The organism is Streptomyces sp. NPDC091376 (genome assembly GCF_044757085.1).
In the GTDB taxonomy this organism is placed as follows: Bacteria; Actinomycetota; Actinomycetes; order Streptomycetales; family Streptomycetaceae; genus Streptomyces; species Streptomyces pratisoli.
Window position 1 is genome coordinate 110,784 of the sequence record NZ_JBIVUF010000008.1, and the last position, 53,871, is coordinate 164,654.

Annotated in this window: 60 protein-coding genes and 2 pseudogenes (2 of these 62 running past the window's edge); 29 read left to right on the top strand and 33 right to left on the bottom strand. The window is 71.3% G+C overall.

Going from position 1 to position 53,871, the window contains the following annotated elements; translation table 11 throughout:
• Positions 1 to 132, bottom strand: partial view of a sirohydrochlorin chelatase gene (locus tag ACIQMR_RS19040; RefSeq protein ID WP_401388197.1) — the start only. The gene continues 789 nt to the left of window position 1, outside the view; the window shows 132 of its 921 coding nt (coding positions 1-132); its start codon is at positions 130 to 132; the stop codon falls past the left edge of the window.
• An 88-nt stretch (positions 133 to 220) separates the two neighbouring features.
• Positions 221 to 1,291, bottom strand: a complete 1,071-nt coding sequence (locus tag ACIQMR_RS19045) for an N-acetylglucosamine kinase (protein WP_401388200.1) — start codon at positions 1,289 to 1,291, stop codon at positions 221 to 223.
• A gap of 107 nt (positions 1,292 to 1,398) precedes the next feature.
• On the opposite strand from ACIQMR_RS19045, the gene ACIQMR_RS19050 reads away from it, so the two are divergent.
• Positions 1,399 to 2,076 carry a uracil-DNA glycosylase gene (locus ACIQMR_RS19050; protein ID WP_401388203.1) on the top strand — a complete coding sequence of 226 codons (678 nt, stop codon included), beginning with the start codon at positions 1,399 to 1,401 and terminating at the stop codon, positions 2,074 to 2,076.
• A gap of 69 nt (positions 2,077 to 2,145) precedes the next feature.
• Here the strand turns inward: ACIQMR_RS19050 and ACIQMR_RS19055 are convergent, their stop codons facing one another.
• The 3 genes from ACIQMR_RS19055 to ACIQMR_RS19065 all read right to left on the bottom strand — a co-directional run bounded on the left by ACIQMR_RS19055 (position 2,146) and on the right by ACIQMR_RS19065 (position 5,140).
• Positions 2,146 to 3,231 (bottom strand): WD40/YVTN/BNR-like repeat-containing protein, encoded by a 1,086-nt coding sequence (locus ACIQMR_RS19055; RefSeq protein ID WP_401388871.1) that lies wholly within the window; start codon positions 3,229 to 3,231, stop codon positions 2,146 to 2,148.
• 146 nt (positions 3,232 to 3,377) lie between these two features.
• A complete protein-coding gene (locus ACIQMR_RS19060) occupies positions 3,378 to 4,457 on the bottom strand; it encodes an NADH:flavin oxidoreductase/NADH oxidase (protein ID WP_401388206.1) in 1,080 nt (359 codons plus the stop codon).
• A 179-nt stretch (positions 4,458 to 4,636) separates the two neighbouring features.
• Positions 4,637 to 5,140, bottom strand: coding sequence for a MarR family winged helix-turn-helix transcriptional regulator (locus ACIQMR_RS19065; protein WP_401388209.1), 504 nt, complete (start codon positions 5,138 to 5,140; stop codon positions 4,637 to 4,639).
• 117 nt (positions 5,141 to 5,257) lie between these two features.
• On the opposite strand from ACIQMR_RS19065, the gene ACIQMR_RS19070 reads away from it, so the two are divergent.
• Positions 5,258 to 5,671, top strand: coding sequence for an Ohr family peroxiredoxin (locus ACIQMR_RS19070; RefSeq protein WP_340368980.1), 414 nt, complete (start codon positions 5,258 to 5,260; stop codon positions 5,669 to 5,671).
• Positions 5,672 to 5,845: 174 nt separating this feature from the next.
• Complete coding sequence (locus ACIQMR_RS19075) at positions 5,846 to 6,235, top strand: ArsR/SmtB family transcription factor (protein WP_401388213.1); 390 nt, start codon at positions 5,846 to 5,848, stop codon at positions 6,233 to 6,235.
• 55 nt (positions 6,236 to 6,290) lie between these two features.
• Here the strand turns inward: ACIQMR_RS19075 and ACIQMR_RS19080 are convergent, their stop codons facing one another.
• Together ACIQMR_RS19080 and ACIQMR_RS19085 are read right to left on the bottom strand one after the other, a co-directional pair.
• Positions 6,291 to 7,667, bottom strand: a complete 1,377-nt coding sequence (locus ACIQMR_RS19080; RefSeq protein ID WP_401388216.1) for an FAD-dependent oxidoreductase — start codon at positions 7,665 to 7,667, stop codon at positions 6,291 to 6,293.
• A gap of 61 nt (positions 7,668 to 7,728) precedes the next feature.
• Complete coding sequence (locus tag ACIQMR_RS19085; protein WP_401388219.1) at positions 7,729 to 8,361, bottom strand: DUF305 domain-containing protein; 633 nt, start codon at positions 8,359 to 8,361, stop codon at positions 7,729 to 7,731.
• A 100-nt stretch (positions 8,362 to 8,461) separates the two neighbouring features.
• Between ACIQMR_RS19085 and ACIQMR_RS19090 the strand changes: the two genes are divergently transcribed.
• Positions 8,462 to 9,982: an LVIVD repeat-containing protein gene (locus ACIQMR_RS19090; protein ID WP_401388222.1), complete on the top strand. Its 1,521-nt coding sequence runs from the start codon at positions 8,462 to 8,464 to the stop codon at positions 9,980 to 9,982.
• Here ACIQMR_RS19090 and ACIQMR_RS19095 read toward each other — a convergent pair.
• The 6 genes from ACIQMR_RS19095 to ACIQMR_RS19120 form a co-directional block, all read right to left on the bottom strand.
• The gene (locus ACIQMR_RS19095) at positions 9,949 to 10,611 is read right to left on the bottom strand and encodes a TetR/AcrR family transcriptional regulator (protein WP_401388225.1); all 663 of its coding nucleotides are present in this window, start codon (positions 10,609 to 10,611) and stop codon (positions 9,949 to 9,951) included. The two genes, ACIQMR_RS19090 and ACIQMR_RS19095, sit on opposite strands and share 34 nt — an antisense overlap.
• A 248-nt stretch (positions 10,612 to 10,859) precedes the next feature.
• Positions 10,860 to 11,558, bottom strand: a complete 699-nt coding sequence (locus ACIQMR_RS19100; protein ID WP_401388228.1) for an HAD family hydrolase — start codon at positions 11,556 to 11,558, stop codon at positions 10,860 to 10,862.
• A gap of 18 nt (positions 11,559 to 11,576) precedes the next feature.
• Positions 11,577 to 12,257, bottom strand: a complete 681-nt coding sequence (locus ACIQMR_RS19105) for a phosphatase PAP2 family protein (protein ID WP_401388230.1) — start codon at positions 12,255 to 12,257, stop codon at positions 11,577 to 11,579.
• A 33-nt stretch (positions 12,258 to 12,290) separates the two neighbouring features.
• Positions 12,291 to 13,226: a M56 family metallopeptidase gene (locus tag ACIQMR_RS19110; protein WP_401388233.1), complete on the bottom strand. Its 936-nt coding sequence runs from the start codon at positions 13,224 to 13,226 to the stop codon at positions 12,291 to 12,293.
• 95 nt (positions 13,227 to 13,321) lie between these two features.
• A complete protein-coding gene (locus ACIQMR_RS19115; RefSeq protein WP_401388236.1) occupies positions 13,322 to 13,882 on the bottom strand; it encodes a DUF5134 domain-containing protein in 561 nt (186 codons plus the stop codon).
• A 108-nt stretch (positions 13,883 to 13,990) separates the two neighbouring features.
• Entirely contained in the window at positions 13,991 to 14,377 is a 387-nt protein-coding gene (locus ACIQMR_RS19120) for a VOC family protein (RefSeq protein WP_401388239.1), read from the bottom strand.
• Between the two features lie 126 nt (positions 14,378 to 14,503).
• Here ACIQMR_RS19120 and ACIQMR_RS19125 point away from each other — a divergent pair, with 126 nt between their 5' ends.
• Complete coding sequence (locus ACIQMR_RS19125) at positions 14,504 to 15,070, top strand: GNAT family N-acetyltransferase (protein WP_401388242.1); 567 nt, start codon at positions 14,504 to 14,506, stop codon at positions 15,068 to 15,070.
• Positions 15,071 to 15,074: 4 nt separating this feature from the next.
• On the opposite strand, the gene ACIQMR_RS19130 is transcribed toward ACIQMR_RS19125, so the two are convergent.
• Positions 15,075 to 15,758: a glycerophosphodiester phosphodiesterase gene (locus ACIQMR_RS19130; protein ID WP_401388245.1), complete on the bottom strand. Its 684-nt coding sequence runs from the start codon at positions 15,756 to 15,758 to the stop codon at positions 15,075 to 15,077.
• Between the two features lie 396 nt (positions 15,759 to 16,154).
• On the opposite strand from ACIQMR_RS19130, the gene ACIQMR_RS19135 reads away from it, so the two are divergent.
• The 5 genes from ACIQMR_RS19135 (at position 16,155) to ACIQMR_RS19155 (ending at position 20,773) form a co-directional block, all read left to right on the top strand.
• Positions 16,155 to 17,552 (top strand): DUF6421 family protein, encoded by a 1,398-nt coding sequence (locus ACIQMR_RS19135; protein WP_401388248.1) that lies wholly within the window; start codon positions 16,155 to 16,157, stop codon positions 17,550 to 17,552.
• A 26-nt stretch (positions 17,553 to 17,578) separates the two neighbouring features.
• A complete protein-coding gene (locus ACIQMR_RS19140; protein WP_401388874.1) occupies positions 17,579 to 18,334 on the top strand; it encodes an SDR family NAD(P)-dependent oxidoreductase in 756 nt (251 codons plus the stop codon).
• Entirely contained in the window at positions 18,313 to 19,410 is a 1,098-nt protein-coding gene (locus ACIQMR_RS19145) for a threonine aldolase family protein (protein ID WP_401388251.1), read from the top strand. The genes ACIQMR_RS19140 and ACIQMR_RS19145 overlap by 22 nt, the downstream gene beginning before the upstream one ends.
• A gap of 78 nt (positions 19,411 to 19,488) precedes the next feature.
• Positions 19,489 to 20,067: a transglutaminase domain-containing protein gene (locus ACIQMR_RS19150; protein ID WP_401388254.1), complete on the top strand. Its 579-nt coding sequence runs from the start codon at positions 19,489 to 19,491 to the stop codon at positions 20,065 to 20,067.
• A gap of 13 nt (positions 20,068 to 20,080) precedes the next feature.
• Positions 20,081 to 20,773 carry a B3/4 domain-containing protein gene (locus ACIQMR_RS19155; RefSeq protein ID WP_401388257.1) on the top strand — a complete coding sequence of 231 codons (693 nt, stop codon included), beginning with the start codon at positions 20,081 to 20,083 and terminating at the stop codon, positions 20,771 to 20,773.
• A gap of 28 nt (positions 20,774 to 20,801) precedes the next feature.
• Here ACIQMR_RS19155 and ACIQMR_RS19160 read toward each other — a convergent pair whose 3' ends face one another.
• Positions 20,802 to 21,524 carry a 1-acyl-sn-glycerol-3-phosphate acyltransferase gene (locus ACIQMR_RS19160; protein ID WP_340368976.1) on the bottom strand — a complete coding sequence of 241 codons (723 nt, stop codon included), beginning with the start codon at positions 21,522 to 21,524 and terminating at the stop codon, positions 20,802 to 20,804.
• A gap of 188 nt (positions 21,525 to 21,712) precedes the next feature.
• Positions 21,713 to 22,129, bottom strand: a complete 417-nt coding sequence (locus ACIQMR_RS19165; protein WP_401388260.1) for a DUF4395 domain-containing protein — start codon at positions 22,127 to 22,129, stop codon at positions 21,713 to 21,715.
• A 76-nt stretch (positions 22,130 to 22,205) separates the two neighbouring features.
• Between ACIQMR_RS19165 and ACIQMR_RS19170 the strand changes: the two genes are divergently transcribed.
• The 5 genes from ACIQMR_RS19170 (at position 22,206) to ACIQMR_RS19190 (ending at position 26,792) form a co-directional block, all read left to right on the top strand.
• On the top strand, positions 22,206 to 22,619 hold the full coding sequence (locus tag ACIQMR_RS19170) for a TlpA family protein disulfide reductase (protein WP_401388263.1): 414 nt from the start codon (positions 22,206 to 22,208) through the stop codon (positions 22,617 to 22,619).
• 205 nt (positions 22,620 to 22,824) lie between these two features.
• Positions 22,825 to 23,331, top strand: coding sequence for a flavin reductase family protein (locus ACIQMR_RS19175; RefSeq protein ID WP_401388266.1), 507 nt, complete (start codon positions 22,825 to 22,827; stop codon positions 23,329 to 23,331).
• A gap of 212 nt (positions 23,332 to 23,543) precedes the next feature.
• Positions 23,544 to 24,329 (top strand): electron transfer flavoprotein subunit beta/FixA family protein, encoded by a 786-nt coding sequence (locus ACIQMR_RS19180; protein ID WP_401388269.1) that lies wholly within the window; start codon positions 23,544 to 23,546, stop codon positions 24,327 to 24,329.
• Between the two features lie 58 nt (positions 24,330 to 24,387).
• Positions 24,388 to 25,350, top strand: a complete 963-nt coding sequence (locus ACIQMR_RS19185; RefSeq protein WP_401388272.1) for an electron transfer flavoprotein subunit alpha/FixB family protein — start codon at positions 24,388 to 24,390, stop codon at positions 25,348 to 25,350.
• Between the two features lie 152 nt (positions 25,351 to 25,502).
• A complete protein-coding gene (locus ACIQMR_RS19190; protein WP_401388275.1) occupies positions 25,503 to 26,792 on the top strand; it encodes a DUF6986 family protein in 1,290 nt (429 codons plus the stop codon).
• A gap of 131 nt (positions 26,793 to 26,923) precedes the next feature.
• Here ACIQMR_RS19190 and ACIQMR_RS19195 read toward each other — a convergent pair whose 3' ends face one another.
• Positions 26,924 to 27,958: a LacI family DNA-binding transcriptional regulator gene (locus ACIQMR_RS19195; protein WP_401388278.1), complete on the bottom strand. Its 1,035-nt coding sequence runs from the start codon at positions 27,956 to 27,958 to the stop codon at positions 26,924 to 26,926.
• A gap of 212 nt (positions 27,959 to 28,170) precedes the next feature.
• On the opposite strand from ACIQMR_RS19195, the gene ACIQMR_RS19200 reads away from it, so the two are divergent.
• Entirely contained in the window at positions 28,171 to 29,130 is a 960-nt protein-coding gene (locus ACIQMR_RS19200) for an ROK family protein (protein ID WP_401388281.1), read from the top strand.
• 182 nt (positions 29,131 to 29,312) lie between these two features.
• Here ACIQMR_RS19200 and ACIQMR_RS19205 read toward each other — a convergent pair whose 3' ends face one another.
• Together ACIQMR_RS19205 and ACIQMR_RS19210 are read right to left on the bottom strand one after the other, a co-directional pair.
• Entirely contained in the window at positions 29,313 to 30,176 is an 864-nt protein-coding gene (locus ACIQMR_RS19205; protein WP_401388284.1) for a DUF4394 domain-containing protein, read from the bottom strand.
• Positions 30,177 to 30,518: 342 nt separating this feature from the next.
• Positions 30,519 to 30,833 (bottom strand): annotated as a pseudogene (locus tag ACIQMR_RS19210) (alpha-galactosidase); the annotation flags it as partial.
• Between the two features lie 86 nt (positions 30,834 to 30,919).
• On the opposite strand from ACIQMR_RS19210, the gene ACIQMR_RS19215 reads away from it, so the two are divergent.
• The gene (locus tag ACIQMR_RS19215) at positions 30,920 to 31,858 is read left to right on the top strand and encodes an N-acetylmuramoyl-L-alanine amidase (protein ID WP_401388287.1); all 939 of its coding nucleotides are present in this window, start codon (positions 30,920 to 30,922) and stop codon (positions 31,856 to 31,858) included.
• A gap of 19 nt (positions 31,859 to 31,877) precedes the next feature.
• On the opposite strand, the gene ACIQMR_RS19220 is transcribed toward ACIQMR_RS19215, so the two are convergent.
• On the bottom strand, positions 31,878 to 32,054 hold the full coding sequence (locus ACIQMR_RS19220; protein WP_266376356.1) for a hypothetical protein: 177 nt from the start codon (positions 32,052 to 32,054) through the stop codon (positions 31,878 to 31,880).
• 147 nt (positions 32,055 to 32,201) lie between these two features.
• Here ACIQMR_RS19220 and ACIQMR_RS19225 point away from each other — a divergent pair, with 147 nt between their 5' ends.
• On the top strand, positions 32,202 to 33,245 hold the full coding sequence (locus ACIQMR_RS19225) for an NUDIX domain-containing protein (RefSeq protein ID WP_401388290.1): 1,044 nt from the start codon (positions 32,202 to 32,204) through the stop codon (positions 33,243 to 33,245).
• 9 nt (positions 33,246 to 33,254) lie between these two features.
• Here the strand turns inward: ACIQMR_RS19225 and ACIQMR_RS19230 are convergent, their stop codons facing one another.
• Positions 33,255 to 33,968 carry an MBL fold metallo-hydrolase gene (locus tag ACIQMR_RS19230; RefSeq protein ID WP_401388292.1) on the bottom strand — a complete coding sequence of 238 codons (714 nt, stop codon included), beginning with the start codon at positions 33,966 to 33,968 and terminating at the stop codon, positions 33,255 to 33,257.
• 80 nt (positions 33,969 to 34,048) lie between these two features.
• Entirely contained in the window at positions 34,049 to 35,413 is a 1,365-nt protein-coding gene (locus tag ACIQMR_RS19235; RefSeq protein ID WP_401388295.1) for a dipeptidase, read from the bottom strand.
• A gap of 139 nt (positions 35,414 to 35,552) precedes the next feature.
• Here ACIQMR_RS19235 and ACIQMR_RS19240 point away from each other — a divergent pair, with 139 nt between their 5' ends.
• Complete coding sequence (locus ACIQMR_RS19240; RefSeq protein ID WP_401388877.1) at positions 35,553 to 36,857, top strand: geranylgeranyl reductase family protein; 1,305 nt, start codon at positions 35,553 to 35,555, stop codon at positions 36,855 to 36,857.
• Here ACIQMR_RS19240 and ACIQMR_RS19245 read toward each other — a convergent pair.
• Positions 36,847 to 37,302, bottom strand: coding sequence for a nitroreductase/quinone reductase family protein (locus ACIQMR_RS19245; protein ID WP_401388298.1), 456 nt, complete (start codon positions 37,300 to 37,302; stop codon positions 36,847 to 36,849). The genes ACIQMR_RS19240 and ACIQMR_RS19245 overlap by 11 nt on opposite strands.
• Before the next feature lie 141 nt (positions 37,303 to 37,443).
• Here ACIQMR_RS19245 and ACIQMR_RS19250 point away from each other — a divergent pair, with 141 nt between their 5' ends.
• The 3 genes from ACIQMR_RS19250 (at position 37,444) to ACIQMR_RS19260 (ending at position 40,266) form a co-directional block, all read left to right on the top strand.
• Positions 37,444 to 38,208, top strand: a complete 765-nt coding sequence (locus tag ACIQMR_RS19250) for a TetR/AcrR family transcriptional regulator (RefSeq protein ID WP_401388301.1) — start codon at positions 37,444 to 37,446, stop codon at positions 38,206 to 38,208.
• Between the two features lie 53 nt (positions 38,209 to 38,261).
• On the top strand, positions 38,262 to 39,524 hold the full coding sequence (locus tag ACIQMR_RS19255) for a sensor histidine kinase (protein ID WP_401388304.1): 1,263 nt from the start codon (positions 38,262 to 38,264) through the stop codon (positions 39,522 to 39,524).
• Between the two features lie 76 nt (positions 39,525 to 39,600).
• Complete coding sequence (locus ACIQMR_RS19260) at positions 39,601 to 40,266, top strand: response regulator (protein ID WP_401388307.1); 666 nt, start codon at positions 39,601 to 39,603, stop codon at positions 40,264 to 40,266.
• On the opposite strand, the gene ACIQMR_RS19265 is transcribed toward ACIQMR_RS19260, so the two are convergent.
• A complete protein-coding gene (locus ACIQMR_RS19265) occupies positions 40,227 to 40,520 on the bottom strand; it encodes a DUF6332 family protein (protein ID WP_401388310.1) in 294 nt (97 codons plus the stop codon). The genes ACIQMR_RS19260 and ACIQMR_RS19265 overlap by 40 nt on opposite strands.
• Before the next feature lie 111 nt (positions 40,521 to 40,631).
• The gene (locus ACIQMR_RS19270) at positions 40,632 to 42,149 is read right to left on the bottom strand and encodes an MFS transporter (protein ID WP_401388313.1); all 1,518 of its coding nucleotides are present in this window, start codon (positions 42,147 to 42,149) and stop codon (positions 40,632 to 40,634) included.
• Between the two features lie 87 nt (positions 42,150 to 42,236).
• Here ACIQMR_RS19270 and ACIQMR_RS19275 point away from each other — a divergent pair, with 87 nt between their 5' ends.
• A complete protein-coding gene (locus ACIQMR_RS19275) occupies positions 42,237 to 42,638 on the top strand; it encodes a MarR family winged helix-turn-helix transcriptional regulator (protein ID WP_401388316.1) in 402 nt (133 codons plus the stop codon).
• A gap of 204 nt (positions 42,639 to 42,842) precedes the next feature.
• Here ACIQMR_RS19275 and ACIQMR_RS19280 read toward each other — a convergent pair whose 3' ends face one another.
• The 3 genes from ACIQMR_RS19280 to ACIQMR_RS19290 form a co-directional block, all read right to left on the bottom strand.
• Positions 42,843 to 43,583 carry a maleylpyruvate isomerase family mycothiol-dependent enzyme gene (locus tag ACIQMR_RS19280; protein ID WP_401388319.1) on the bottom strand — a complete coding sequence of 247 codons (741 nt, stop codon included), beginning with the start codon at positions 43,581 to 43,583 and terminating at the stop codon, positions 42,843 to 42,845.
• Positions 43,584 to 43,623: 40 nt separating this feature from the next.
• Positions 43,624 to 44,019, bottom strand: a complete 396-nt coding sequence (locus ACIQMR_RS19285) for an SCO4225 family membrane protein (RefSeq protein ID WP_401388322.1) — start codon at positions 44,017 to 44,019, stop codon at positions 43,624 to 43,626.
• 135 nt (positions 44,020 to 44,154) lie between these two features.
• Positions 44,155 to 45,471, bottom strand: a complete 1,317-nt coding sequence (locus ACIQMR_RS19290; protein WP_401388325.1) for an MFS transporter — start codon at positions 45,469 to 45,471, stop codon at positions 44,155 to 44,157.
• Positions 45,472 to 45,734: 263 nt separating this feature from the next.
• On the opposite strand from ACIQMR_RS19290, the gene ACIQMR_RS19295 reads away from it, so the two are divergent.
• Positions 45,735 to 46,961, top strand: coding sequence for an ROK family protein (locus tag ACIQMR_RS19295; protein WP_401388328.1), 1,227 nt, complete (start codon positions 45,735 to 45,737; stop codon positions 46,959 to 46,961).
• 197 nt (positions 46,962 to 47,158) lie between these two features.
• Positions 47,159 to 47,293: a transposase gene (locus ACIQMR_RS19300; protein ID WP_401388331.1), complete on the top strand. Its 135-nt coding sequence runs from the start codon at positions 47,159 to 47,161 to the stop codon at positions 47,291 to 47,293.
• Here ACIQMR_RS19300 and ACIQMR_RS19305 read toward each other — a convergent pair.
• On the bottom strand, positions 47,290 to 47,643 hold the full coding sequence (locus ACIQMR_RS19305; protein WP_401388334.1) for an SgcJ/EcaC family oxidoreductase: 354 nt from the start codon (positions 47,641 to 47,643) through the stop codon (positions 47,290 to 47,292). The two genes, ACIQMR_RS19300 and ACIQMR_RS19305, sit on opposite strands and share 4 nt — an antisense overlap.
• 144 nt (positions 47,644 to 47,787) lie before the next feature.
• On the opposite strand from ACIQMR_RS19305, the gene ACIQMR_RS19310 reads away from it, so the two are divergent.
• The gene (locus ACIQMR_RS19310; protein ID WP_401388337.1) at positions 47,788 to 48,408 is read left to right on the top strand and encodes a TetR/AcrR family transcriptional regulator; all 621 of its coding nucleotides are present in this window, start codon (positions 47,788 to 47,790) and stop codon (positions 48,406 to 48,408) included.
• 198 nt (positions 48,409 to 48,606) lie between these two features.
• Here ACIQMR_RS19310 and ACIQMR_RS19315 read toward each other — a convergent pair whose 3' ends face one another.
• Both ACIQMR_RS19315 and ACIQMR_RS19320 read right to left on the bottom strand, forming a co-directional pair.
• Complete coding sequence (locus ACIQMR_RS19315) at positions 48,607 to 49,638, bottom strand: nitronate monooxygenase (RefSeq protein ID WP_401388340.1); 1,032 nt, start codon at positions 49,636 to 49,638, stop codon at positions 48,607 to 48,609.
• Positions 49,639 to 49,874: 236 nt separating this feature from the next.
• Positions 49,875 to 50,592, bottom strand: a pseudogene (locus ACIQMR_RS19320) (SDR family NAD(P)-dependent oxidoreductase).
• Between the two features lie 158 nt (positions 50,593 to 50,750).
• On the opposite strand from ACIQMR_RS19320, the gene ACIQMR_RS19325 reads away from it, so the two are divergent.
• Together ACIQMR_RS19325 and ACIQMR_RS19330 are read left to right on the top strand one after the other, a co-directional pair.
• A complete protein-coding gene (locus ACIQMR_RS19325) occupies positions 50,751 to 51,521 on the top strand; it encodes an SAM-dependent methyltransferase (protein WP_401388343.1) in 771 nt (256 codons plus the stop codon).
• Positions 51,522 to 51,899: 378 nt separating this feature from the next.
• Positions 51,900 to 52,205, top strand: coding sequence for an SHOCT domain-containing protein (locus tag ACIQMR_RS19330; RefSeq protein ID WP_401388346.1), 306 nt, complete (start codon positions 51,900 to 51,902; stop codon positions 52,203 to 52,205).
• A gap of 261 nt (positions 52,206 to 52,466) precedes the next feature.
• Here the strand turns inward: ACIQMR_RS19330 and ACIQMR_RS19335 are convergent, their stop codons facing one another.
• The gene (locus ACIQMR_RS19335) at positions 52,467 to 52,991 is read right to left on the bottom strand and encodes an ATP-binding protein (RefSeq protein WP_328724551.1); all 525 of its coding nucleotides are present in this window, start codon (positions 52,989 to 52,991) and stop codon (positions 52,467 to 52,469) included.
• Positions 52,992 to 53,214: 223 nt separating this feature from the next.
• Positions 53,215 to 53,532, bottom strand: coding sequence for a hypothetical protein (locus ACIQMR_RS19340; protein ID WP_266376400.1), 318 nt, complete (start codon positions 53,530 to 53,532; stop codon positions 53,215 to 53,217).
• 197 nt (positions 53,533 to 53,729) lie between these two features.
• Between ACIQMR_RS19340 and ACIQMR_RS19345 the strand changes: the two genes are divergently transcribed.
• A protein-coding gene (locus ACIQMR_RS19345; protein WP_401388349.1) for a PLP-dependent cysteine synthase family protein crosses the window boundary here: on the top strand, positions 53,730 to 53,871 show its beginning. Its footprint extends 974 nt past the window's final position; 142 of the gene's 1,116 nt are visible here — the first part of the coding sequence; its start codon is at positions 53,730 to 53,732; its stop codon lies off the right edge, out of view.

A 53,871-nucleotide genomic window follows, 5' to 3' on the forward strand; every position in this document is an offset into this window, starting at 1 on the left:
GGGCACCGCGAGGACGAGGGTCGGCGCGCCCTCGGGAGCCGCCACGGGTTCCGGACGGCGGTGCCGACCGGACTGGCGGGGTCGCGGCATTCGTACGGGCAGGCCGGATGCGGGCCCAGTGGGGGAGCTCATGGCGCCGCATGCTACTGGTTTTGTCGTCGTGGCTGTTCGGGGAGGGTGCGACGAAGTTCCCTCTGTCCGCTTTTATCCGATGAGTTCGTTAACAGCCGCCTGTCCCGGTCTGATCCGCGGCTTCGGTGGTGACAGTGAGCAGCCGCGGATCGTGCGGCAGGCTCAGCGTGCCGGTGGCGAGCGCGGCGGCCACGGTCAGTGAACCGGCGAGCGGATCGCCCGCCGCGGACACCGGCCGGGCGTACGGCAGTTGTCTGGCGAGAGCGTCCCGCAAGGGTACGAGGAGCGGGTCGCCCATCTTCAACAGGCCCCCGGTCAGGGCGATTTGGCAGTCGCCGGCCGAAGGTGGCGGGCAGACCGCGGCGGCGGACGCCGCGATGTGGTCCGCCGCCGTGACGAGGATGCCCTCGGCGACCGGATCGTCCGCCGCGCAGCCGGCGACCTCGGGGGCGAACGAGGCCAGGACGGCCGGCCGGTCGGAGCGCGGGTAGAGCAGCCCCGGCAGTTCGTCCGCCGGGCCGAACACCGCCTCCAGCCGGGCGAGCAGCGCCGCGGAGCCGCCCGTGCGCCCGTCGTGGGCGCGCATCGCCGCCTCCAGGCCGGCACGGCCGATCCACGCGCCTCCGCCGCAGTCGCCGAGGAGGTGCCCCCAGCCGTCCGCGCGGCGCCAGCTGTTCAGGTCCGTGCCCAGCGCGATCATGCCCGTACCGGCCGCGACGACGGCGCCCGGGTGCTGGCCGAGCGCCCCGGCGTAGGCGGTGACCGCATCGGCGGCGAGCGCCGTCCTGCGCACGCCGAGGGACTCCTCGAGCGCCCCGGGCAGCACGGCCCGCAGCCCGTCCCCGAGGGTCGCCATCCCGGCGGCCCCGATCGCGACGGCGGCGGGTGCGGGACCGGGCGCCCGCTCCAGCAGTTCTCGCGCCATCGGCATCAGCTGCTCCAGCAGATGGGCGGCGTCGATGCCGTCGGGCCCGGTGCGGACCGGCTCGCGGGAAGAGGTCGTCACGGCGGACGACGGGTCGGCGGCCGGGGCGAGGGCGACCCGCAGCCCGGAGCCGCCCGAGTCGATCCCCAGCACCCGTCCGCCCGGTTCGTCCGGTCGGCCCGGTCCTCCCGAGGCCTCGGCGGGCGTCACGGACGAACGCCTGCGTGACGTCATGGACCGGCTCCAGGAGGAAGGGGAGTGGCGTACGGGCAAGTCGACGGCAGGAGCCTAGCGCCCCGGCCGTCCGGGAGCCTCCGTGTGGGCCGGTAGGGTGACGGACTGTGGCAGCACGACCGTTGAGTGAACTGGTGGAGCCCGGCTGGGCCGAGGCGCTGCGTCCCGTGGCCGGGCGCATCGCGGCGATGGGGGACTTCCTGCGCGAGGAGATCGCGGCGGGCCGTACCTATCTGCCCGCGGGGCAGAACGTCCTGCGGGCTTTTCAGCAACCCTTCGACGAGGTGCGGGTGCTGATCGTCGGTCAGGATCCCTATCCGACTCCGGGGATGGCCGTCGGGCACAGCTTCGCGGTCGCACCGGAGGTTCGTCAGCTGCCCGGCAGTCTGGAGAACATCTTCCGGGAGCTGCACACGGACCTCGGGCTGCCCCGGCCCTCCAACGGTGATCTGACCCCATGGACCCGCCAGGGGGTGCTGCTGCTGAACAGGGCGCTGACCACGGCGCCGCGCAAGCCGGGGGCGCATCGTGGCAAGGGCTGGGAAGAGGTCACGGAGCAGGCCATCCGGGCACTGGCGACCCGTGGCAAGCCGCTCGTGTCGGTGCTCTGGGGGCGTGACGCGCGCAATCTGCGGCCGTACCTCGGCGACCTGCCCGCGGTCGAGTCCGCGCATCCCTCACCGATGTCGGCGGACCGCGGCTTCTTCGGCTCCCGGCCGTTCAGCCGCACGAACGACCTGCTGGTTCACCAGGGTGCCCAGCCGGTGGACTGGCGACTGCCCTAGGACATGTCTGACACATGGTGCCGTCCCCCCGCAGGCGGGGTGCCTCATTCGTCGGACACGGCCTGGCTGTCAGCCGATCGTCGCCGCCCGGACGCAGAGCACGTCCGGCAGGTGGGAGGCGAGCTGCTGCCAGCTGTCCCCGTCGTCCGCGCTCGCGTACAACTCCCCGTTCCGGTTGCCGAAGTAGACCCCGGCGGGGTCGGCGTCGTCGGTGCACATCGCGTCGCGCAGCACCGTGCCGTAGTGGTCGCCCTCGGGAAGGCCGTACGCCAGGGGCTCCCAGGTCCTGCCCGCGTCGCTCGTCCGGTAGACCCGGCAGCGGCGGCCGGCCGGGACGCGGTCCGCGTCGGCGTTGATGGGGAAGACATAGGCCACGTCGGCGCGGTGCGGATGCGCGGCGACGGCGAAGCCGAAGTCGGACGGAAGGCCCTCCCCGATGTCCGTCCACTCGGCGCCCGCGTCATCGCTCCGGTACACGCCCCAGTGGTTCTGGAGGTAGAGCCGGTCCGGATCGCCCGCATCCTGTGCGATCTTGTGGACGCACTGGCCGAACTCGGGGTGCGGATCGGGCAGGAACACCGCCGACACACCCTGGTTGGACGGATTCCAGCCGGCGCCGCCGTCGAGGCTGCGGAACACGCCGGCCGTGGAGACGGCGACGGTCACGGCGTTCGCGTCGCGGCGGTCCGTGACCACCGTGTGCACGGCCTCACCGCCGCCGCCCGGTACCCACCTGGACCGTGTGGGGTGCTCCCAGAGCGGCCGGACCAGCTCGAACGTCTCTCCGGCGTCCTCGGAGCGGAACAAGGCGGCCGGCTCCGTACCCGCGTACACGACGTCCGGGGCGGCGGGGCCCGCGGGATGGAGCTGCCAGACCCGCTCCAGGGAGGCGCTTGTGTCCTTGGGGAACTTCACGGCGGGCTGTGCCGGTTCGGTCCAGGTCGCGCCCAGGTCGTCGGAGTGGAACACCGAGGGACCCCAGTGCGCGCTGTCGCCGCCGGCGAGCAGCCGCGGTGTGCCACGGCGCGTGTCGATCCCGATCGAATACACCGCCTGCGCGTTGAAGTGGGGGCCGTCGAACTCCCAGCGGCCGCCGCGCCTGCGGCCCATGAAGAGCCCTTTGCGTGTGCCCACTGCCAGCAGCACCTCGGTCATCACCGACACCTCCAGGACGCCGTTGTCGCGGATACGGGCCAGTCTGCACCCGTCCACCGACAGTGGCGCCCGGAGCGTCCCTTCCCGCAGGTCGGCGCGGCCTGCCGCGAACCCGCCGGGCGGGCAGAGCCCGCCCGGGGAGGGCGTCAGACGGAGCGGTGGTACTGGTCGGGCACCCGCACCTCGCCGCCGAGTTCGCGGACTGCCCGGCGGGCCCACGAAGGGTTGCGCAGCAGCTCGCGGCCGAGGAGCACGGCGTCGGCCTCTCCGTTGGAGAGGACCTTCTCGGCCTGTGCCGGTTCGGTGATCAGTCCCACGGCCGCCACCGGCAGCCCGGTCTCCGCCTTGACCCGGGCGGCGAACGGTACCTGGTAGCCGGGTCCGACGGGGATGCGCGCCCGCACGGCGTTGCCGCCGGAGGAGACGTCGAGGAGGTCCACGCCGTGCTCCTTCAGCAGGGCGGCGAAGCGCACGGTGTCGTCGGCGGTCCAGCCGTTCTCCTCGAGCCAGTCGGTGGCCGAGATCCGGAAGAAGAGCGGCAGTTCCTCCGGCCACACCGCCCGTACGGCGTCGACGACTTCGAGGGCGAACCGGGTGCGGTTCTCGAACGAGCCGCCGTACTCGTCGGCGCGGTGGTTGCTGTGCGGGGAGAGGAACTCACCGATCAGGTAGCCGTGCGCGCCGTGCACCTCGACAACCTTGAAGCCGGCGTCCAGGGCACGCCGCGCCGCGTCGGCGAACATGCCTGTGATCTCGGCGATCTGAAGGGTGGTCAGCTCGTCGGGCACGGGATGTCCCTCGTCGAACGCGACGGGGCTGGGCGCGAGAGGCTGCCAGCCGTGCGCGTCGGGACCCACCGGTCCGCCGCCCTTCCAGGGCCGGTCGGTCGAGGCCTTGCGTCCGGCGTGGCCGATCTGGATGCCGGGGACGGTTCCCTGGGACGTGAGGAAGCGGGTGATCCGGCGGAACGCCTCGACCTGGGTGTCGTTCCAGATGCCGAGGTCGTGCGTACTGATCCGGCCCTCGGGGGCGACCGCGGTGGCCTCGACGAGGATCAGGCCGGTGCCACCGGCCGCGCGGGCTGCGTAGTGCGTGAAGTGCCAGTCGTTCGCGACACCGGCGTTCGGCCCGAAGACCTCGGCGCTGTACTGGCACATCGGAGCCATCCAGACGCGGTTGGGAATGGTCAGCGACCGAAGGGTGTACGGCTCGAACAGTGCGCTCACGGGGGACTCCATTCACGGCGGGGCCGAAGGCGATGCTCGTACGATACTCATCGTAGTACGGCGCTTGTCAAACTACGAAGCCTCTCGTACAAAGCCCCGCCGCGGTCGGTGCGTGACGCCGCGGTCGGTGCGTGACGCCGCGTCGGTGTGTGACGCCGCGTCGGTGTGTGACGCCGCGGTCAGTCCGTGGCGCCGGCGCAGTCCGCCGTCGGGTCGTACTCCAGGTCGGCGCCGTCGAGCTTGGCGGTCAGTGCCGTCAGTCGCTGCTGCAGGTCGCCGATCTCGTCCAGTGACAGCCCGGTGGCCGTGGCGATCCTGTGGGGGACGAGGACGGCCTGCTCCCGGAGTGCCGTGCCCTTCTCCGTCGCGCACACGGTGACCGAGCGCTCGTCCTCGGAGCTGCGCCGGCGCTCGACGCAGCCGAGTGCCTCCAGCCGCTTGAGCAGCGGCGAGAGTGTGCCGGAATCCAGCCGGAGGCGGCTGCCGATCGTCTTCACGGGCAGCTCGCCGTGCTCCCAGAGCACCAGCATCACCAGGTACTGGGGGTAGGTGAGCCCCAGGTCCTTCAGGATCGCCCGGTAGACGCCGTTGAAGGCGCGCGAGGCCGCGTGCAGCGAAAAGCAGATCTGATGGTCGAGGCGGAGGATCTCCGCGTCCCGCATGGCGTCCGGTGTCGTCTTCATCGCTCCAGGGTACCTATCTCTCAGGCAACTGAGTTGTGCACAACTAAGTTGTGTGCTGTAGTTGTGCATGTCCGGCCGCCCGACGGGGTCCGGCCCAACGACCAAGGGATGGTTTCCATGAACGCGCTGTACACCGCCGTAGCGACCGCCAACGGCCGCGAGGGTCGCGCCGTCAGCTCCGACGGCCGCCTGGACCTGCCGCTCGCCGCCCCCGCCGCCCTCGGTGGCAGCGGCGAGGGCACCAACCCGGAGCAGCTCTTCGCGGCGGGCTACGCGGCGTGCTTCGCGAGCGCCCTCGGCCTCGTCGGCCGCCAGGCGAAGGTGGACACCGGCGAGATCTCCGTGACCGCCGAGGTCGGCATCGGCAAGGACGAGGACGGCGGCTTCTCCCTGGCGGTGGTGCTCCGTGTCGAGCTGCCGGCCGCGCTCGAGGGGGAGACCGGCGAGCTGCTCGTCAAGCAGGCCCACCAGGTCTGCCCCTACTCCAAGGCGACCCGTGGCAACATCCCGGTCGAGCTGATCGTCGAGTAGTCGGCGGTTCCGGGGCGAGACAGGCCGTGGTGCCCGCTGCCGGGCGCCACGGCCACGCGTCTTCCCGTACCGGGAGCCACGGCCGACTCTCCCGCGCCGCACATCGCCTCGCCCTGCGCGCCGGGGCCGTGGGCCGTCGTACGGCATGTGTCAAACTACGATGACTCTCGTACGATGGAAGCCCCGGATGAACCCGGACGAAGTGGAGCCTCCGTGACCGCCGCGACCAGCGCCCGTGAACTCGCCCATCCCGCGTGCGACGAGATCCGGCTGGAGGGTGTACTGCACGCGCTCTCGGACCCGGTGCGCCTGCGCGTGGTGCGTGATCTCGCGACGGCCGAGGACGAGCTGTCCTGTTCGTACTTCGATCTGCCCGTCACCAAGTCGACGTCCACGCACCACTTCCGGGTCCTGCGCGAGAGCGGTGTGATCCAGCAGGTCTACCGGGGCACGGCGAAGATGAACGGGCTGCGCCGCAAGGACCTGGACGCCCTGTTCCCCGGACTCCTCGACAGCGTTCTCACAGCCGCTGCCGCCGAGGAGTCCCGCCTCGGTACCGCCTGATCCGGCCGGACCGCCGCCGGCCGGACCTCCCGGGCGCGCCGCCCGGCGGCACGGGCTATGCGGCGGGAACCCGTGGTGCGTCGTCGGCGCCCGCCGCCCGCAGCAGTCCCGCCCAGTCGTGGATCTTCACCGAGCGACGCCCCAGCGAGCGCCCCAGCGCCGCTTCGGCCTCCTCGATCGACAGCCACCCCGGCCACTGAACCGGCCGGAGCCTCGACTCCCGCAGCACGGCGAGGGGTTCGCCGATGACCGGGCGCGCCGACAGCGCGGCGGCGTCCGCCAGGAGCGAGGTCACGGTCTCCTTGGCGCAGGGCCTGTTGGTCCCGATGACCCCTGTGGGACCGCGCTTGATCCAGCCCGCGACGTACTCCCCGGGCGACGGCGAGCCCTCCCGCAGCACCCTTCCGGCCTCGTGCGGCACCGTGCCCCGGTCGGCGTCGAACGGCAGCCCCTCCAGGGGCACTCCGCGATAGCCGACCGCCCGCAGCACCAGCTGCGCCTCGATCTCCTCGTACGACCCGGTGCCGCGCACGCCTCCCGAGCCGTCGGGCGCGGTCCGCTCGAAGCGCACTGCCGCCACCCTGCCGTCCTCGGCGAGCAGTTCCACCGGGCGCAGGAAGAACCGCAGCCGGATGCCGCGCGCCCGCGCCCGTGAGGCGTCCTCACCGGCGGCGGCCCAGCCGCGTACGACCTCGACGTTGCGCCGGTGCACCGCGGGCAGTCCCGACGGGTCCGCGTAGCCGGGGTCCAGGACGAGGTCGGACGGTTCGACCTCGATCCCGGCGTCCGGCAGGGAGCCCAGCTCGCGCAGCTCCTTCGTGGTGAACTTCGCCTGGGACGGGCCGCGCCGGCCCACCATGTGCACCTCGCGCACCCGGCTCCGGGCGAGGGCGCCGAGCACGTCGTCCGGCACGTCGGTCGGACGCAGCTCCGCCGCGCCGCGGGCGAGGATCCGGGTGACGTCGACGGCGACATTGCCGACCCCGATGACCACCGCCGACCGGGCGCCGACCACGAAGCCACCGGCCCTGGCGTCCGGGTGGGCGCTGTACCAGGAGACGAAGTCGGTGGCCGAGAAGCTGCCGGGAAGATCCTCTCCCGGCAGCCCGAGCCTGCGGTCCTTCGCCGCCCCCACGCAGTAGACGACCGCGTGGTACAGCTCCAGGAGCCGTGCCGGAGCGATGCCGCGCACGCCGATCTCGACGTTGCCGATGAAGCCGATCCGCTCGTCCTCCAGAACCGCCCGAAGGTTGTTCTGCAAGGACTTGATCTTCTCGTGGTCGGGCGCGACCCCGTACCGCACCAGCCCGTAGGGGGCGGGGAGGCGGTCCAGGACGTCCACATGGACGTCCGGCACGAGGGACTGCTGGACAAGGGCCTGAGCGGTGTACACCCCGCTCGGGCCTGAACCGACGACGGCGACTCGAAGCACGGCTGCGCTCCTTCCCGCAGGGTGCTTCCAGCATTGCACCAGGAGGCCCGCCCGGGGAGTCTCACATCGTGCGCATACGGTGGATCTCCGCCGTCTGCTGCGCGATCACATCATTTGCCATTTCCTCCACCTGGACGTTGTTCCCGTCGGAGAGCGCGGTGGTCGCCATCGTCACCGCCCCCTGGTGGTGAGTGATCATCAGCTTGAGGAACAGCTCGTCGAAGGCTTTGCCCTTCGCGGCGCGCAACTGCGCCAGCTGCTCCTCGGTGGCCATGCCGGGCATCGCGCCGTGGTCGTGCGCGCCATGACCGTCCGTCCGCTCGTCCTTGCCGTGGGTCTTGAGCCATCCGCGCATGGCGCCGATCTCCGGTTCCTGGGCGGCGCTGATCCGCGCGGCGAGCCGTTTCACCGGTTCGCCCCCGGCCCGGTCCGCTACGAGTGCGGTCATCTCCAGGGCCTGGCTGTGGTGGGTGATCATCATCTGCGCGTACTCGACGTCCGCGGAGTTGGGGCTTCCGTCGGGGAGCGCCTTCGCGGCCTCCTCGGGCGAGAGCGTCCTCGCGGGCTCGCCCGGCTTTCCGGGTGCCACCACGCCGGGGCCCCGTTCCTGCCGGGCCTCGTCCCTGCCGTCGGACCCCGACTCGCAGGCGCCCAGGGCGAGTACGGCCGCCACGACCGCCACGAAGACTTTCATTACGTCCCTGTTGCCATCTGTTGATATGGGCATGGCGAGGACGATACTGCCGTGGTCAGTCCATGGATCAACTACGGATGGAAACCAGGGGAGGAAAACGGTGATCCCGTTGCCCACCACCCGCGTGCGGCGCAGACGCCTCGCCGTGGCGGCAGCCGCAGCAGGCCTGTTGGCCACACTGCTGGCGGCCGGACCCGCGACCGCCACGCCCGATCCCGGAGACGCCCCGATCCAGGGGAAGGTCTCCTCGGAGCAGGCGGCCGCCGCCAGAGCCCTCACCAACAGCGGCGAGATACCCGGTGTGGACGAGGTCGTCCACAGCGACAACATCCAGCATCTCGTCAACGTCCCCAAGGAAGCGCTGCCGGGCACCAACTCCGACCTCGCCTTCCAGGGCAAGTACGCCTTCTCCGGCAACTACGACGGCTTCCGCATCTTCGACATCAGCAACCCGCGGGCCCCGAAGACCGTCGCGCAGGTCCTGTGCCCCGGATCGCAGAACGACATCTCGGTCTCCGGGAACCTGCTCTTCCTGTCCACCGACTCCTCGCGCAGCGACAACTCCTGTGCCAGCGCCACGCAGCCGGCCACGGAGAAGTCCTCCTGGGAGGGCATCAAGGTCTTCGACATCAGCGACAAGCGCAACCCGAAGTACGTCGCCTCCGTCGAGACCGCGTGCGGCTCGCACACCCACACGCTGGTGCCCGAGCGCCGCAACGTCTACGTGTACGTCTCCTCGTACTCGCCGAACACGACGTTCCCCGACTGCCAGCCGCCGCACGACGGGATCTCCGTCATCAAGGTGCCGCGGTACGCCCCGCAGAAGGCCGCGATCGTCAACTTCCCGGTGCTGTTCCCGGGTGAGGGCCCGGACGGCGGCGGCAACCCGGGTTCTCCGACGAACCCGGGTGTCTCCAAGACGACCGGTTGCCACGACATCACCGTGCTGCCGTCCAAGGACCTCGCCGCCGGTGCCTGCATGGGCGACGGGATCCTCTTCGACATCAAGGACCCCGAGCGCCCGAAGGTCATCGACCAGGTCCAGGACAACGTGAACTTCGCGTTCTGGCACTCGGCGACCTTCAACCAGAGTGCCAACAAGGTCGTGTTCACCGACGAGCTCGGCGGCGGCGGCGCGGCCACCTGCAACGCGGCCGTCGGCCCCGACCGCGGTGCCGACGGCATCTACGACATCGTCGGCAAGGGAAGCAAGCGCAAGCTGGTCTTCCGCAGCTACTACAAGATCGACCGTCACCAGGCGGACACCGAGAACTGCGTCGCCCACAACGGCTCGCTGATCCCGGTCAAGGGCCGCGACATCATGGTCCAGGCCTGGTACCAGGGCGGCGTCTCGGTATGGGAGTTCACCGACTCCCGCAAGCCCCGGGAGATCGCCTACTTCGAGCGCGGGCCGCTGTCCACCACCACCCTCGCCACGGGCGGCTCGTGGTCGGCGTACTACTACAACGGCTACATCTACTCGAACGACATCGCCAAGGGCTTCGACGTCCTGAAGCTCGACGACCGTCGCACGGACGCGGCCAAGCGGGTCCGGATGCACGAGCTCAATGTGCAGACCCAGCCGGACTACTTCGACCGCTCCACCGGCTGGGACGACTGATCCGTTCCGTTGTCTGACTTCCCGCCGGGCTGTTCCCGGCCCGGCGGGAAGCCCAGCCCCCAGTCCAGCCCGTACCGCTGGAACAGCTCCGCCCGCAGCCGTGCCAGTGGCATCGGCACGCCGGGCAGCGCCACCGCGAAGACGGCGCCCATCAGCAGCGCGCGCAGCAGCGGATAGTCGGCGTCGACGTCCTGTGAGCCGTAGCGCTCCACCGTGTCACGCAGCAGGAACGCCAGCCGCTGCTGCTCCGGACACTGGACGAAACCCTCGGCCTGCAGGATGCCCGCCATGTGCGCCCGCATCAGCACCGGCCGGTCCACCGCGAGCCCCAGGATCGCGTCGATCGCGCGGGCCAGCCGTTCCCGCCCGTCGGTGGTCCGGGGGGCACGCTCCAGCGCCTCCTCCAGCGTCAGGTGCATCAGCCGGTGCACGGCCGACTGGAACAGCTGACGCTTGCCCGAGAAGTAGTACGAGACCAGGCCGCGGGCCGATCCTGCCCGGTCGGCGATGTCCCCGAGGGTCGTCGCCTCGTAACCGCGCTCCCCGACGAGGTCCACGGTCGCCTGGAGCAGGCGATCCCGGGAACGCCGACGGAGCTCTTCATTGACCGATGCGCTCCGCGGGGACATGCTTAACTCCTGCGTTGACTGGCTCCGAGCCAATATACTCAGCGCGACCCGTTGTGCGGCGCTTGCGTGCCTGGTCAGCGGGGTTGGCCGGACGGACCGGGCGACGCGGGGGATCGCCCGGCCCGGTCGGTTCCGTCATGCCTCCGGCCGGATCCGGACGAGCGTATTCCGCGGCTTGGTCTCCATTGTCCGATTCCGTGCCCCCGATTCCCATGTTCCGGGTGCGGTTCCCGCGACCCGGGTCCGGTTCACACGTCCACGAGTCCGAGTACCGGACGAAGGCCCGTCGGCCGTTCCTCGACGGGCAGGTGATCCACGAAGTGCACGGCACAGCCCAGCCGTGCCGCGCCGCCGTCCGCGTGCCGGTCGTCCCCGACCATCAGCACGTCCCGCGGGTCCTGCCCCAGCGCCTCGCAGCCCGCCCGGAACAGCCGGGCGTCCGGCTTCTGCACACCATGGCGGTACGACAGCACGTACGCGTCCACGAACCCGTCCAGCCCGTGGGCCCGGAACACCGGTCGTGGATCCCAGCCGATGTTGCTGACCACCGCGACCCCGGCTCCGCGCCGCCTCAGCTCGCCGAGCACCTCGGCCGCGTCCGGGTACGGACGCCACGCCGTCGGTGCCTTGTGCCGCTCGTAGAGCACGTCGTACAGCCGCGGGTCCGGCAGTTCGACCCGGCGGGCGAGCCCCACATAGGCGTCCCGGTGCCGACGGGCGTCCTGGTCACGGGTGGACCACAGGTCGGCCAGCGCCTCGGGGATCCGGTCCGGGACCGAGCCGCCGGGCAGCGCCCCGGCCGCGTCCAGCTCACGGGCGTAGCGCTGGAACGCGTCCTCGCCGACCGAGACGCCCGTCTCGTCGAGGGCGGCACGCAGCCAGGAGGTGACGGGTTCGATCCGGAAGAGCGTTCCTGAGAAGTCGAAGAGCACGCCTTTGATCGCCATGCGGAGATCCTCGCGGGCTCAGGGCTCCCGGTTCAAGGCCAGCCGGTCGTACGACCACGCGGTGAGAGCCACCAGGCAGATCCCCAGCAGCCAGCCGGCCATCACGTCCGTGAACCAGTGCACCCCGAGGTAGAGCCGGGTGAAGCCCACACCCAGCACCGACACGGCGGCCAGCAGCGCCGCCGCCCGTGTGATGCCGGGTCCCGCCCCGGTCCGTGCCAGGAGCCAGAGCAGCAGCCCGCAGGTGACCGTGGCCGTCATCGCGTGGCCCGAGGGAAAGGCGGCGTACTGCGCCGTGTCCAACGGTTCCGCCCAGACCGGCCGTGCCCGGTCCACCATCGACTTCAGCGCCTGCTGAAGGCCCGAGCCCAGCACGCTCGCCGCCGCCACCCACAGTGCCAGCAGCCGCCTCCCGTGCCACAGCAGCACGACGACGGCCACGGCCACCAGGATCCGCATCGTCCACGGGTCCCACACCCAATCGCTGAAGACCCGGTTGACCTGCGTGAATCCCGGCTCGGACCGCGCGGATCGATGCAGTTCGACCGCGACCGTGTGGTCGAAGGACAGCAGTGGGGCCCAGCCCACGGCCACCGTCACCAGCAGCAGAACGACGAGAACTGCGGTCAGTGAGGCGGTGCGGGCGCCGGGGAGGGGGAGTGACGTGCGCGGTTCCGGAGGAGGGGCGAGGGTACGCATGGTCACGATCCTGCCCACGATCAGGGTCGAGTGCTATCCGAGCGCGCTCAGACCGGGCACGAATGCCACGACCAGCGGTACGACCGGGACCAGCGCCGCCGCCGCGGTGAGCCGCAGCCTACGACCCGCGGTGAGCCGGGGGACCGGCGCCAGCAGCCGGTTCACCCGCTGCGGCAGCTGTGCGTCCGGAGCCGGGCACGGGCCGAACACACCCCGGTGCTCGTTCAGTTCGACCAGCGCCAGGGCGATGGTGAGCCGGCCGAACCGGCGGGAGGCCACGTCGTCCGCGGCCAGTTCGACCAGCCGGTGCATCTCGTCACGGAACGCGGCGAACACCGGGACCTGCGGAAAGCCGTTCGCCAGCGCTCCCGAGCAGTGCAGCAGCCAGTCGTGGCGAGCCCGCGCGTGCCCCTGCTCATGGGCCAGTACCGCATCGAGCTGACGGCCCTTCAGGCGGCGCAGGGCGGCCGTGGTGATGACCAGCTGGGGCGCGGCGCCGGGCAGCCACCATGCGTCGGGCCGCTCGCCCTCCAGCAGGACCAGCGGATCACTGCCCGGGTCCTCCCCGGGCAACAGGGGTGCGCGCACGAGGAGTTCGGCCCTGCGCCGGGTGCGTCGCGCATGCGCACGGTGGATCTCACGGGTGAGCATCGCGCCGGTCCACAGGCCCCCGCACGCCAGCAGGACGGCCAGCACCGCGGACCACGGGCCGCCCGCGCCCAGGGCGTACGCCTCGACCACGGCGCTCGGAGCGGGCGCGAACACCTGGCCCTGTACCGCCTGCCAGGCGGTGGCCGCACTGAAGGTCATCGAGAGCGCGAAGCTCAGCAGCACCGCCGAGACCACGCACTGCCACACCCACAACGCCACCACCGGCTCGCGCTCCGGCCACTCGGCCCGCGACATCAGCCGCGGAGCCACGACGGCGGCCAGTGCGCCGAGCGACAGCAGCGCGAGGGAGACCAACATGGGGCCCAGCCTAGGAGCGCGGCACTACCCACGGGTATGGCCTCGTGCGCCAAGTGACGTACGACACGGTCGACGCCACCGCCTCTCCACGGGTCTCAGACGCTGACGAGCATGGCCAGCATGGCCACCCCCATCGAGACCCGGCAGGCCAGGGCCAGTTCCGGGCGCGCGCCCCACGCCACCGCGGGCCCGCCCGCGGCCGCCGGGACCGGCACCAGCCGGGAGCCCGTGCGCAGCACGAACACCGCGAAGTACACGAGCAACACCCCCGTCAGCAGTGGCACTCCGCCCCCGCCGGAGTGTGCGCCGTGCCCGCCCGGCGCCGGCCGGGACATCGCCCACGCCATGTACACCATGGCCACCGAGCCGATCAGATGGTGCAGGTGATGGGCACCGCCCGGCGAGGCACGGGCGGCCCACAGGGCACGCAGCCCCGCAGCGCCGAACACCGCCGCGTACACCAGCCACGCCCACGCCGGTGGCGCCACGACGGCCGCGGGCACGGCCATCGCGGCCATCCCGAACCCCATCACCGCCTCCCCGCCCGCCGCCCTGCGCGCCTCGCCGGCAAAGCTGCGCATCCGCACCAGGCAGTACGCCCCGGACGCCGCGCACAGCGCGACGAGCAGCCAGCCAGGCACCGCCGGTCCGTGCACGGCACACCTCCCCGCTCGACGGTGTCGGGCAGGTGATGCCCCGGTACGGCCCGGCACATACGAGCGCACGGGTGTACACGGGGCGCTCGCGGCCGCCGCCGCAGGCGGTCAGGGCCGGTGGCGCAGCGGATGGTCCTCGGGCACCTCGACGACCGCGATCCGCACTCCGTCCGGATCGGTCAGCCACATCTCGACGAGCCCCCAGGGCTCCAGCTGCGGCGGCCTGTCCACCGTCGCGCCCCGCGCCACCACGTGTCCGTACGCCGCCTTCGCGTCCGACACCTGGAGCCACAGCGAGATCCCGGGCGCCGGCGGTGTCTCCGACCGTCCGGAGAGCTCCAGGAAGCCGCCGCCCAGGAAGTAGACCGTGCCGCGATCGGGCCCGGTGCCGAACTCGCGGTAGATCTGCAGATTCAGGATGTCCTTGTAGAACCGCCGGGACCGCTCGGGATCGGTCGGCCGCAGCAGGATGCGGCTGCTCAGCACATGCATCATGGTCATCACGGTAGACCTCCGACGCGCCCGCGCTAGGCTCGTCGGACCCGCGCGTCCACGTGTGTACGGCGCGTCCGCGCGCGTACGCGAGGAGACGCGTGCACGAGGAGAACGGAGAACCGCACCATGGAGACGGCCCCGCCCCAGGACCCCACCAGCCTGTCCTACCGCGATGCGACCGAGGCCGACGTGCCCGCGCTCGTGGAGCTGGTCGAGTCGGCCTACCGAGGGGACACCAGCCGGTCCGGCTGGACCACGGAGGCGGACATCCTGGACGGGCAGCGGACCGATCCCGACGGGGTGCTCCAGGTCATCAGCTCGCCCGGCAGCCGGCTCCTCGTGGTGCAGCGCGACGACGAACTCGTCGCCTGCTGCCAGCTCGAACACCGAGGTGACGCCGCGTACTTCGGCATGTTCGCCGTCCGTCCCGGGCTCCAGGGCGGTGGCCTGGGCAAGCAGATCCTCGCCGAGGCCGAGCGCACCGCGCGGGAGGCGTGGGGCGTCGGCGAGATGCACATGACCGTGATCTCGGTGCGCGAGGAGCTCATCGCCTGGTACGAACGGCGCGGCTACCGCCGTACGGGACGGATGACCCCGTTCCCGTACGGCGACGAGCGCTTCGGCGTGCCCCAGCGCGACGACCTGCAGTTCGAGCTGCTGGTGAAGCCCCTGGGAGGCGCGGCCGGCGGGTGAGCCGTCAGGCCGTGAAGCGGCCGGTGCGGCGGATCTCGGGGAAGTCGGTGGTCGCGCCGTCGAGTTCGAGGGCGCGCACCAGCCGCAGGTGGTCCTGGGTGTTGACGACCCAGCCGATGACCTTCAGGCCCTCGCCGTGCGCGTGCTCCACGGTCTCCAGGGTCAGCCGGCGGATGTTCAGCGCGAGCGTCGCTGCACCCACCGCCTGCGCGCGCTCCACGATGTCGCTGCCCCAGCGGCTGGCGATCAGCCCCGTGCGTACGCCGGGCACCAGCGAGGCGATCTCCGCGACCGCCTCGTCCCGGAACGACGTCACCTCGACCCGGTCCACCAGATCCCGCTTGATCATCACATCGGCGAGCACCCGGGCCGCCGCGACATCCTTGATCTCGGCCTGGAGCGGTGCGCTCACGGCCTCCAGGACCTCCTCGAACACCGGGATGCGCTCGCCCTGGCCGGCGTCGAGCTCCCGCAGCTCGGCCAGGGTCATCTCCGTGATCGGCCCCGTGCCGTCGGTCGTCCTGCCCACGTCGGCGTCGTGCATGACGACGAGCGAACCGTCCTTGCTGAGATGGAGATCCAGCTCGATGGCGTCCATGCCCGCCCGCTCCGCCCGGACGAAGGAACGCAGGGTGTTCTCCGGTTCGACACCCATGACCCCGCGATGACCGATGGTCAGGAAACTCAAGATCTTCTCGCTTCCGTCGATTTTTCGGGCTCGGGTCGTTCTTGTGCGGCTCCCACGCGCGACACCGGTGGTGATCCGCGCGGCACTGCCGCAGCCTAGTGGCCGGGGACTGTGTCGGACCCGGTCGTGCATAAGGCTCCGGGCATGGGGGAAGGCGCTGTTCCGGCGCTGTCCCGTACGTCGGGCTCACCCACGAGTGGGCGAGTCCCGCGCTCCTTGACGTACCCCTGTCCATGCCGGTTCGCCGAAGCCATCGCCTCGGATGGCGTATGTCACAGAAGAATCTGCGGTGACCATGGGGGTCAGGCAGAATAATTTCCCACGGCGCCACTTGTACGGGAGAACCGTGCATGGATACGGTGTCTTGACGCGAGGTTCTCCCGTGGAGGAAGTGACATGACGGAAATTCTTGTGCAGAACGCTGCCGGTGCGGACCCCGCTACGGCCCCACGTGTGGTCGAGCATCCGGCATGGCGGACGCTCAAGGATGCCGTCGAGGAGATCAGGCCCTGGCAGTCCAAGGACGGCTCGATCGACTTCGATGCCGACGGCGCACCGGTGCGCGCGGCAGCGGAGTACGCGATCGAGCGTCTGACCGCCGCGGTCCTGGAGCTCTCCCCGCTGCTCCCGCACGACGCCGAGTACCACCGCGCGCTCGTCGCGGATCTGCAGAAGTGGGCGGACAGCGCCTTCGACGTGCCGGACTTCCTGGACTCGCTGCTGGCCTTCCAGCCCGCCGCGAACCGTCGGGACGGCCTCCAGCACCTGGTTGTCTTCCCCATGTACACGCAGAACGGCAATCCGGACCGCAACCTCGAAGCGGTCGTCCTGCGCATGGTGTGGCCGGAGTGGCTCGCTGAGCTCGAGGCGACCCGCTACGACAACCCGCTCTTCTGCGGCATCACGTTCGAGGACTTCACCGCCGGGTACGACACCAACTCGGCCGTGCTCTTCCCCGAGACCATAGCCGTGCGCGAGGCCCCCGAGCGGTTCAGCTGGGGCGGCATCTTCTGCGACCGCGAGGCCGCCCGCTTCCGCCGGGTCACCGAGGCCGCCGTGGACATCCTCGGCATCGACCTGCCCGAGAGCGTCGCCTCGATGGTCCACGACCAGGAGCGCTGCGAGAAGGCCTTCGTCCTCTGGGACATGGTCCACGACCGCACCCACAGCCACGGCGACCTGCCCTTCGACCCCTTCATGATCAAGCAGCGTCAGCCCTTCTGGATGTACGGCCTGGAGGAGCTGCGCTGCGACCTCACCGCCTTCAAGGAGGCCGTGAAGCTGGAGGCCGAGGGCAACGAGCACGGCCGTGACGTCCAGTACGCGGTGCTGTTCGACCGCATGTTCCGCTTCCCGGTCACCGGTGACCGGGTGCGCAACTACGACGGCCTCGGCGGCCAGCTGCTCTTCGCGTACCTCCACAAGCACGACGTCGTGCGCTGGACGGACAACACGCTGAAGATCGACTGGGACCGGGCCCCGCAGGTCACCAACCAGCTCTGCGCCGAGATCGAGAAGCTGTACCGCGACGGCATCGACCGCCCGAAGCTCGTCCACTGGTTCAAGGCGTACGAACTCGTCTCGGAGTACCTGGCCCCCCACCCGGGCTCCCGCTGGGCCAAGGGCCCGGACGCCCTGGACCTGACCCAGCCGCCCCGCAAGCTCGTGGACGACGTGCTTCCTGACGAGTTTCCGCTCAGCATGTTCTATGAGGCGCTCTCCAAGAAGCTGAAGGGCGTGATCGCGTCCACCAAGGGCATCACGGCCGAGACCGCTGAGCGAGTCGCCGCGTGAGTTCTCGTACGGAGGAGACCACCACCATGACCTCGAACGGCAACGGAACGCTGGACGGTGCCGTGATCGCGGTGGCGGGAGCGGCGGGCCCGGCCGGCCGCGCCACTCTGCTCCGCCTCGCGGAGGCCGGCGCGATCGTCGTAGCCTCGGACGCGGACACCGAGCGGCTGGCCCAGGCGGTCGACGAGGCCCGGTACGCGCACGGCGGTGCGACCGTCACCGGCGACACCGTCGATCTGCTCGACGCGGACGCCACCCGCAGCTGGGCCGCCCAGACCGAGAAGGAGTTCGGTCGGATCGACGGGCTGGTGCATCTCGTCGGCGGCTGGCGCGGCAGTGCCACCTTCGCCGAGACCGAGCTGGCCGACTGGCAGCTTCTGGAGAAGCTGCTGATCCGCACGGTCCAGCACACCTCCCTCGCGTTCCACGAGCCGCTCAAGCGCAGCGACAGGGGCCGCTTCGTGCTGGTCAGCCAGTCCGGCGCCGCCAGGCCGACCGAGGGGAACGCGGCGTACGCGGCGTCCAAGGCGGCCGCCGAGGCCTGGACCCTGGCGCTCGCCGACGCGTTCCGCAAGGCGGGGGGTGAGGAGGGCCCGCAGACCGCGGCTGTCATCCTGATCATCAAGGCACTGGTGCACGACGCCATGCGCGCCGAGCGCCCGAACTCGAAGTTCGCGGGCTTCACCGACGTCAAGGAACTGGCCGAGGCCATTGCCGGAGTCTGGGACCGGCCCGCCCCGGAAGTGAATGGACAGCGTCTGTGGCTGACCCCCAAGCCGTGATCTCGTCGAAGACCGCCCGCACGGATGCCCGCCGGCACCACGACCCCGACGTCCGGGGCTTCGCCAGCGACAACTACGCGGGTGCGCACCCGGAGGTGCTGGCCGCCCTCGCCCTGGCCAACGGCGGCCACCAGGTCTCCTACGGCGAGGACGCGTACACGGACCACCTCCAGCGGATCATGCACAGCCACTTCGGCTCCTCCGCCGAGGCGTTCCCCGTCTTCAACGGCACGGGAGCCAATGTCACCGCGCTCCAGGCGCTGACCGACCGCTGGGGTGCGGTGATCTGCGCCGAGTCCGCGCACATCAACGTGGACGAGGGCGGTGCGCCCGAGCGGATGGGCGGGCTGAAGCTGCTGACCGTACCGACACCGGACGGCAAGCTCACCCCGGAGCTGATCGACCGGCAGGCGTGGGGCTGGGACGACGAGCACCGCGCCATGCCGCAGGTCGTCTCGATCACCCAGAACACCGAGCTGGGCACCGTCTACACCGTCGACGAGATCCGCGCGATCGTCGATCACGCACACGGCCTCGGCATGAAGGTCCACCTCGACGGTGCCCGGATAGCCAACGCCGCCGCGTCGCTGAACGTGCCCATGCGCGCGTTCACCAATGCGGTCGGCGTGGACGTCCTGTCGTACGGCGGCACCAAGAACGGGATGCTCTTCGGCGAGGCGGTCGTCGTCCTCAACCCTGACGCCGTGAGCCATATGAAGCATCTGCGCAAGCTGTCCATGCAGCTCGCCTCCAAGATGCGCTTCGTCTCCGTGCAGCTGGAGGCGCTGCTCGCCAAGGATCTGTGGCTGCGCAACGCCCGGCACTCCAACGCCATGGCCCAGCGGCTCGCCGAGGGCGTGCGGGCGGTGCACGGCGTCGAGATCCTCTACCCGGTCCAGGCGAACGCGGTCTTCGCGCGGCTTCCGCAGCATGTGACCAGGCGGTTGCAGAAGCGCTTCCGGTTCTATTTCTGGGACGAGACGGCCGGTGACGTCCGCTGGATGTGCTCCTTCGACACCACCGAGGACGACGTGGACTCGTTCGTGCTGGCGCTGAAGGAAGAGATGGCCCGCTAGCTCCGAGATGTGCATGACTATGCGGTCGGCCGAAAGTCAATTGACTGTCGGCCGGCCGCATTTCTATCCTCGGCCGTCATGGAGATGATTCAGCAGGTTCCCGAACTCTCCGCGTATCTCGCCTCCGACGAGGTGATCGACCATGAGCACCCGCTGGTCCGGGAGGTCTCGGCGCGGCTTCGCGCCGAGACGGATGGCGCATATGGATACGCCCGGGCGGCGTTCGAGTTCGTCCGTGACGCCATCGCGCACTCGTACGACGCAGGCGATCCGCGGGTCACCTGGCGCGCCTCCGACGTGCTGGAGCAGCGCACCGGCATCTGCTACGCCAAGGCGCACGCGCTAGCGGCACTGCTGCGCGCCGGGCGCCTTCCCGCTGCGCTGTGCTACCAGAAGCTCGATGTCGTGCACGGCCTGGTCGCGGTCCGGATGCCCGGCGCGGGCACCTGGCACCGCCAGGACCCGCGAGGCAACAAGCCCGGGGTGGATGCCCAGTTCTCGCTGGGCGAGGAGCGGCTGGCTTTCACTCCCGATCCGGAGTCCAATGAGATGGACTATCCAGTCCTGTACACTGTACCTCATTCGGCGGTTCTGCAGGCCCTGCGGTCGGCACAGGACCGGCCCGCCCTCTGGGAGAACCTCCCCGCCGCACTCTGAGGCAAGGATGCCCATGTCCCTCACACTCACCGTGTCCGACGAGGTCCGCGAACTCGTCCCCGGCTTCACCCATCTCGCCGTCGAGGCCCATGGCCTGGTCAACGGACCGAGCGACGAGGTGAGTTCGGCGCTGCTCGACGAGGCGGCGCACCGCCTCGCGGAGCGGCTCGGTGACCGGGCGCCGCACGAGGACCCTCATATGGCCGCCTGGCGCGAGGCGTACGGCGCCTTCGGCGCCAAGCCCTCCCGTACCCGCAACTCCGCCGAGGCGCTCGCCCGGCGAGCGCTGACCGGCGTGGGGCTGCCCCGGATCAATCTGCTGGTCGACGCCTACAACGCGATCAGCGCGGCGCATCTGATCCCGGTCGGCGGCGAGGACCTGGACCGCATCCAGGGCGGGATGCGCCTGGTGCGGGCCACCGGTGAGGAGCCGTTCGTCACCGTCGCGGGCGGTGAGGAGACCGTCGAGCACCCGGAGGCGGGCGAGATCGTCTGGTGCGACGACGCGGGCGTCACCTGCCGGCGCTGGAACTGGCGCCAGGGTCCACGCACCCGGCTCACCGAGGAATCGGTGAACGCGATCTTCCTGCTGGAGTCGCTGGCGCCCATGACGACCGGTCAACTCCAGGACGCCGGCGCCGAACTCGCCGTGTCACTGGAGAAGCTCAGCCCCGGGGCACGGATCACCGTCCGTACCCCGGAGTGACGATCCCGCCGGGCCCTGCCCCGTGGCCTCAGCCGGCCTCGCGGACCTCGGCCGGAGTCGGAGCGGTGCCCCCGAGGTGCGCGGGCACCCACCAGGTGTCGTTGGCGTCCTTGGGACGCACGGGGTAGGCACGCTGCGCCGCTTCGAGCAGCTCCTGCACGCGCTCGCGCAGCCGACGCGTGATCGCCCCGGCGTACTGGTCCGTCGGCGCCTCCACCGGCTCGCCGACCCGGATCGTCACCGGGATGTGGCTGCGCCTGAAGTTCTTCTGCCGGCCCTTGGTCCACAGCCGCTGCGTACCCCACAGCGCCATCGGGACCAGCGGCACCCCGGCCTCCTGAGCCAGGCGCGCCGCGCCGGACTTGAAGCCCTTCAGCGTGAACGACTGGGAGATCGTCGCCTCCGGGAAGACACCGATCACCTCGCCGGAGCGCAGCGAGTCCAGCGCGTGCGCGTACGCCGCCTCGCCCTGGGTGCGGTCCACCGGGATGTGCTTCATGCCCCGCATCAGCGGACCCGAGATCCGGTGCCGGAACACCGAGTCCTTCGCCATGAAGCGCACCAGACGCTTCTGCGGCAGCGCCGCCAGGCCGGAGAAGATGAAGTCGAGGTAGCTGATGTGATTGCTCACCAGCACCGCACCCCCCGTGCGCGGAATGTTCTCCGACCCCTGGGTGTCGATCTTCAGGTCGAGCGCCTTGAACATGGTGAGTGCGGCGCCGACGACCGGCCGGTAGACGAGCTCTGCCATCTGGGGGGAGACCCTTCCTTCTCTGTCCCGGGGAGGGTTCTCCCGGCGGAAGTTACGCAGCCGTAGGTTTTCGGCATTGGGCAGATCGTGCCCCATGTGCGGCGTAACGGCCAGTCCTGGGGGCATCGCACGGCGAGATTCTCATCACGTCGAGTCACGGGGCGCGGTGCCGATGGCGGTCCTCCGGCTCATCGGCGCGCCGGCGCGACCCGGCGCAGCAGCAGATAGGCCTCGCAGCCGAGGCAGTACGAGAAGACCGCGTTCAGGAACGCCGCGGCAAGTGCGCAGCCGGTGGCCGCCATTCCCAGCCACTCGGGCCCCCAGCCGTAGCCGACCAGCCCGACCAGCGCGAAGACGAGCCCCACCCCCTGAGCGAAACGCGGCGGGGCGGGAGACTCGACCTGTGTGGCAGGACCGATCCTCGGCCGCACCACGGTGCGGAACAGCAGGCCGTACGGTGGGTGCTGCGCCCCCGCCGTGGCACCCACGGCGAAGCACAGGGTCTGCCAGGCGAGCAGCACCTCGCTGGAGGTGACGAGGACGATGGCCAGCACGGCCGTGGTGACGGCCGCGCCGAAACGCGGTCCTCTGACGTCGATGTCCATGCGGCCCAGCATCCCCCGGGGCGCGCGGAGAGCGGGGGCGGGAATCATTGCGGTCCTGTGAACGCTGGAGGGGAAGATGACGGGAGTGGTGGTGTGCGCGGCGGTCCTCGCGGTGGCGGGGGTGTTCGGCCTGCTGCACCGGCGGACCAGCGGGAGGATGAAGGTGCGCGGGCGGGACGTGGAGCGCAGGCTCGGGGAGGCCGAGTTGGGCGCGCGTTTGGGGGAGCGGGCGACGCTCGTGCAGTTCTCCAGCGCCTTCTGCCAGCCGTGCCGGGCGACCCGGCGGACCCTCATCGAGGTCGCGGACATGGTCGACGGCGTCGCCCATGTCGAGGTCGACGCGGAGGAAAAGCTTTCGCTGGTGCGCGAACTGGACATCCTGCGCACCCCGACCGTACTGGTGCTCGACGCGCGGGGCCGAATCGTACGGAGGGCGTCGGGCCAGCCGCGCAAGGCCGATGTGATCGCGGCCCTCGGCGAGGCGGTCTGAGGCGCCTGCGCCGCCGTGACACAGCTCCCATCTGTTCAGGTCGACTTGACTGCGCCTGCCGACAATCGTCAGTCTGACGATGTGCCAACGGAAATCCTTCTTGTCGGCCGGACCCGTCTGGATCCGGCCCGTGACGCGAGCGCGTGTTGTCCGGGTGTCTGAGCAACCACGGACCCGATCGCACCTCTCGCAGAAGGACAACTCCTTGACGGCCACGCCCGACCTCGCCGCCCATCGGCAGGCTTCTCCCGATCTCCTGCGTTCCGTCTTCCGGCAGCACGCGGCGGGCGTCGCGGTCGTCACCGCACACGGTGACCGTCCCGTCGGGTTCACCGCGACGTCACTCAGCTCCGTGGCCGCCGAGCCTCCGCTGATCTCGTTCGGCATCGGCACCGCCTCGTCCAGCTGGCAGGTCGTCTCCGAGACCGAACATGTCGGGGTCCACATACTCGGCGAGCACCAGCGCGAGCTGGCCGCCACGTTCGCCCGCAGCGGCGCCGACCGCTTCGGCCCGCCCACCCGTTGGCGTATCGGCCCGGAAGGCGTTCCGCTTCTCGACGGTGTGCTGGCCTGGCTGGTCTGCCGGGTGGTCGCCCGGGTGCCCGCCGGGGACCATCGCGTGGTCCTCGCCGAGGTCGTCGCCGGTGACCCGGCGGGAGCCGGCCGCCCCCTCCTCTACCATCAGGGCCGCTTCAATGCGCTCAGGGACTGAGGATCCAGGGCGCGGCGAACGGCGCCGACGAAGGGCCGCGGCGTTGGCAAGGTCACAGTTCCAAGCGCTTGCTCAGTGGGAAAGATCTGGTTGTACTGGCGAGTAATATGACGTTCGGAACCCCGGTCGCCCTGACCGGAAACCCCGCCTTCAGGCGCCTATGCTGCCTGCACAAGGCAGCTCAGTAATGACGATGCAGTAGGAGAGCCGGCGTGAGCTTGAGGATCGTTGTCTGTGTGAAGTACGTGCCCGACGCCACCGGCGACCGGCACTTCGCCGATGACCTGACCGTCGACCGCGACGATGTCGACGGCCTGCTGTCGGAGCTCGACGAGTACGCGGTCGAGCAGGCGCTGCAGATCGCCGACGAGGCGGACGACGCGGAGATCACCGTGCTGACCGTCGGCCCGGAGGACGCCAAGGACGCGCTGCGCAAGGCGCTGTCCATGGGCGCCGACAAGGCCGTTCACGTCGAGGACGACGATCTGCACGGCACCGACGTCATGGGCACCTCGCTGGTGCTCGCGAAGGCGATCGAGAAGACCGGCTACGACCTGGTCATCTGCGGTATGGCCTCGACCGACGGCACCATGGGCGTGCTGCCGGCGGTCCTGGCCGAGCGGCTGGGTGTTCCGCAGGTCACCCTGCTCTCCGAGGTCTCCGTCGAGGACGGCACCGTCAAGGGCCGCCGTGACGGCGACACCGCGTCCGAGCAGCTGGAGGCGTCGCTGCCGGCCGTCGTGTCCGTGACGGACCAGTCGGGCGAGGCCCGCTACCCGTCCTTCAAGGGCATCATGGCCGCCAAGAAGAAGCCGGTGGAGTCCCTGGACCTGTCCGACCTCGACATCGAGGCGGACGAGGTCGGTCTGGAGGGTTCCTGGACCGCGGTGGACTCCGCGGCCGAGCGTCCGGCCCGTACCGCGGGCACCATCGTCAAGGACGAGGGCGAGGGCGGCAAGCAGCTGGCCGAGTTCCTGGCCGGCCAGAAGTTCATCTGAGCTTCGGTCATCACCCCTACCGCCCCGCATACTTCGCAAGCAGGAGAGAAGACGTCCCATGGCTGAAGTTCTCGTCTACGTCGACCACGTGGACGGTGCCGTCCGCAAGCCCACCCTGGAGCTGCTGACGCTGGCCCGCCGCATCGGCGAGCCGGTCGCCGTCGCGCTCGGCTCCGGCGCCGAGGCCACCGCCGCCACGCTCGCCGAGCACGGCGCGGTCAGGGTGCTCACCGCCGACGCCCCCGAGTTCTCCGAGTACCTCGTGGTCCCGAAGGTGGACGCGCTGCAGGCCGCGTACGAGGCCACCTCGCCCGCCGCCGTGCTGGTGCCGTCCTCCGCCGAGGGCAAGGAGATCGCGGCGCGCCTCGCGGTCCGCATCGGCTCGGGCATCATCACCGACGCGATCGACCTGGAGGCCGGCGACGAGGGTCCGGTGGCCACGCAGTCCGTGTTCGCCGCCGCGTTCACCACCAAGTCCCGCGTCTCCAAGGGCACCCCGGTCATCACCGTGAAGCCGAACTCCGCCCCGGTCGAGGCCGCCCCGGCCGCCGGCGCCGTCGAGGCCCTCGCGGTCACCTTCGGGAGCGCCGCCACCGGCACCAAGATCGTCTCCCGCACTCCGCGCGAGTCGACCGGCCGCCCCGAGCTGACCGAGGCCGCGATCGTGGTCTCCGGTGGCCGTGGCGTCAACGGCGCCGAGAACTTCTCGGTGATCGAGGCGCTCGCCGACTCCCTCGGTGCCGCCGTCGGCGCCTCCCGCGCCGCCGTCGACGCCGGCTGGTACCCGCACTCCAACCAGGTCGGCCAGACCGGCAAGAGCGTGTCCCCGCAGCTGTACATCGCCTCCGGCATCTCCGGCGCGATCCAGCACCGGGCCGGCATGCAGACCTCGAAGACCATCGTGGCCATCAACAAGGACGCCGAGGCCCCGATCTTCGACCTCGTCGACTACGGCGTCGTCGGCGACCTCTTCGAGGTCGTCCCCCAGCTGACCGAGGAGATCAAGACCCGCAAGGGCTGAGCTCGACAGGCATCCGTACGGGGCCGCGCGGTGATCCTCACCGTGCGGCCCCGCGGCGTTGCAGGGGACCATTGACGCAGGTCAGTCACCCAGATAGCTTCACCATACGGATTACTGATTCCGTGCAGCGGAAAACAGGAGGGTGAGCAGCGATGGGTCAGCAGGAGAAGGTGGCGACGAGCCTCGCCGGCGCGGTCAGCGAGGACATCAGCGCCTCCCTCGCACCGGTGGACGCCGAACTCGCCCGCCGCTACCCGGGAGACCCCGGCACCCGCCAGCCCGTGCACACCGTCTACGTACCGGGCGACGCGTTCGACGCCGGAACGATCCGCTCCTGGGGCGACCAGGCCCTCGCCGCGCTCGACGAGCACGCTCCGGACCCCACGACCCTGGCCCGCGTCCTCGGCCTCTCCGACGAACTCGCCGAGCCCGTGTACACGCGGGTACGCGCCAAACTGGAGCGCGAGCCCGTCGAGGACCTCCGGGTCGACTTCGAGGACGGCTACCACGGCCGCGACGAGGACACGGACGCCGCCCGCGCCGCCCGGCTGATCTCCGAGGCGTACGCGAAGGGAACCGCCGCCCCGTACATGGGCATCCGCACGAAGTGCATGGAGGCCGCCGTACGCGCCCGCGGCATCCGCACCACCGACGTCTTCCTCACCGGCCTCATCGAGCACGGCGGCCTGCCGAACGGCCTCGTCCTCACCCTCCCCAAGGTCACCTATCCCGAGCAGGTCACGGCTTTCGTCCGGCTCCTCGAAGCCTTCGAGAAGACCCACGGGCAGGACGCCGGCCGGATCGGCTTCGAGATCCAGATCGAGACCAGCCAGGCCATCCTCGCCGCCGACGGCACCGCCACCGTCGCCCGGATGATCGACGCCGCCGACGGCCGCGCCACCGGACTGCACTACGGCACCTTCGACTACAGCGCCTGCCTCGGCGTCAGCGCCGCCCACCAGGCGAGCGACCACCCGGCCGCCGACCACGCCAAGGCGATCATGCAGGTCGCCGCCGCCGGTACGGGCGTCCGGGTCTCGGACGGCTCCACCAACGTCCTGCCGGTCGGCGGCACGGACCACGTCCACGAGGCGTGGCGGCTCCACTACGGGCTCACGCGGCGGGCGTTGGCCCGCGCGTACTACCAGGGCTGGGACATGCACCCCGGCCACCTCCCGACCCGCTACGCCGCCGTCTTCGCCTTCTACCGCGAGGGCATGGAGGCCGCCGCCGCCCGGCTCGCCGCCTACGTCGCCAGGACGGAGGGCGACATCATGGACGAGCCCGCCACCGCGAAGGCGCTCAGCGGCTATCTGCTGCGCGGGCTGGACTGTGGCGCCCTCGACGACGAGGAGGTCACCCGTCTCACCGGGCTCGACCGCTCCGAGCTCGACGCCTTCGCGCGGCCGCGCCGGGGCGACCTCACGGCCACGGCCCCGTAACACCGGACGGGGCAACCGGCGCTGCCCCGTTGGCTGTTCGTCACATCACAGGCGGGCGGAGGAACGGGGCAGCGGTGTTCGCGCGCAGAGGGCGAGGCCGTACGGTCCGCGGTTGCCGGCGCCCGCCCCCGTCAGTGGCCGGGCGGAGGGATCTCGCCGGAGCCGCGGGCGATCAGCCTGGTCGTCAGTTCCACGCCCGCCGGTTCGTCCGACACCCCGTCGAGTCGGCGGAACAGCCGCTCGGCCGCCGTACGGCCGAGCGCGGCCGCGTCCTGGGCGATGACCGTGATGCCGAGCAGATCGGCGAGCTCGATGTCGTCGAACCCGACCAGGGCGACCGGTGTCTCGCGGCCCGCCAGCAGTCGTACCGCGGTCACGGTCACCCGGTTGTTGCCGGCGAAGACGGCGGTGACCGGATCGGGGCCGGAGAGTACCGCCTCCGTCGCCGCGGTGACCCGTGCCGGGTCGGTCGATCCGAGGGACACCCAGCGCTCGTCCACCGGAAGCCCGGCGTCCTCCATCGCCGCCCGGTAGCCCCGCAGCCGCTCCACGGCGGTGTGGATGCGCGGCTGGTCACCGATGAACGCGATCCGCCGGTGCCCGTGCGCGATCAGATGGGCGACCCCCTCCCGCGCACCGCCGAAGCTGTCCGACAGCACGACGTCCGCGTCGATGCGGCCGGCGGGCCGGTCCACGAACACGGTCGCGATGCCCGCCTTGATCTCCGGTTCCAGATAGCGGTGGTCGTGCCCTGCGGGGATCACGATCAGCCCGTCCACCCGGCGGGCACACAGCGCGAGGACAAGCTCCTGCTCGCGGTCCGGGTCCTCGGCGCTGGAACCGTTGATGAGCAGCGCACCGTGCGCCCGGGCGACCTCCTCGACCGCGCGGCTCAGCGGGCCGTAGAACGGGTCGGCGAGATCTTCCAGGACCAGCCCGATCGAGGCGGTACGGCCCTTGCGGAGCACCCGCGCGCTGTCGTTGCGCCGGAAGCCCAGTGCCTCGATGGCCTCCTGCACCCGGCGCTCGGTGTCGGGGGTGACGCCCGCCTCGCCGTTCACCACCCGCGAGACCGTCTTGAGCCCCACTCCGGCACGCGCGGCCACGTCCTTCATGGTGGGCCGGTTGCCGTAGCGGGTTTCGGGGCGGCGGGCGAACTCGGCCACGATGCGCTGTCCTGTCGTCGTCGGGGGCGCCCGTTCGGGCACATGTCGGGTGTCGCCTGCGGGCGCTTCGGGCGCTGTGCGAGGCTGTGGCGTCGAGCATAGGCCCTGGACAACGTTGTCAGGGGAATGGAGACTGGTCACCGAAGCCGCAGGTCCTCCCCCCGCACCCCCAGGTGCGGGGGGACCCCCAGTCCCCGGGAGATCGCACACCGATGCATAACGACCTCGTCGCCGCTCTCGACATCGGCGGTACCAAGATCGCCGGAGCGCTGGTGGACGGCAGCGGCAGCATTCTCCTCCGGGCACAGCGGCCGACTCCGGCGCGCGAGGACGGGGAGACCGTGATGCGCGCCGTCGCGTCGGTCATCGGCGAGCTCGCCGGCTCACCGCTGTGGCTGCACGTCACGGCGGTCGGCATCGGCAGCGCGGGTCCGGTGGACGCCTCCGCCGGTACGGTCAGTCCGGTCAACGTCCCTGGCTGGCGCGGGTTTCCGCTGGTGGACCGGGTGCGGGCGGCCACCGGCGGCCTTCCCGTCGAACTGGTCGGCGACGGTGTCGCGATGACCGCGGCCGAGCACTGGCAGGGTGCCGCGCGCGGCTACGACGACGCGCTGTGCATGGTCGTCTCCACGGGAGTCGGCGGCGGGCTCGTCCTCGGCGGCAAGCTGCACCCGGGACCCACCGGAAACGCCGGCCACATCGGCCACATCAGCGTGGACCTCGACGGCGATCTGTGCCCGTGCGGAGCCCGTGGCTGTGTGGAGCGGATCGCCAGTGGTCCCAACATCGCGCGCCGGGCGATCGAGCGCGGCTGGCGCCCCGGTCCGGACGGCGACGCGTCCGCGGCGGCGGTGGCCGCGTCGGCAGCCGCCGGCGACCCGGTCGCGATCGCCTCCTTCGAGCGTGCCGCGCAGGCGCTCGCCGCCGGAATCGCGGCCACCGCCACGCTGGTGGAGATCCGTATCGCCGTCATCGGCGGGGGAGTTGCGGGCGCGGGTGAGATCCTCTTCGCTCCGCTGCGCCGCGCGCTGCGCGACTACGCCACACTCTCCTTCGTCCAGGGGCTCATCGTGGCACCGGCCCTCACGGGCACGGACGCGGGCCTCCTGGGAGCGGCCGCCGCGGCGTCGCCCGGCCTGCGCGGGGAGACGGCGGCGACGCTGAAGGGCTGAACGGCTGAAGGCCTGAAGGGCTTTGAGCTCTGCGCGACTCGGGCAAGGCCGGACGGCACGGTGCGACGCTCGACCTTCGTGCCTCGTCGGAGCCCTCACCCGGTACGCACACGGCCGTGCTGTGCCGGAGCCATCACTCCGGCACAGCACGTGTGTCCCAGGACCCGGACCGACCGTGTGGGTCAGTCCTTGTGCTGCTGGCTCAGCGCCAGCGCGATGTCGACGACCTGGTCGTCGTCCGGGAAGTCGCCCTTGTTCGTGGCGTCTCCGGTCAGCAGGTTGACCTTGTAGAAGCCGGCGACGCCACCGACCGTGAGAGCGGCGAAGCCCTGGTTGGTGCCGTTCTTGGCCGAGGAGTAGATGTCGAAGCCGGCCGGCAGGCCCGCGTCGACACCGAGGTCACCGGTGGGAACGAGGGTGCCCGCGTTCGCCGGGGACTGGATGGAGACCCGGTTGTTGACCGTGTCGATGACGAACAGCGTCGTGCCCGTCGAGGCGTCCAGGTCGTTGTTGGTGTAGGCCGCGCCGGTGACCCCGAGCGCCGCTCCGGGCGGCGTCGTGTTGGTCAGCGGGGTGTCCACGACGGTGGTCAGCGGGTCAGACGGGTCGTCGATGTTGTGACGGAGGTTCTGACCGGTGTCGCTGGTGATCCGAAGGCGGTTCGCGGCGGGGTTGAAGTCCACGCTGAACTGTGTGCCGGCCAGGGCGACCGTGAGCTGGTGGACCTTGGTCGCCTGTGCGGTCTGAGGGTTCACGGTGTAGACGCCGCCCTGGTTGCCGACCCCGTACAGCAGGCCGTTCTGTACCCGGTAGTCGATGCCCACGAGCGTGGTGTCCACGGTCAGCCCCGTCACGGCGCCGATCGACCGGACGTCGCCGGGCTTGTTCTCGCGGAACGAGACCAGTCGCTGGTCACTGGTGAGGCCGATCACCTTCAAACTGTTCCCGCCGCTTCCGTCGCCTCCGTCATCCATTCCTACGGCGGTCGCCGGCGCGGCCGTGGCGATCGAGGCTGCGAGGGCGAGGGCGATTACTGCTGCACGCATTAGATCTCCGAGATCTCTTCGGACGCCCCCATCCGATGAGGCGTCAACACGCCGACGATAAGCATGTAAATCACCGTATGGCTTGATGAAATGACCCATAAGGCGTCACCTGCTGCGCCAAGTGAGGGACACGAGCCGCTTGAGCGGCAAGCGCTGTCCGGCCGACCGGGGCACCGCACCGACAGCGCCGCTCCCAGCGACCGATCCGACCTGACCCGATCCGTCGCGACCCGACCCGACCCGACCGGGACCGACCCGACCCGTCCCGTCCCGGACCGACCCCGGTAATCTGCGGCGGCACCGGCCCCCAGCCGTTCACCTCGCTCAGCCGGCGAGATCGCCGATGACCTCACGGTTGCCGAGCATCTCGAACGTCGCCGGGGTCGCCTTGCGCAGGTCGGATCCGATGAGCAGGGGCGCCGCCATGATCGACCACATCGAGAAGTGGCTCCGGTACTCGACGTCCGTCATCCCGCCGTTGCCGCCCTCCAGCATGTCGGGGTCGTTCCACCGGCCGGGACCGGCGTACGGCGCGAGCGGCGGATTCTGCTTCGTGATCGACAACATGGAGCCCGAGTTGTCGCTGATGTCACCGGTCGTGCGCCACAGATGGCCGGTGTCCGCCGCCCATTCCCAGGGCTTGTTCTCGCCCCCTTCCTCGCCCGAAAGAGCGGCGCCCGGGGTTTCCCGGACGCGGTCCTGCGGCATCAGGATCATGAGCACGACAGAAGGGGACCCCACGCATGGCCTGGTACCCAGGCGCCACCAAGTACGAGCTGCAACCCGAGTCGGACGCCCAACCCGCCATCCGCCCCACGCAGTTCATCCTGCACAGCATCGCCGCACCGTGGACCGCCCGGCGGATCTACGAGTACTGGAACGAGAGCACCAACCTCGAGTCGCACTTCGGACTCGGTTACGAGGGCGACCTCGGCCAGTACATCGGCACCGAGACCCGGGCCGACGCCAACTACAGGGCGAACCTGCGCCCCGACGGCACCGGCGCCGTCAGCATCGAGACCGCGTCCAACCTGCAGCACACCGACCCATGGACGGACCGGCAGACCGAGAAGCTCATCGCGCTCGGCGCCTGGCTGCACGAGCGGCACGGCATACCGCTGCGTGTCTGCCGCTCCGCCGCCGACCCCGGCTACGGCTACCACCGGCTCCACGCGGACTGGGCCGTGTCCGGTACGGCCTGCCCCGGAGACGCCCGTGTCCGCCAGTTCAAGAACGTCGTCTTTCCCGGAATCGTCGCCCGCGCGACCGGACAGAGCCCCGCCCCGCCCCAGGAGGACCTCGACATGCCGTCGATGCTGAACGAGTCGAACGCCGTGGATGTCGCACTCCGCTCGGGCGTCTGGACGGGACTGGCGTTCACCGACGCCGTCCTGCACTCGGGTCCGCGCCGCCACTCGACCCTGGTGCACCTGCTGTTCGCCGACAACATCCACAAGGACGCCCGGATCGAAGGCCGCTTCTATCTGACCGACACGGCAGGCAACAACCCGTCCCCCTACCTCACGGTCACGGGGGAGGGTCCCGGCGGCCATCAGTTCCTGTGCTCCGCCGACGTTCCCAAGGGGCGCCATCTGCGCTTCGAGGTCCGCGTCACGACACCGGACGGCTCGGCGGTCCGGCTGCTCCACCGCGTCGCCACGGGCCCGTACTGGGCCCTGTGACCCACCCGCGGGCGGGTTCTCAGTGGCGGAACTCGCCCGCCTGCTGCGGAATCACCACGAGGAACGCGTCCGACTCCAGGTCCATCACGACCTCCGCCGGCACGCCCTCGTCCCGGCGCGCCCGGGCGAACTCCTCGGCCGGCCAGCTCCCTCGCGGATCCCCGGCGGGAAACTGCTCCAGCACCGTACGGCGCATCTCCGCACCCCCTTGCTCATCGTGAACCCCAACGAGGCGCCGTCCGGATGTGTTACGGCCCGGTGCTTCCGCGGGCCAGCCGGTTGCGACGTTTCCGTGGCAGGGTGTTGCGGGCAGTCCACAGGGGGCTACGGAGGAGGGGGAACCGTGATCGTCTGGATCAACGGTGCTTTCAGCGCGGGGAAGACGACCACCGCCCGCGAACTGATCGATCTGATCCCGAACAGCACGTTGTACGACCCCGAGGTGATCGGCGGCGCGTTGCGGTCCCTGTTGCCGCAGAAACGTCTCGCCGAAGTGACCGACCAACAGGACCTGCCAATATGGCGCCGGCTGGTCGTGGACACCATGGCCGCGCTGCTCGCCGAGGTGGGCGGTGTCCTCGTGGTGCCGATGACCTTGCTCAGACAGGAGTACCGCGACGAGATCTTCGGCGGCCTGGCGGCCCGTCGCATTCCGGTCCGGCATCTGCTCCTCCGCCCGGAGGAAACGATCCTGCGGGCACGGACTGCCGCCCGCGAGGAGCCGGACCGTCCCGACCGGGAACAGCGCGTGGGACAAGGGGCGTACGACCACATCGAGCACTACCGCAGCGCCCTCGGCTGGCTCACCGCCGACGCCCACGCCGTGGACAGCTCGCACCTCACCCCGCGCGAGACCGCGGAGGCCGTCGCCGAGGCGATACGCACCGGCGCGGCCCCGGTCAGCGAAATCGTGCAGACACCCGAACCGACCGCCGAGACCCTCGCCGCCGGTGTGCTCCTCTTCGACGAACGCGACCGGGTGCTCCTCGTCGACCCCACCTACAAGCCGGGCTGGGAGTTCCCCGGTGGTGTGGTCGAGTCTGGCGAGGCCCCGGCACGCGCGGGGATCCGGGAGGTCGCCGAGGAGCTGGGGATCCGACTCGACGCCGTACCGCGGCTGTTGGTGGTCGACTGGGAGCCGCGGCGGCCACCCGGCTACGGGGGGCTGCGGCTCCTCTTCGACGGCGGACGGCTCACCGGCGACGACGCGGCCGCCCGCGTGACCCTGCCGGGCCCCGAGCTGCGGGACTGGCGCTTCGCCTCCGAGGAGGAGGCCGCCGGGATGCTGCCTGCCGCCCGCTACGAGCGGCTGCGCTGGGCCCTGCGGGCCAAGGAGCGCGGCACGGTGCTCAACCTGGAGGCCGGTGTGCCCGTCGGCCCGGCATGAGCCGCCGGGTCATGACGCGGCGTCGGCCGCGGCGCTCAGCGCCGCCGCCGCGTCCCGTGTGACCGGGTCGCCGTGTCCGAAGCAGACCGTGGACGGCGCGAGGGAGGCCAGTCGGCGCATCGACGCGAGAGCCGCTGCCCGGTCTACGGTGAACACACCCGGCATCACCTGCCCCACGCCCGCGACCGCGTCCCCGGTGAACAGCGCACCGTGGCGCGGGAGATGGACCGCGATCGAGCCGTCGGTGTGGCCCGGGACGTGCACCACCCGGGTCTCCGCCGCCGAACCCCGGCTCGTCGCCGTCCTCCAGCTCCCGGTCCACCGGGGCCGGCGGCGCCGCGGCACCGTGCGGGCGTGCTCGTACAGCGGGATCTCCCAGTCCAGCAGGACCGGTTGGGGGACGCGCGCCGTACCGCGGATCACCGACGCGTCCAGCCGGTGCGCCAGGACCTCGGCCCCGTACCGGTCCGCGAGCTCCCGCGCCGAGCCGGTGTGGTCGCGGTGTCCGTGCGCGAGGACGATCCGGCGGACGGACGCCGGATCGGCACCGAGAGCGCGAACCGCCCCCTCGATCCCCGCGGCCGCGTCGACGTCCCCGGAACCGATCAGGGTGAACTCCGCACCCTCGCGCCACAGATACGCCTGGCCGATCCGAAACGCAGCATGTGCAGCCGGGGCACTGCCTCGATGACATGCGTACGGCGGACGTAGGCAGCCGCGCACGTCCGCCGCACCGCTCTCCGCTCTCCGCTCTCCGCGAGCTTCGACCAGCGCGTCAGGAGACCGGGGACCCCCGAGGACGCCTAACCCTGCTTCGAGCGCGCGTAGTTCACCAGGAAGTGCGCCTCGGCGACCGACAGCCGCTCCAGCTCCTCGGGCGAGACGCTCTCGTTGACGGCGTGGATCTGCGCCTCCGGCTCGCTCAGCCCGATCAGCAGGATCTCCGCCCGCGGGTAGAGCTCGGCGAGCGTGTTGCACAGCGGGATCGAGCCGCCCATGCCGGCGCTCTGCATCTCCTCGCCCGGGTAGGCGATTCGCATGGCGTCGGCCATCGACGTGTACGCCGGGCTGTTCACGTCCGCGAGGAACGGCTGGCCCTGGCCGACCTGCTCCAGGCTCACCCGCGCGTTCCACGGCGTGTGCTTCTCGATGTGCGCGAACAGCAGCTTCGTCGCCTCGGCCGCGTCCTGGCCCGGCGGCACCCGCAGGCTGATCTGGGCGCGGGCACTGGCCGGAACGGACGGGGTCGCACCGGCGACCGGGGAGCAGTCGATGCCGATCACCGTGACGGCGGGGCGCGCCCAGACACGGTCGGCGACCGTGCCGTGCCCGATCAGGTCCACGCCCTCCAGGACCTTCGCGTCCTTGCGGAAGTCGGCGTCCGGGTACTGGAGCCCCTCCCAGACGCTGTCCGCGGTGAGTCCTTCGATCACCGTCGAGCCGTCCTCGGCGCGCAGTGAGTCGAGGACGCGGATCAGCGCGGCCAGCGCGTCGGGGGCCGCGCCGCCGAACTGCCCGGAGTGCAGATTGCCCTCAAGGGTGTCGATCGTGAGGCGGATCATCGTCATGCCGCGCAGCGTCGCCGTCACGGTCGGCAGTCCCACCCGGAAGTTGCCGGTGTCACCGATCACGATCGCGTCGGCCGTGAGCAGCTGGGGGTGGGCCTCGGCGTACCGCTCGAGACCGCCGGTGCCCTGTTCCTCCGAGCCCTCGACGATGACCTTGACCGAGACCGGCACGCCGCCGTTCGCCTTGAGGGCGCGCAGCGCGAGCAGGTGCATGATGAAGCCGCCCTTGCAGTCGGCGGCGCCGCGCCCGTACCAACGGCCGTTCCGCTCGGTCAGCTCGAACGGGGGTGTGATCCACGCCGACTCGTCGAGCTTCGGCTGCACGTCGTAGTGCGCGTACAGCAGCACGGTCGGCGCGCCCTCGGGGCCGGGCAGCAGACCGTAGACCGACTGGGAGCCGTCGGGGGTGTCGAGCAGCTCCACGTCCTGGAAGCCCTCGGCGCGCAGCGCGCCCGCGACCCAGTTCGCGGCGGCCTCGCACTCGCTCCTGGGCGCCACGGCCGGATCCGCCACCGATTCGAACGCCACCAGTTCCGTGAGCTCCGCCTTCGCACGGGGCATCAGGGATGCGACGGTCTCGGCGATCGGATTCGCGGTCATGGGCACGCTCCTTGTGGGTGCGACGTTGTGTGTAATGCGAAGGTACGGCGATCCTCCCATAGCCGGGCGCCCGCGGGTCGCGCCGTAGGATGCCGTGGAGAGCCCCAGCGACGAGTCGGATCGGGAGCAGAAGCACATCGTGAGCAGCGAGAACGCAGATGCCGTCAGCGGCCAGGGCGAGCCGGTGTGGGATGTCGTCGTGGTCGGCGCAGGGCCCGCGGGAGCATCGGCGGCCTATGCCGCCGCGGTCGCGGGCCGTCGGGTGCTCCTTCTGGAGAAGGCCGAGCTGCCCCGCTACAAGACCTGCGGCGGCGGGATCATCGGTCCCTCACGGGACGCTCTGCCGCCCGGTTTCGAACTGCCCCTGCGGGACCGGGTGCACGCGGTCACGTTCTCGATGAACGGCCGGCTGACGCGTACGCGCCGCTCGCGCCGGATGCTCTTCGGGCTCATCAACCGTCCCGAGTTCGACGCGAGCCTGGTGGAGCACGCGGAGAAGGCGGGCGCGGTGCTGCGCACGGGAGCGACCGTCTCCCGGGTCGAGCAGCACGGACCGGCGGTTCCCGACCGCCGTACGGTCGCGGTCGTCCTCGCGGACGGGGAGACGGTGCTCGCGCGGGCCGTCGTCGGCGCGGACGGCAGCGCCAGCCGGATAGGAGCCCATGTCGGGGTCAGGATGGACCAGGTGGATCTGGGCCTGGAGGCCGAGATCCCGGTGCCGGCGACCGTCGCGGAGGACTGGGCGGGGCGGGTGCTCATCGACTGGGGCCCGATGCCGGGGAGTTACGGCTGGGTGTTCCCCAAGGGTGACGTGCTGACCGTCGGGGTGATCTCGGCACGCGGCGAAGGGGCCGCGACGAAGCGCTATCTGGAGGACTTCATCGCCCGGCTGGGGCTCGCCGGTTTCGAGCCGGCCGTCTCGTCCGGGCATCTGACCCGCTGCCGCGCCGACGATTCGCCGCTGTCGCGCGGACGGGTGCTGGTGTGCGGTGACGCGGCGGGGCTGCTGGAGCCGTGGACCCGCGAGGGCATCTCGTTCGCCCTGCGCTCCGGCCGGCTCGCGGGGGAGTGGGCGGTCCGTGTCGCGGAGGCGAACGACGCGGTCGACGCGCGCCGCCAGGCGCTGAACTACGCGTTCGCCATCAAGGCCGGGCTGGGCGTGGAGATGGGCGTCGGCCGGCGGATGCTCGCGGTGTTCGAGCGGCGCCCGGGCCTGCTGCACGCGGCGATCACGGGCTTCCGGCCCGCCTGGAAGGCGTTCGCCGACATCACGCGCGGTGCGACGTCGTTGGCCGGTCTCGTACGCACCCACCCGCTGGCCCGTCGGGCCCTGGAGGCGATGGACCGCAGCCGGCCCGTCACGGTGGCGCGGGAGCACGAGGCGGCCGAGGAGCCGGGAGGCAGTGGCGAGCCGGAGTCGGACGGGGCGCGCGTCACTCCTTGACGTTGATCAGGAACACCGGATGGTCGGGTGCGGCCGCCAGGATCTCCTCGTCGGAGGATTTGGCGGTCACGCCCTGGAAGTACTGGTTGACCTCCCAGCCCCACCGCTCCAGGTAGGTGCGCAACACCGGCAGCTTCTCGTGGGCGTCCGTCATCTCGGTGGCTGTGAAGCCGCGGACCTTGCGGCCGACGCGCAGCTCGCCGCCGCCCGCGACGCGCATGTTGCGCACCCACTGGGAGTGGCCGCGGGCCGAGATCAGATACCGCTGCGCGCCGTGGCTGTGCGGATTGACGGGGATGCGCTGCATCCGGCCGCTCTTGCGCCCGCGTACGGAGAGCTCGGCGGAGCCCAGCAGGCTGACGCCGTGCCGGGCCAGCCAGCCCACGACGCGGTTGAAGCGGAGAGCGATCGGTCCGGCCTCGAGGTAGTGCGGCGACGACGACATGGTGACCTCCATGGATGAGACCGCGAACCGGGGCGAGAGCACTGCTCTCCGTTGAGAGCAGTGTGCATGAGGGGAGCCATCCAAGGCAAGAGCAGTGCTCTCGTTATTGGTCGGTGCTCCGAAACGTGCCAGACTGGCTCCATGAACAGCGCGAACGACGGGAGCCCTACGGGCGGCGGCATCAGCGGCACCCTGCGAGGCGCCCGGGAGCGGGCCCGCAGCGAGATCACCGCGGCCATCAAGGACGAGGCGCGCACGCAGCTCGCCGCCGAGGGCGCCGCCAAGCTCTCCCTGCGCGCCGTCGCGCGCGAGCTCGGCATGGTCTCCTCGGCGCTCTACCGCTACTTCCCGAGCCGCGACGAGCTGCTCACCGCGCTCATCGTCGACGCCTACGACTCCGTGGGCGCCGCCGCCGAAGGAGCCGCGGGCCCGGCCGACGCCGACCCGGTCGAGCGCTGGACCGCCGTCTGTACCGCCGTGCGGGCCTGGGCGCTCGCCCACCCCCACGAGTACGCCCTCATCTACGGCTCGCCCGTGCCCGGTTACGCCGCCCCGCAGACGACCATCGAGCCCGCCTCCCGCGTCGGGCTCACCCTCATCACCGTCGCCCGGGACGCCCACCGCGGTCCCGGCGTCGCACCGCCACCGCTGGCCGCCGAACTGCGCGCCGAGGCGGAGCGGATGGCGGCCGGACTCGCGGCCGATCTGCCCCCGGCGCTCGTCGCGTCCCTGGTGGCGGCCTGGTCCCAGGTCTTCGGGCTGATCTCCTTCGAACTGTTCGGGCAGTTCACCAAGATCGTGGAGGACCGGGACGCCTTCTTCGCGTACTCCGTCGCCCGCATCGGCCGCGACGCGGGTCTCGCTCCCGCCGGCTCCGCCGGCGTACTCCACAGGGAGTACGCGTGATCACCGCGCACGGCTGACGCCCGCCGGCGCCGGCCGGGTCTAGCGTGACCGGTATGGACGAGCAGCGCACCCGCCCTCACGGCGGTCCGCCCTGGACGCAGGGTGGTCCGCCGTGGGCGCACGGCGAACCGCCGTGGTGGCGTCACGGACCCGGCCGCCGGAACGGAACGGACCGGTGGGGCGGAACGCGAGTGCCCTGGCTGTCCAGCCTCCTCGTCGCCGTCTTCGTGATGGTGGGTACGGGCTTCGCGGCCGAGAACCAGCCCGACCGCGAGCCCCTCGACGCCTTGGCCCGCACGCTGCTGCTCGCCGGGCCCGCGATCCTGCTGATGCGCCGCAGACACCCCGTCGCCGTGGTGTACGCGCTCGCGGTGATCACGCTCGTCTACATCGGCGCGGGATATCCGTACGGGCCGGTCTTCGTCACCTTCGCGGTCGGCGTGTTCGCCGCCCTCGTGGCAGGGCACCGCTACGCGGCCTGGGGCGCCGTCGGCCTGCTCTGGGCGGGGCATCTCCTCATCGCGCACTGGCTCTACGCGTATCTGCCGCCGGGCGACGACCGGGCCGCTCCGTGGGGCGGAGAGCTGGTGGGTGCGGCGTGGGTCGCCGCGATCGTCGCGGCCGCCGAGCTGACGCGCGTACGCAGGGAGCAGTGGGCCCGCGAACGCGCCGAACGGGCGGCGGCGGAGAAGCGCCGCACGGACGAGGAACGGCTCCGCATCGCCCGAGAGCTCCATGACGTTCTCGCCCACTCCATCTCCGTCATCAATGTGCAGGCCGGGGTCGGGCTCGCGCTGCTCGACTCCGATCCCGAGCAGGCCCGTACCGCCCTCACCACCATCAAGACGGCCAGCAAGGAGGCACTCGGCGAGGTCCGGCAGGTCCTGGACACCCTCCGCACGCCCGGCGACGCGCCCCGGGCACCCGCACCCGGTCTGGATCGGCTTCCCGAACTCGTCGAGCAGGCCGCCAGGGCCGGGCTCACGGTCGAGGTCGGCACCGAGGGAACCCGGACCGCGCTCCCGCCAGGCGTGGACCTCGCCGCCTTCCGCATCATTCAGGAGGCGCTCACCAACGTGGTACGCCACTCGGGCGCCCGCACGGCCCGGGTCCGGATCGCGTACGCGTCCGGCCGCGTCGATCTCAGGATCGACGACGACGGGCCCGCCACCGGAGGGCACCAGGGCGGCAGCGGCCGTGGACTCGTCGGGATGCGGGAGCGTGCCGCCGCGCTCGGTGGCACGATCGAGGCGGGCCCGCGCCCGGACGGGGGCTTCCAGGTCCACGCCGGTCTGCCGGTCGACCGCAGCCGATGAACGAGGCGTCGAAGGTGGCGAGGGCAGCGAACGCACTTCAGGCATCGAGGGCATCGAAGGCATCGAGGGAGACACCGTGATCCGGGTACTGCTCGCCGACGACCAGTCGCTCGTACGGGCCGGCTTCCGGGCGCTGCTCGACGCCCAGCCGGACATCGAGGTCGCCGGCGAGGCCGCGGACGGCGAGGAGGCGGTGCGCAACGTCGCCGAACTCAGGCCGGACGTCGTGCTGATGGACATCCGCATGCCCCGGCTCGACGGACTCGCCGCCACCCGGCGCATCACCGAGGACGCGACGCTGGACGGCGTGAAGGTCGTCATGCTGACCACCTTCGAGCTGGACGAGTACGTCTTCGAGGCCATCCGCTCGGGAGCCTCCGGGTTCCTGGTGAAGGACACCGAGCCCGAGGAACTGCTCCGCGCGGTACGGGCGGTGGTGGACGGCGACGCGCTCCTTTCGCCCGGGGTGACGCGCCGGCTCATCGCCGAGTTCGCCGCCCGCTCCAAGGAACCCGCCGGGGCCGAGGCTCTCGCCGAACTCACCGAGCGCGAGCGGGAGGTGATGGCCCTGGTGGGGATCGGGCTGTCGAACGAGGAGATCGCCCGCCGGCTCGTGGTCAGCCCGCTCACCGCGAAGACGCACGTCAGCAGGACGATGGTGAAGCTGGGCGCGCGCGACCGGGCCCAACTGGTCGTGCTGGCCTATGAGTCCGGGCTGGTCCGGCCCGGGTGGCTCGGCTGATCCGGCTGATCCGGCCGGCCCCGTGTGCGTGAGAAGCGGCGCAGCACGGTCACCACCCGCACCGGGAAGACCAGGGCGGCGGCGGCCGCCCCCGCGACCAGCAGACCGCGTTCGACGGCGTACGGCATCACGAACATCAGCTTGGGCCCGGCGATCACGCCGAAGACCACCGCGGCCGCGAACGCCGCGCTCAGCAGCGCGTACCCGGTTTCGACGGTGATCGCGTCCCGGTCCGCCTGCGTGCGTTCCCCCATGACCGCGAGTGTCACAGGACGGTGGCGGCACGGGCAACCGTCCCCGCACCGCCACCGTGTCGTCGTCATCCTGAGCGCCCGTGTCGGGCGCCCTGTGTCAGTCGCCCTGGGTCAGTCGCCGACCGATACCTCCTCCGACCGGGGCTCGTGCCGGGTCCGGAGCCCGGACTCGTGGTCCGGTGCGGACCTCGCGACCAGGACCGTCCTTCCGCTCTGTGCGGCGCGCCGCGAACGCAGTCCCGCGAGGGTGATGAGCAGACCCGCCGCCGCGATGACGGTGACCACCACGAGGCCGGGACGGAAGCTGTCCAGCACCTGCTGCGGTGAGCTGCCCGCGTCGCCTCCCGCCGTGATCACCGCGGTGACGACGGCGAGGAAGATCGCCCCGCCGACCTGGATCGACGTGTTCAGCAGCCCGGAGACCATGCCCTGCTCGTGGTCCTCCACCCCGTTGGTGGCCTGGATGTTGAGCGAGGGGAAGACGAGGGCGCACGCCGCGCCGAGCAGCAGCATCGAGGGCAGGATCACCGTGGCGTAGGCAGGCGACAGGTCGATCCGGAGGAAGAGCGCGTAGGCGATCACGAGCAGCGAGAACCCGGTGGCGATCACCCTGGGCGTGCCGAACCGGTCCACCACCGAGCCGATCTTCGTCGAGGAGAGCGCCACCAGCGCACCCGCGGGGAGGAAGGCCAGCGCCGTCTGCAGCGCCGACCAGCCGAGCAGCGACTGCATGTACTGCGTGACGAGGAACTGGAAGCCGACGTAGGAGCCGAAGAAGAACGCGGCACCCAGATTGGCCCGGATCCGGCTGCCAGAGCGCAGCACGCCCAGCCGGATCAGCGGGTGCGTGCTGCGGCGTTCGATCGTCACGAAGGCCGTGAGCAGCGCGGCCGAGGCGAGGAACGACAGCAGCGTACGGGCCGAGGCCCAGCCCGCCTCGGGAGCCTGGACGACGGTGAAGACCAGCAGGAGCATCGCGGCCGTACCCGTGACGGCGCCCGGGACGTCGTAGCCCTTGCCGGAGTCCTCACGGCTGCTCCGCGGGATCAACCTGATGCCCACGAGCAGCGCGATCAGGGCGATCGGCGCGGGCAGCAGCATCGTGAGCCGCCAGCTCACCTCGGTGAGGAGCCCGGACAGCACCAGGCCCATGGAGAAGCCGGTGGCGGCGCAGGTGGTGTAGATCGACAGGGCACGGTTGCGCTGTGGGCCCTCCTTGAAGGTCGTGGTGATGATGGAGAGGCCGGCGGGCGCGGTGAACGCGGCGCTCAGGCCCTTGATGAAGCGGCTCGCGATCAGCAGCGGCCCGGAGTCGACGAGCCCGCCCAGCAGGGAGGCGAGCGCGAAGACGGCGAGCGCGATGAGGAAGACCCGGCGCCTGCCGAGCAGATCGGCCGCGCGGCCACCGAGGAGCAGCAGTCCGCCGTAGCCCAGGATGTAGCCGCTGACGATCCACTGGAGGGACGAGGTGGACAGGCCGAGGTCGGTGGCGATGGAGGGCAGGGCGACGCCGACCATCGAGACATCGAGGGCGTCGAGGAACATCGCGGCGCAGAGCACGAGCAGGGTGCCCCACAGCCGCGGTGTCCAGCGTTCCTGCGATGCGGGGACGTTGAGCGGAGAGGTCATGCGCAGCACACTACATGCGCATGCATTGAATGCAAGCGCATTTAATTCCGATGCAACAATGTGCCGGTTTTCTGCTAACGTGTGGTCATGGCGGCGAAGAAGTCCGAGCGTGCGCTCGTGGACGAATGGCGTGACGTGCTCGCGCTGCACGCGCGCACGATGTGCGAGCTCGACCGGGAGCTGCATCAGCACGGGCTGGGCGCGAGCGACTTCGAGGTCCTCGACGTGCTGGCCGAAGGAGCCGCGGAGGACGGCGGCTGCTCGTACCGGGTGCAGGAGCTGGCCTCCCGAGTGCACCTGAGCCAGAGCGCCTTGTCACGCCTGGTCGCGCGGCTGGAGAAGGACGGGCTGGTGAACCGCGTGATGTGCAGCGAGGACCGCCGCGGAGTGCGGGTCGCGCTGACGGACGCGGGGCGCGAGCGCCATGCCGAGGTGCAGCCGCTGCAGCGGGCGGTGCTGTCCAGGATGCTGGTGCGGCCGACTCGCTGACGGCTGACGGCTGACGGTGACACGGACGGCCGAGAGCCGACGGAGACGACGGACAGCCGACGGCGGATGGGCGGAGGGTCGACGGCGGATTGCCGGAGGGCCGACCGGCGACGGCCGACGCGGGCTGTTGACGGTTGACCGCTGACCCCGGACGGGGCCCGGAGATGCGGATCGTGAGGTGTGGACCGCGTCGCTGCCGTGTCCTCAGGACCAGGTGATCGCGGACGTCTCGCGCCACAGGCGGGCGAGTTCCTCGTCTCCGCTCACGGTCACGGCCGCGAGGGGCAGCCGGTTCCACAGGGCGAGGTAGAGCCGGCCCGCGGGCCCGCTCAGCTCACAGTCCGCGGGCCCTTCTCCCGTACGGTCGGCACGCGCGGGCTCGTCGGACAGCCGCACGGTCCAGACGTCGTCCGTGTCCGTGGCCCTCACCCGCAGGACCCGTGGCCCGGCCGTCCGCACCCGGCTGCTCCGGCGGGCGTGGAACGCGCACAGCAGTTCGTCGACACCGTCGGCCGCGAAGCGGGCCGCCACGGGACCGGGCTCGCCGAGCGCCGACTCGGCGTCCACCCGGTGCACGGCGGTCTCATGGGCCTGGCGCCGTGCCCAGAACGCAAGCGGGGAGGGCGCCGGAAGGAAACTCCAGCACTTCAGATCGTCCGGGGCCTCGGCGAGCGCCGCGACCAGCAGGCCGTGTCCCTCCCGGAACCACTCCAGCAGCTCGTCGCCGTCCAGGTCGGGCTCGCCCGAGTCCGGGCGGTACTCCGTGTGCCCCTCGGCCACGAACGCGGTCGCCCAGCGGTGGACCATGCCGGTGTGCCGCAGCAGGTCCCTGACCCGCCAGCCCGGGCACGTCGGCACCGCGGCGTCGGGGCCCGCCTCGTCGGCGGCACCGGCCAGCAACTGGCCCTCCCGGACCAGGGACTTGATCAGCTCGGCGGTCTCCATGCCGGGCATTCTGCCAAGTGCGAGACGTCGGCGTCAGGCGTCAGGCGCCTTGAGGGTGGGCGGAGTGCCGGCCACCGCGCAGCAGCCGTACGAACAGGCCGAGGGCGAGGGACTGGATCAGCACCGAGAGGACCAGCGCGGGGTAGAGGAACCAGACCGAGCCGATGACGGCGTCCCCGAACAGCGAGCCCGCCATGAGGAAGACGAAGACCGTAGGCGCGGCGAGCAGGAACAGCCAGGCACCGGCGAGCGAGGCGTCCTCGTGACGCACGAACAGGCTGTCCACGGCGACGAACACCGCTGTGGCGACGACGACGGCGAGATAGGCGAGCGACGCGGGATTCCCGAAGGTCAGACGGACAAGGCCCGACAGGCGACGCCGGGAGTTCGTGAACCGGGAGTTCGTGAACCGGGACTTCGAGGACCGGGATGTCATGCGGGATGTCATGGCGGATGCCCCCTGAGGTCGATGCGTCCATGGTGCGCGCCAGGGAAGCGCTGTGCCTGAGTACGGCTACTCAGGCCGCCCGTACTCAGTACGCCGGAAGGACCGCCGGTCGGGGGCGTACGGTCAGTGCGCGTGCTCGCGGCGGGGTGCCTGTCCGGAACGGTCCTGCCTGGCCTGTGACTGCTGGATCGGCGTCTGTCCGGTTTCGGCCGGTGCGGACGGGGAGGGACCGGCCGGTGTGACAGGACCGGCCGGTGCCTTCCGGGCCGCGTACCCGATCAGCGCGGCCGCGGCAGCGAGCATCGCCACCGTGGTCAAGGCCACGGGCAGCGAGAACCAGTCGGCGAGGAACCCGATCGCGGGCGGGCCGAGGAGCATGCCGCCGTAGCCGAGCGTGGAGGCCGCCGCCACCCCACCGGGACCCGCCAGTGCGCCGGCGCGTGCCACCGCCACCGGGAAGATGTTCGCCAGCCCGAGGCCGGTCACGGCGAACCCGAGCAGTGCGAGCCACACCGTCGGCGCCAGCGCGCCGAGCAGCATGCCCACTGTGGCGGTCGCACCACCCGCGACCAGCGTCCGGGTCTGGCCGAGCCGCTCCAGCAGGGTCGTACCGGAAAGCCGTCCCGCCGTCATGGCCAGCGCGAACAGCGAGTACCCGGCGGCCGCGACACCCGCGTGCGCGCCGAGGTCCTGTTCCAGGTGCAGCGCGCCCCAGTCGGCCAGCGCGCCTTCGCCGTACGCCGTGCACAGGGCGATGACACCGAAGAGCGCGACGAGCCGGCGCGTACGGCCGGAGAGGCGGGCCGGGCCGGCCGCCGGAGCATCCGCCGTCGAGGCCGACCGCCCGGGGGGCTCGGGGGAGGGGTGACGCAGCAGCACAGGTCCGGCCGCGGCGGTGACCAGCAGCCCGATGCCCGTGAGGGCGAACAGGTGCGCGGCGGGCGACAGGCCCGCGGCCACCAGCCCGCCGAGCCCCGCGCCGATCATGCCGCCCAGGCTGAAGGCGGCGTGGAAACTGGGCATCACGGGCCGTCGCAAGGCCGCGACCAGATCGACGGCTGCGCTGTTCATGGCCACGTTGATGCCGCCGTACGCGGCGCCGAACACGAGCAGCACCAGCCCCAGGGTGAGCGAGGAATGCGTCTGTGCGGGCAGCGCGATGCTCAGGCACAGCAGGACCGCGGCCGCGACGGTCAGCGGATGGCTCCCGAAGCGACGGCACAGCCGCCCCGTCAGTGTCATCGTCACCACGGCCCCGGCCGACACACCGAGGAGCGCGAGCCCCAGATCGCTCGCGGAGGCACCGGTCTGCTGCTTGATGGCGGGGATACGGACGACCCAGCCGGCGAAGAGGAAGCCGTCGAGGGCGAAGAAGACGGTGAGCGCGGCGCGAAGGCGGGTGAGGGAGTGAGGGGCGTCGAGTTTGTTTAGTGGCGGCACAAAGTCAGGATAGGGCCCGGCGCGGCTCCCGCACAACCGAGGCTCCGGTGTACGGGCCTCTCACCACCGGCTCCTGGAAGTGCGCGAGCCGTCACAGGCTTCTGGAGGTGCGCGCCCTCCCGCCACCGTCGAGCGTCGTGAAGTCCGGGCGAGGCGCGATGTCCGGGGCGGACGCGAGGGGAACCGGCAACCGGCCACCCGGCAACCGGCCACCGGGCGCCGGATCGCCCACCGGGCCTGCGGGATCATGGGAGACTTCGCCCATGAACGGCAAGGTGACGAGCACCCGGACGAAGCTGGAGAGAGGCCGCAGCGCACTCGGGCCCGCGTTGGAACTGGTCCACACGGGCCGCGCGCCCACCCGGGCCGTCCTGACCGCCGAACTGGGCGTCACCCGCGCCACCGCCGGTGCCGTCGCCGCCGAACTCGAAGCGCTCGGCCTCATCCGGGTCGACTCCAGGCCCGGCGCGGCCGCCGGTTCCCAGGGGCGTCCCTCGCATCGCCTCGCCGTCGACGACGCGGGGCCCGTCGCCCTCGCCGCCCAGGTGCACGCCGACGGATTCCGCGCCGCGCTGGTCGGCCTTGGCGGCACCATCGTCGCGACCGCTCCCGGCTGTGTCACGGTCTCCGCCGACCCGGCGCAGGTACTGGGCGAGGTCGTCGACGCCGGCGCGGCACTGCTGCGCGCCACCGGCCGACGATGTGTGGGCGCCGGCCTCGCCGTCCCCTCCGCCGTGGCCGAGCCCGAGGGAACCGCGCTGAATCCCCTCCATCTCGCCTGGCCCGCCGGTGCCCCGGTCCGCGACATCTTCGCCGAACGCGTCCGTGCGGCCGGAGTCATGGGACCGGCCTTCACCGGCAACGACGTCAATCTCGCCGCCCTCGCCGAGCACCGGCACGGTGCCGGTCGCGGGGCCCAGCACCTGCTCTGCGTGGCCACCGGCCATCGTGGTGTCGGTGGCGCTCTCGTCCTCGACGGACGTCTGCACACCGGCAGTTCAGGCCTCGCCCTGGAGGTCGGCCACCTCACCGTCAACCCCGAGGGGCGCCCCTGTCACTGCGGCAGTCGCGGCTGCCTCGACGTCGAGGCCGACCCGCTCGCCTTCCTCACGGCCGCCGGCCGCGACCCGGGCCCCGAAGTCTCCCTGCTCCAGCAGTCCCGGGACCTGCTCAGCACGGAGTACGGCGACCCGTCGGTGCGTGCGGCCGCCGAAGAACTCATCGACCGTCTCGGCCTCGGCCTCGCCGGTCTCGTGAACATCCTCAACCCCGACCGCATCATCCTCGGCGGCCTCCATCGTGAACTCCTCGACGCCGACCCGGAACGCCTCCGCGCAGTCGTCGCCGACCGCAGCCTGTGGGGCCGCAGCGGCAGCGTGCCGATCCTGCCGTGCACGCTCGACCACAACAGCCTGGTGGGCGCGGCGGAGTTGGCCTGGCAGCCGGTCCTGGACGATCCCCTGAGTGCCCTGCCGCAGCCCGTGTCCTGAGGACCGACCGGGCGGCCGACTTCCGATCGGCCGCTGACCAACCGCGCAGGGGCACTCCCAGGCACAAGCTCCGGGGAAGTGCGGGGCGTCGCGCGTCAGTCGGGATCAGTCGGACACGCCAGGAACTGACTGATGTCCCGTGGCGACGGCTGCGGGTCACCGGCAGGTGATGGACGGGATTCCGCACCGGGTGCGGGGTGCAGTGGCATGACCTGCCCGAGGGGTGCGCGCCGTGGAAGACGGTCGACGAACGGCACCGGCCGTGGTCCGGCGACGGGATGTGGGAGCGTCTGCTCCAGCAGATCCAGGCCGCGTCCGAGGGCAGGTCCTAATGTTCGGCGTCCACCCGGGACACGTGGTACTGCCGGATCCGCCAGTCGCCGTCGTCGCGGCGGAGTACCAGCGACAGGTGCACACGGGCCTCCCAGCCGTGCGCGTCGCCGAACGTGACGGCCGCGAAGCCTCCCGCGACCTGCTCGCCGACCGTGTACGTGTGCAGGACCGCCACCTCCGCGCTCCGGCCGGGCGGGACGGCTTCGTAGTAGCCGCGCACGGCGTCCTGGCCCGTGAGGACGGCGGGTCCGAAGCCCTGGAAGAGGGCGTCCGGGGTGAACAGGCCGGCCATCGCGTCGGGCTGATGGCCGTCGAAAGCGGCCTTCCAGCGCCGCAGGACTTCGTGCATGGGATGTCTCATCGCGTCAGCTCTCATCTGTGCGTGCGGGCGGTGCTCCCGGCCGCGAGGGCGATCGGCCATCGCAGCCGAGTAGCCCCCGGGCTAGCCGACCGGTCTATTACAAACTAGTCGAGCGGTCGTATACTTGCCACCATGGGACGGACCAGTGACGCCAGGGAGAAGATCATCAACGCCGCGCAGTCGCTCATCGAGCTGCGTGGTTACTCGGCGTTGGGTGTGGCCGAGATCTGCAAGACGGCCGGGGTGCCCAAGGGGAGCTTCTACTACTTCTTCGAGTCCAAGGAGGCCCTGGCGCTGACCGTGCTCGACGAGCACTGGGCCGCCCAGCGGCGCGAATGGACCCGAGTCCTCGGTGGCGACGCCGCCCCTCTGGAGCGGCTGCGGCAGCTCTTCGAGGAGACGGAGGCGAGTCAGCGCGCGGGACAGCAGAGCTGTGGCACCGTCTCCGGCTGCCTGTTCGGGAACCTGACGCTGGAGTTGAGCAATCAGACCGAAGCGATCCGCGAACGCCTGCAGGGGATCTTCGACGCCCAGGTCGGCATGGTCGAGTCGGTCGTCGCCGAGGCGCGTGAGCGCGGAGAGGTCGCTGTCGCCGACCCACGTGAGGCCGCACGATCGGTCGTCGCGCAACTCGAAGGGCAGGTGCTGTTCGCGAAGCTCTACAACAGCACCTCCCAGCTGAGCGTGCTCTGGGCGAACTGCCTGGCACTCCTGGGTGCTCGGGCGCCGCAGGAGGCGGCGGCCGAGGCCTGAGCTACGGTCCCCGCCGGCCGGTGGGTGGGGCGGTGGGTGGGGCGTGTCGGCAGCCACGAGTCCCGTAGTCGTGCACTCGTGCAGTCGTGCAGTCGTGCAGTCGTGCAGTGGTCCAGTGGTGCAGGGCCGCAGTCATGCCGACCCGGCGCCCGGGGCCTGGGGCCGGGACGCCCGGCGTGCGCCGGGCGCCGAGGTCGTTCAGACGTGGGAGGCCAGCCTCCGCAGGATCCGGGCTGCCGGTTCCGCGATGGCGTGGCGGTACCCGGTCCCGGCCCACAGATTGATTCGCTCGGCGTCGCCGGCCGAGGCAGCGGCTTGGCGGATAGGCCTGGTCAGATGGTGCAGCGCCGGATAGCCGGAAGGCGCGAGCCCGCCGTAGTGGTCGGTGAACCGGTTGGACAGGGCGCGTGCGGGCCTGCCGGTGAACGCCCTGGTCACCACGGTCCGGTGGCGCGCGGGATCGGCCAGGGCCGCCCTGTGGGGACGCGACGTACCGGCTTCGTCCGCCCGCAGCAGGACCGTGCCCACCATCACCGCCTCGGCGCCGGCGCGCAGTGCCCCGGCCACGCCTGCCGGCGTGGCCAGTCCGCCCGCCGCGAAGAGCGGCAGCGGCGCCGTCTTCCGGATCCGCCGCAACAGATCGGTCAGTGGAACAGGTGCCGGGACGTGCTGCGGGTCGAGTGTGCCGGAGTGCCCTCCCGCGGCCGACGCCTGCACGGCCAGCACATCGGCTCCCGCGTCCGCGGCCAGGCGTGCCTCGGCCGGCGAAGTGACAGTCAGGACGACGAGCGTTCCGGCGGCGCGCAACGCGGCTATGACGGATGCGTCCGGGATGCCGAAGGTGAAGCTGGCGACCGGTACGGGTTCGGCCAGCAGCAAGTCGATCTTGTCCGTCCAGTGGTCGTCGTCCTCGACGATTCCCGCTGCCCGGGCGTCCAGTCCGTAGGCCCGGGCCTCGGGTGCGATCTCGGCGGCGTAGCGCCGGAAGGCCTCCGGATCGACCGGCAGGGGGTTGGGTGCGAAGAGGTTGACCCCGAAGGTGACGCCCTGGTCGCGGACCTCGGTGATCTGCTCGGCCAGGGCGTCGGCGGTCTTGTATCCGCCGGCCAGGAACCCCAGTCCGTTCGCCCCGGCGGCTGCCGCGACCAGGGCGGGGGTGCTGGGGCCACCGGCCATCGGCGCGACCAGAACCGGGTTGTCCACGCCGAGCGCGTCGAGTGGTGAAGCCATGGAGTGCCTTCCTCGTGAGGCGGGTGAAGGGCCTGATCCGGAACGGGGCACCGGCTCGCTCTGGGCGGTCCCTGAGCGGGCTGGTGCCGGTCGGTGGGCTGGTGCCGATCGGTTCGCTCGCCTCGGTGCCGGGCGGATCGCCGGCAGCCGGTTCAGGGGCGGCGGTCGGCAGGGCGCGGGGCGCGCCCCCGCCTCGGGGCCCGCGCCCCGACGGGGCCGGCCGTGTCCGTCCGTGCTCAGGACCCGGCGCTCTGGCCGCCGTCGACGTGGAGGATCTCGCCCGTGACGAACGGTGCGTTCTCGAGGTAGACCACCGCGTCGACGATGTCGCTCACCTCTCCCATGCGTCCGACCGGGTGCAGGGCCGCGAGAGCCGCGTGATGCTCCTCGGGGTGCATGGGCGTCTTGATCGTGCCCAGTGACACGGCATTGCTCCGGATCCCGCGGCCGGCGTACTCGATGGCCAGCGCCTTGGTGGCGGACTGCAGACCGCCCTTGGTCAGCGAGGCGAGTACGGACGTCACGCTGGAGCTGGCCTGGTCGGCGAGCGTGCTCGTGATCTGGACGACGTGACCCTCCGCCCTGCTCGAGCATGCGCTCGACCGCGAGCTGGGTGATGCGGAAGAAGCCGTCCACGTTCACGCCGAGCACCGCGTCGTAGTCGTCCTCGGTGTAGTCGGTGAAGGGCTTCGCGATGAAGATCCCCGCGTTGTTGACCAGTGTGTCGATGCGGCCGAACCGCTCGACGCCCGCGGCGATGACGCGTTCCGCGGTCGCACGGTCGGCGATGTCGCCCTGGACGGTGACGACGTCGGGATCGTCCGACGCGGCGATGTTGCGCGAGGTGGCGACGACGCCGTAGCCCAGCCTGCGGTAGGCGCTCACGATCCCGGCTCCGATGCCCTGCGACGCGCCGGTGACGACCGCGACCTTTCGAACGTGCGTGGTGTTCATGATGACCTTCTTCGACAAGATGGGGTTCTGTGATTAGCCGACCGGTCGGCTAGTACAAAGTAGACGACCGGTCGAAATATTTCAAAGAGTCCCTCGTCCCGCCGGGGGCGAGGAATTCAGGTGCGTGTCAGGGCCCTGTGGTCGTACCGTTCCGCCCCATGACCGACACCGAGCTGCCGCCGCGCCTCACCCGCCTCACCTTCCACGGACCCCTCTCCGAAGTCCGCGCCGAGGGGCTCGTCGCGAGGCTCGCACGTCGCGCGCCCGCGACCGTGCTCGACATCGGTTGTGGCTGGGGCGAGTTGATGCTCCGGGTGCTCGAAGCGGCGCCGGGCTCGAAGGGCGTGGGTATCGATCTCAACGGCGAGGATCTCGCGCGGGGACGGCACAACGCCGCGGCGCGCGGTATCGACGGGCGGGTCGAGTTCGTCGAGGAGTCGGCCACCGGCACGACGCGCGGGCCGGCCGATGTCGTGCTGTGCGTGGGTTCGGGACAGGCACTCCTCGGTCCGGACACGGTGACCGGCGACCCGACCAGGGCCGCGCTCGGTGCGCTGCGTTCGCTGGTGGCGCCGGGTGGACGGCTGCTCTTCGGCGAGGGCTTCTGGCAGCGCACCCCGGCCCCGGACGAGTTGGCCGCGATGTGGCCGGGGGCCCGCGCCGATGACCACCAGTCCCTCGCCGGGATCGTCGAGGCCGCGACCGCCGCGGGATTCCGCGTCGAATCGCTCGAGACGGCGACCGAGGCGGAGTGGGAGCACTTCGAATCCGGCTATCTCGCCGGTACGGAGGAGTGGCTCGCCGCGAACGCCGGCCACCCCCTCGCCGCCGAGACCCGGGACCGGGTGGACCGCCACCGTGCGAGCTGGCTCCGTGGCTACCGCGGGGTGCTGGGCCTCGTCTACCTCACGCTGATCCCGGTCGACTGACGACACCCGCGGCCGACCGGACGGCACGCGCGAACGCGCAACCGCCCGCGACGGCCCCGACGATCAGCGCCTCGCTTCCGCCCACGACGGTCGCGAGGCGCTGAACTCGTGCGCGTCTGCCCCTCCTCGGCGACCTCCGAGCCGCTCTCGGAGTCGCTCTCGGAGTCGGTCGAGGATGTCGCCCGTTGCCTGATCGTCTCGGTGCCGGTGCGCACACGGCCGCTCCGGACGGCACCGGAGCAGCCGTGCGGGCCTTGCGTACTCCCTGCGTGGTACGTGCAGTGCCGCTGGCCGTACGACGACCCGGAGCCCCTCCCGGCGTGACGCTCGTATCGCACGAGACGACACCACCGGACCACCACCGAGGAGCTGACCGGAATGAACACCCTCGCGTACGACGGGCCCGGCCCGTGGATCCTGTTCTTCCCGCTGATCTGGGCGGCCGTCGTCTTCGGCGGCATCACACTGCTCAGGCGCACCGGCCTGCGCGGCCACCGCGGACCGTGGCAGCCCCGACCGATGCACGGAGGGACGCACAGCGGGATGCACGGCGGCGAGCAGTCGCCGATCGCCGTGCTCGGCAGGCGGTTCGCCGCCGGAGAGATCGACGAGGACGAGTACTGGCGCCGACTCTCCGTCCTGGACGAGCAGTTCGGACCGCACTCCAAGGGCGGGGCGGCATGACGACCGCGATGACCCCGGCGGTCACGACCTCTTCGCCCTGGCGCCGGAGCGCCTCGCGGTGGTCGCGCTCGTGCGCGCGCCGGCCGCCACGTCTCGACGTCCCGCGGGCGATCGCCACGTAGTGACGGATGCGGCGACGGTACGGGGTGTTCGTCATCGACCAGAGGCGCCGGCGGTTTCTCACCCGGCGCCTCCCGGTGCCTCCCGGCGCGCTGCCGGCCCCAGCCTCGACCCCGTCCACTACACCCCGGCCCGGCCCGGTCAGGTCGTGACGACCGACCGGACCGCCGCACGTTCGCGTGGCTCCGCCTCGACGACCGCGAAGGAGGTCTCGACCGGTGCCGCCCCGTACACGGACGCGACCGTGTACGGCACCGGCGCGGTGGCCGTCGGTGACGTGGGGAGCGTGAACCACACGATCTTCCCGGCGTCGCCCTTCGGCAGTACCCCCCAGCTCTCGCTCACCGCATCGATCAGCGCGAGTCCGCGCCCGGTGGTCTCGAGCGGTCCCGCGGAGCCCAGCATCGGGATCCGGGGATCATGGTCGTGCACCGAGACGGTGAGCCGGTCGAGCAGCAGCTCCATCTCCACGGTGCACAGCTTGTCCGGCTGTGCGTGCCGGTGGACATTGGTCAGCAGCTCGGTGACGCCGAGCGCCGCCTGGTCGATCAGGCGGTCGAGCTGCCAGTAGCGCAATTGCGCCGACACTATTCTGCGGACCTGACCGATCCGCGAAGGCAGAGCCTGGAGCTCCACCGTGCAATGCCTGCTTGCCTCGCTGATCACGGCTGCGACTCCCCGAATAGGTCCGGAAGAAGACGAAGGATCGGATCCAGCAGTCGGCTGCCTGCTGTATGCGCCGGCGGGCTGGATCACAGTGTCACCGCCGGTCAACCCAGAGTGATGTAGGTCAAGCGTGAACCAGGCGTGACGCCTTCGCAACTCCGCGCACACCCCGTCGCAACTCCGCGCACACACCGCACTGGTGACACCGCGGGCCCGCGCACGGTCAGCCCCGGCCGGCCCCGGCCTTGCGGAGTGCCTCCAGGAACCGGCCCGTCAGCGCCGTACCGTCGAGTCCGTGTCCCGGCCGGCTCATGGTGAGCCGGTAGCGGGTGCCGTTGACCGTCGCGACCGCGCTGTCGCCGCCCGCGAACCAGGGCTTGCCCGCCCGGACCGCGCGCACCGGAGCGCTGTCGATCACCCGCCCGTAGCTGGTGAGGAGCGCGAGCCTGCCGTCCTCGATCAGGACCTGCCCGGCCGTCGTGAGCGAGCGGGGCCACCGCTCGATCCGCACGCCCATGGCGCTGAACTCCGGCTCTGACATGGCCGCCGCCCCCTTCTCACCTGCTTGTGCACCTCAGTCTGCCCAGGGAACCGCATGGGCACCAGGGTGCATCCCGACGTATCCCGGAACTCCTCCACAAGCCATCGCTATGGAATCCCAAAGTGAACGTTTGTGCAGGTGAGGGGCTTATGGTGGGCAGTGGGGTGCGGTGACTTCCACAGTGAGGAGCGGGGCGGATGAGCACGTACGAGGCGAGGGACACCATTGATGTGGACCGGAGCGATCCTCAGTACCGAGCATGGCTGAAAGAGGCCGTACGCAAGGTGCAGGCCGACGCGAACCGCTCGGCCGACACGCATCTGCTGCGCTTCCCGCTGC

Coding starts and splice junctions, on each gene's coding strand:
- ACIQMR_RS19085 (WP_401388219.1), bottom strand. CDS start 8,361: ATGAAAGTCTTCGTGGCGGTCGTGGCGGCCGTACTCGCCCTGGGCGCC.
- ACIQMR_RS19125 (WP_401388242.1), top strand. CDS start 14,504: ATGGAGACGGCCCCGCCCCAGGACCCCACCAGCCTGTCCTACCGCGAT.
- ACIQMR_RS19120 (WP_401388239.1), bottom strand. CDS start 14,377: ATGATGCATGTGCTGAGCAGCCGCATCCTGCTGCGGCCGACCGATCCC.
- ACIQMR_RS19075 (WP_401388213.1), top strand. CDS start 5,846: ATGGAAGCCCCGGATGAACCCGGACGAAGTGGAGCCTCCGTGACCGCC.
- ACIQMR_RS19055 (WP_401388871.1), bottom strand. CDS start 3,231: ATGACCGAGGTGCTGCTGGCAGTGGGCACACGCAAAGGGCTCTTCATG.
- ACIQMR_RS19235 (WP_401388295.1), bottom strand. CDS start 35,413: ATGACCGCGAATCCGATCGCCGAGACCGTCGCATCCCTGATGCCCCGT.
- ACIQMR_RS19170 (WP_401388263.1), top strand. CDS start 22,206: ATGACGGGAGTGGTGGTGTGCGCGGCGGTCCTCGCGGTGGCGGGGGTG.
- ACIQMR_RS19165 (WP_401388260.1), bottom strand. CDS start 22,129: ATGGACATCGACGTCAGAGGACCGCGTTTCGGCGCGGCCGTCACCACG.
- ACIQMR_RS19255 (WP_401388304.1), top strand. CDS start 38,262: ATGGACGAGCAGCGCACCCGCCCTCACGGCGGTCCGCCCTGGACGCAG.
- ACIQMR_RS19265 (WP_401388310.1), bottom strand. CDS start 40,520: ATGGGGGAACGCACGCAGGCGGACCGGGACGCGATCACCGTCGAAACC.
- ACIQMR_RS19185 (WP_401388272.1), top strand. CDS start 24,388: ATGGCTGAAGTTCTCGTCTACGTCGACCACGTGGACGGTGCCGTCCGC.
- ACIQMR_RS19295 (WP_401388328.1), top strand. CDS start 45,735: ATGAACGGCAAGGTGACGAGCACCCGGACGAAGCTGGAGAGAGGCCGC.
- ACIQMR_RS19065 (WP_401388209.1), bottom strand. CDS start 5,140: ATGAAGACGACACCGGACGCCATGCGGGACGCGGAGATCCTCCGCCTC.
- ACIQMR_RS19245 (WP_401388298.1), bottom strand. CDS start 37,302: ATGTCGTCGTCGCCGCACTACCTCGAGGCCGGACCGATCGCTCTCCGC.
- ACIQMR_RS19275 (WP_401388316.1), top strand. CDS start 42,237: ATGGCGGCGAAGAAGTCCGAGCGTGCGCTCGTGGACGAATGGCGTGAC.
- ACIQMR_RS19070 (WP_340368980.1), top strand. CDS start 5,258: ATGAACGCGCTGTACACCGCCGTAGCGACCGCCAACGGCCGCGAGGGT.
- ACIQMR_RS19270 (WP_401388313.1), bottom strand. CDS start 42,149: ATGACCTCTCCGCTCAACGTCCCCGCATCGCAGGAACGCTGGACACCG.
- ACIQMR_RS19310 (WP_401388337.1), top strand. CDS start 47,788: ATGGGACGGACCAGTGACGCCAGGGAGAAGATCATCAACGCCGCGCAG.
- ACIQMR_RS19305 (WP_401388334.1), bottom strand. CDS start 47,643: ATGCACGAAGTCCTGCGGCGCTGGAAGGCCGCTTTCGACGGCCATCAG.
- ACIQMR_RS19315 (WP_401388340.1), bottom strand. CDS start 49,638: ATGGCTTCACCACTCGACGCGCTCGGCGTGGACAACCCGGTTCTGGTC.
- ACIQMR_RS19190 (WP_401388275.1), top strand. CDS start 25,503: ATGGGTCAGCAGGAGAAGGTGGCGACGAGCCTCGCCGGCGCGGTCAGC.
- ACIQMR_RS19280 (WP_401388319.1), bottom strand. CDS start 43,583: ATGGAGACCGCCGAGCTGATCAAGTCCCTGGTCCGGGAGGGCCAGTTG.
- ACIQMR_RS19095 (WP_401388225.1), bottom strand. CDS start 10,611: ATGTCCCCGCGGAGCGCATCGGTCAATGAAGAGCTCCGTCGGCGTTCC.
- ACIQMR_RS19220 (WP_266376356.1), bottom strand. CDS start 32,054: ATGCGCCGTACGGTGCTGGAGCAGTTTCCCGCCGGGGATCCGCGAGGG.
- ACIQMR_RS19135 (WP_401388248.1), top strand. CDS start 16,155: ATGACGGAAATTCTTGTGCAGAACGCTGCCGGTGCGGACCCCGCTACG.
- ACIQMR_RS19105 (WP_401388230.1), bottom strand. CDS start 12,257: ATGCGTACCCTCGCCCCTCCTCCGGAACCGCGCACGTCACTCCCCCTC.
- ACIQMR_RS19330 (WP_401388346.1), top strand. CDS start 51,900: ATGAACACCCTCGCGTACGACGGGCCCGGCCCGTGGATCCTGTTCTTC.
- ACIQMR_RS19215 (WP_401388287.1), top strand. CDS start 30,920: ATGGCCTGGTACCCAGGCGCCACCAAGTACGAGCTGCAACCCGAGTCG.
- ACIQMR_RS19155 (WP_401388257.1), top strand. CDS start 20,081: ATGTCCCTCACACTCACCGTGTCCGACGAGGTCCGCGAACTCGTCCCC.
- ACIQMR_RS19150 (WP_401388254.1), top strand. CDS start 19,489: ATGGAGATGATTCAGCAGGTTCCCGAACTCTCCGCGTATCTCGCCTCC.
- ACIQMR_RS19325 (WP_401388343.1), top strand. CDS start 50,751: ATGACCGACACCGAGCTGCCGCCGCGCCTCACCCGCCTCACCTTCCAC.
- ACIQMR_RS19160 (WP_340368976.1), bottom strand. CDS start 21,524: ATGGCAGAGCTCGTCTACCGGCCGGTCGTCGGCGCCGCACTCACCATG.
- ACIQMR_RS19100 (WP_401388228.1), bottom strand. CDS start 11,558: ATGGCGATCAAAGGCGTGCTCTTCGACTTCTCAGGAACGCTCTTCCGG.
- ACIQMR_RS19205 (WP_401388284.1), bottom strand. CDS start 30,176: ATGCGTGCAGCAGTAATCGCCCTCGCCCTCGCAGCCTCGATCGCCACG.
- ACIQMR_RS19340 (WP_266376400.1), bottom strand. CDS start 53,532: ATGTCAGAGCCGGAGTTCAGCGCCATGGGCGTGCGGATCGAGCGGTGG.
- ACIQMR_RS19140 (WP_401388874.1), top strand. CDS start 17,579: ATGACCTCGAACGGCAACGGAACGCTGGACGGTGCCGTGATCGCGGTG.
- ACIQMR_RS19110 (WP_401388233.1), bottom strand. CDS start 13,226: ATGTTGGTCTCCCTCGCGCTGCTGTCGCTCGGCGCACTGGCCGCCGTC.
- ACIQMR_RS19285 (WP_401388322.1), bottom strand. CDS start 44,019: ATGACATCCCGGTCCTCGAAGTCCCGGTTCACGAACTCCCGGTTCACG.
- ACIQMR_RS19250 (WP_401388301.1), top strand. CDS start 37,444: ATGAACAGCGCGAACGACGGGAGCCCTACGGGCGGCGGCATCAGCGGC.
- ACIQMR_RS19045 (WP_401388200.1), bottom strand. CDS start 1,291: ATGACGTCACGCAGGCGTTCGTCCGTGACGCCCGCCGAGGCCTCGGGA.
- ACIQMR_RS19200 (WP_401388281.1), top strand. CDS start 28,171: ATGCATAACGACCTCGTCGCCGCTCTCGACATCGGCGGTACCAAGATC.